The sequence below is a fragment of the Streptomyces sp. NPDC048290 genome, from assembly GCF_040652095.1.
Lineage (GTDB): Bacteria > Actinomycetota > Actinomycetes > Streptomycetales > Streptomycetaceae > Streptomyces.
The window spans coordinates 1-57,671 of sequence record NZ_JBEZLM010000014.1 but is presented as its reverse complement, the minus strand read 5'-3'; the positions used below and the strand labels follow the sequence as shown (position 1 = coordinate 57,671).

The following is a 57,671-nucleotide window of genomic DNA, read 5'->3' as shown; positions in this document are numbered from 1 at the left end:
CGAGGGGCGGCGGTCGGCGTCGGCCCGCCAGACGACGTAGACATGGCGGGTGATCCGCTGTCTGAGCGGGACCGTGACCACGCCGTGCGGCATCGGGTGGCGGCCGAGCAGCGGGGCGATGCAGACGCCGAGTCCGGCCGAGACCAGCCCGAGCTGGGTGTGGGTCTCGGCGGCGCGATGGCCGAGGATCGGTTCGACGCCGCGTGAGCGCAGGGTGAAGACCAGCCACTCGTGGCAGAACTCGCCCTCGCCCCAGGTGATCCACTCGTCGTCGGTGAACTCGGAGAGGTCCACCTCGTCCCGTCCGGCGAGCGGATGGTCGGCGGGCAGCGCCACATCGGCCGGGTCGTCCAGGATCGGCGCCTTGACCAGTCCGTCGGGCAGCGGCAGCGGCTTGTTGTACCAGTCGAGGACGACCGCGAGGTCGAGGTCGCCGCGGATCACCGCGCGGATACCGCCCTCGGGCTCCAGCTCGCAGGAGCGCAGCCGCAGCCCGGGGTGTTCGGCGCGCAGCGCGGACAGCGCGAGCGGGAACAGCCCGCGGGCGGCCGTCGGGAACGCGGACAGCCGCAGCTCCCCGGCCACCCGGCCGCGCTGTGCCTCCAGATCGGACTGGGCGAGCTGCACCTGCGACAGGATGCGGGCCGCGTGCTCGGCGAGCAGCCGTCCCGCGTCGGTGAGCCGGACGCCCCGGCCGTGCTTGGCGAGCAGTTGCTGTCCGACCTCCCGCTCCAGCTTGGCCATCTGCTGGGAGACCGCCGAGGTCGTGATGTGCAGCCCCGCGGCGGCCCCGCTGACCGAGCCATGCCGGGCGAGGGCGTCGAGCGTGCGCAGCCGTTCGAGATTCAGCATGTCCCCACCCTACGCACGATTAAGCGTTACTACGAGATACAGGGCATGAGATTTCGATTGTGCTACGAGGTTGTACGGGGCCATCGTGGACCGCATGACCACCGTCGCCCGCACCGCCGAGACCACCGCCGTCGCCACTCCCGTCCGCACCCACCGTCCCCGGCACCGGCTCGACTGGCGGCTGCGGTTCGCCGCGCTCTCCCTGATCTGGGGCTTCAGCTTTCTGCTGATCAAGGTGGGCACGGAGGCGTACGCCCCGTTCCAGGTCACCCTGGGCCGACTGCTGTTCGGTACGGCGGTGCTGGCCGTGGCGATGGCGGTGAAGCGTGAGCGGCTGCCGCGCGGGGCCCGCACCTGGGCGCACCTGACGGTCGCCGCGCTGCTGCTCAACGCGCTGCCGTTCTCCCTGTTCGCCTATGCCGAGCTGACCATCCCCTCGACGCTGGCCGGTATCTGCAACGCCACCTCACCGCTGTGGGGCATGGCGCTGTCGCTGGTGGCGCTGTCGGAGGACCGGCCCACCCGGGTCCGGGTCGCCGGGCTCGGCATCGGCTTCGTCGGCGTGCTGACGGTGCTCGGCGCGTGGCAGGGCTTCAGCGGGCTGGACGCCACGGGGACGGGCCTGGCGCTGCTGGCCTCGCTGAGCTACGCGGTCGGCTGGATCTACGTACGGCGCACGCTGGGCGGCGCGCGGGAGTCGCATCTCTCGCTGACCGGGGCGCAGTTGCTGCTGGCGACGGCGCAACTGGCCGTGGTGACCCCGCTGTTCACCTCGGCGCCGGACGGGTTCCACTGGGTGCCGGTGCTGGCGATCGTCGCGCTGGGCGCGCTGGGCACGGGCTTCGCGGTGCTGGTGCAGTACGGGCTGGTGGCGGAGGTCGGGCCGACGACCGGGCAGATGGTCACCTACTTCGTGCCGGTGATCGCGACCGGGGCGGGCGTGGCGGTACTCGGCGAGTCACTGAGCTGGTCCACGCCGGTGGGGGCGGTGATCGTGGTCCTGGGCGCGGTGCTGACGCAGGCGCGGGGGCGCCGGGGCTGACGGAGGTGGGTCGAGCCCCTGCCGGGGCGGGGCACGGGGGCGCTTCCCACGGGGGTGGGAGCGGCCCCGGCGGCGTGTGGGGCGGAGTGCTTCCCGGGAGGTGGGAGCGGCCCCGGCCGGGTGCTTCCTACGGAGGCGGGAGAGCGGCCTTGGCGGCGTGTGCGGCGGGGTGTACCTCCCACGGAGGCGGGAGCGGCCCCCGGGGCATGTGCGGCGGGGCACTTCCCACGGAGGCGGGAGCGCAGCCCCGGCGGCGTGCGCGGCGAGGTACCCCCCACGGAGGCGGGAGCGGCCCCCGGGGCATGTGCGGCGGGGCACTTCCCACGGAGGCGGGAGCGCAGCCCCGGCCGCGTGCACGGCGAGGTACCCCCCACGGAGGCGGGAGCGGCCCCCGGGGCATGTGCGGCGGGGCACTTCCTACGGAGGCGGGAGAGCAGCCCCGGCCGCGTGCGCGGCGAGGTACCCCCCCACGGAGGCGGGAGCGCCCCCGGCGGCGCACGTCACGGAGTACCTCCCACCGAGGTGAGCACCTCCGGCACCCCGTGCCACGCCACCCCTCCCCCCTCCCCCCCTCAGACCCTCAGACCCTCAGACCAGATGCCGCCGTGGCGACGACCGCAGCGCGTCGGCGATGGCGTCGGCCACGGCGGGAGCCTCGTCCGGGGACAGGTCCGCGACGGTGACCCGGATGCCGGGCGGGGCCGACAGCCGGAAGCGGGCGCCGGGCGCCACCGCCCATCCGGCGTGCAGCAGCCGCGCCACCGCGCCGGTCTCGTCGGGGACCGGCACCCAGACGTTGAGGCCGCTGCGACCGTGGGCGGCGACGCCCCGCTCGGCCAGCGCGCCGATCAACGCCTCCCGGCGTTCGGCGTAGCGCGCGGCGACGGCCCGGGTGTCCACCGCGCCGCCGCTCCACAGCCGGGCCACCGCCCGCTGGGTGAGCCGGCTGACCCAGCCGGGGCCGAGGCGCTGGCGCCCCCGCACCCGGTCGAGGGTCACGGGGTCGCCGGTGAGCACGGCGAGCCGCAGATCGGGGCCGTACGCCTTCGCGGCCGATCGGACGAACGCCCAGGAGCGGGTGGTTCCGGCGAGCGGGCTCAGCGGGAGGTCGACGATCCGGTGCCCGTGGTCGTCCTCGATCAGCAGAAGGTCCGGGTGTCCGGCGAGGATCGCGCGCAGGGCGCGGGCGCGGGGGGCGCTCAGCACGGCGCCCGTCGGGTTCTGCGCGCGGTCCGTGACGATCAGGGCGCGGGCCCCCGCGTCGAGGGCGGCGCGGACGTCGTCCGGGAGCGGTCCGTCGTCGTCGACGCCGACCGGGACCGTGCGCAGGCCCAGCGCCGGGATCAGATCGAGCAGGCTGCCCCAGCCGGGGTCCTCGACGGCGACCGCGTCACCGGGCCTGAGGTGGGCGGCGAGGACGCGTTCGATGGCGTCCAGGGAGCCGGAGGTGACGGCGAGCGGCCCGTCCGGCACCCCGTCGGCGGCGAGTTCCGCGCGGGCCTGGCGCACCAGGCCGGGTTCCTCGGGGTCGGCGCCGTACAGGACCGGCTCCCGGTCGGCCTGGGCGGCGGCCTCGGCGAAGACCCCGGCGAGCGCGGGCAGCAGGGCCGGGTCCGGGTTGCCCGCCGACAGGTCCCGCACGCCGTCCGGGACGTCCACCCGGAGTTCCTCGCGCCCGGTCGTGGCCGGTTTCGCGCGGACCCGGCTGCCGCGCCGCCCGGCGGTCTCGATGACCCCGCGCTCCCGCAGCACGCGGTAGGCGGCGGCCACCGTGTTCGGGTTGACCTCCAGCCGCCGGGCCAGCTCCCGCATCGGCGGCAGCGGCTGTCCGGGCAGCAGGTCGCCCGCCGCGACCGCGCGCTCCACGCTCGCGGAGATCTCCGCTGCGCCCCGTCCACTGATCGGATACTCTACTAGCACAAACCCAAGTATGCACTAGTGCAATGGAGACCGCACATGCAGGAGACGACCGCGCCACCGGACGCCGCCGCCTACACCCCCACCGACCGCACCGTCCCGACCCGCTCCGCCGAGCGCGCGTCGTACGACAAGCCGCTGGTGCACGCGATACTCGACGAGGGCTATGTCTGCCATCTCGGCTTCGTCCGCGACGGCGCCCCCGTGGTGCTGCCGACGCTGTACGGCCGGGTCGGCGACCGGCTCTACGTCCATGGCTCGACCGGTTCGCGCCCGCTGCGGATGACCGGCACGGCGGACCCGGGGCTGCCGGTGTGTCTGACGGTGACCCATGTCGACGGCCTGGTGCTGGCCCGCTCCGCCTTCCACCACTCCATCAACTACCGCTCGGTGGTGGTGCACGGCGTCGCCCGCGATGTCACCGACCCCGACGAGAAGTGCGCGGCCCTCGACGCGCTGGTCGACCATGTGGTGCCGGGCCGCGCCGCCGACTCCCGCCCCGCCAACCGCAAGGAACTCGCCGCCACCGCCGTGATCTACCTGGACCTCGACGAGGTCTCCGCCAAGCTCCGCACGGGCGGGGTCAACGACGAGCCCGAGGACCTCGACCTCCCCCACTGGGCCGGTGTCGTCCCGCTGCGCAAGGGCTACGGGACCCCGCTCCCGGACGCCGACCTGCCCCCCGGCACGGCCCTGCCCGCCTATCTGACCCCGGAGCGGTGATGCTGATCCACCCCTGGGACGACGCCCGCGACGACACCGAGTGGCGCACCTGGCTGGCCGCCCACGACTTCGGACAGCTCGCCGTGAACGGCCGGCCCGGCGAACCCCCGTTCGTCCAGCCGCTGCACTTCCTCTACGACGCCGGACCCGGCGCGCACGGCGAGGTGCTCACCCATCTCGCCCGCCCCCACCCGATGTGGCCCGCCCTGGAGGCCGACCCCGAGGTGCTGCTGAGCGTGGTGGACGACTATGTCTTCGTCCCCGGCCCCTGGCAGGCCGCCCCCGGCACACCGCCCGAGCACGGGACGCCGACCAGCTTCTACGCCGCCGTACAGCTGCGCTGCCGGGCCGAGATCGTGGACGACCCGGCCGCCAAGGCCGCGCTGCTCGACCGCCAGACGGCGCACTTCCAGCCGGAGGGCGGCTCCGCGCCGGTGCTGGCCGGGGAGGTGCCGTTCGGCCGGATGCTGCCGGGACTCCGGGGCCTGCGCCTGGAGATCCTCGACGTACGCGCCAAGTTCAAGTACGCCAACCACCGCACGCCCGAGATACGGGCCCGGATGGCGGCCGAGCTGACCGCCCGCGGCGGCCCCCGTGACCGGGCCGCGCGGGAGCATCTGCTGCGCCGCAATCCGGCGTAGAGGCGGGACCATCGGCTGCGCCGCAACCCGGCGTGGACACGGAAGCATCTGCCGCGCCGCAACCCGGCGCAGGACGGGAACCCCGGCTCACGCCCGCGAGCCCTCGACGGCCTCGGCCCTCGTCCCGCCCCGCGCCTCCGCGCCGGCCAGGCCCGCGACCGCGCCCAGCATCAGCAGGGTCCCGCCGACGGTCGCCGCCGTGAGGTGCTCGCCGAGCAGGACGACCGCGAGGACCGCCGCGCTGACCGGCTCCAGCAGCATGATCACCGAGACCGTGGCGGACCGGACGACCGCGGCCCCCGCGAAGTACAGCGCGTAGGCGAGCGCGGTCGGGACCGCCGCGATGTAGACGACCAGCCAGATCAGCCGGACGGGGTCGGCGGTGTGCGGGACGAGTCCCTCGGCGAGGGCGAGCGGCAGCAGACAGACGGTGGTCACCGCGAACGCCCAGACCGTCGTACCGGAGGCGTCGGTGTCGCCATGGCGGCCCCACCAGCGGGTGAGCAGGGTCATCGCGCAGTATCCGGCCGCCGAGAGCAGCGCGAGCGCCACGCCCCCGGGCCGTACGGAGGTGTCGCCGCCGCCGAGGACCAGCACGCCGAGCCCGGTGAGTGCCCCGACGACCGCGACCGCTCCCCCGCGGCCCAGCCGCTCCCCCAGGGTGAGCCGGGCGCCGAGGGCGATGAGGACGGGTCCGGCGCCCAGGGTGACCACGGTCGCGACGGCGAGCCCGGTGGCGGCGACGGCCGCGAAGTAGGCGGTCTGGAACACGGCGAGACCGAGGCCGACGGCCCCGGCGCGCAGCAGCCGGCGGCGCACCCGCTCGGGCGCGCTGGGCGCGGGGCGCGCGGTACGGGGGCGCAGCGCGCGGACGGCGACCAGCAGGACCAGCCCGGCGGCGCAGCGCCAGAAGGACAGGGCGACCGAGCCCATGTCGCTGGTCCGGTAGACGAGCGAGGCGGCGGCACCGGCGGTGCCCCAGGCGACCCCGGCGACGATCAGATAGACCAGCCCACGCCCGACGGACAGCACGGCAGCCGGACGCAGAGACGGGGAGGGGCTCAACGAAGGGGTGGAAGACACGCGTTCTCTCCGCAGTCGCGCGTGATGCGCGGAAGTTCGGGGATGGACCACCGCTTCAGCGGGGTCCGCGGACTTCGTCTGCGGGCAGCACCGTCACGCCCGGCGACAGACGCGGGGCGAGGGTCCGGAGGGCCCGCCTCAGGCGGCCGGAGGCGGAAGGACGAGCGCGTTCGCATGCATGATCGACACCTTACGCAGCGGTTCCACGGGCTGACAACTCCCGCTCGGGCGACCCCCCGGCGACGGGCTGCCCGCCGGAGCCCTTCGACGGGGCGGCGGACTGGGCGATGAACGCGCCGGTCAGGACCACCGCGCCGCCGATGATCTGCGGTGCGGAGAGATGCTCGCCGAGCAGCACCCAGGCCAGCACGGTCGCGATGACCGCCTCCAGACAGGCCACGACCCCGGCGACCGCCGGGGAGAGCCGCCGCACGGCCACCACCCCGGTCATGTACGCGATCACCGTGGCGATCAGCACGATCCAGCCGAGCAGGAGGAGGGCGGGCACCGCGGCGCCGTCCATCCGGGCGGAACCGGCGAGAACGCCCCAGTCCATGGACCAGGGACGGGCGACGACGGTGAGCACGGCGGCGCCGATGAGCAGTCCGTAGGCGACCACACCGAGCGGGTCGGGGGCGTCGGCGCCGGAGTCACCGCCCGCGTCGGACAGGACGAAGTAGCCGACCTGGCAGCAGGCGGCGCCGAGCGCCAGCAGCAGCCCGAGGGCGTCGAAGCTCAGCCCGGCCCACACCTCCACCACACAGGCCAGACCGCCGACCGCGAGGACGACGCCGACGGCCGCCGCCCGGGTCACCGCCCGGCGCTGCACGAACCGCACCCAGCCGAGCACCAGGGCGGGCGCCAGATACTCGACGAGCAGGGCGACGCCGACCGGGATACGGGAGATGGAGGCGAAGTAGAACGCCTGGACACCGGCCACCGCGAGCAGTCCGAACCCGGCGAGCAGCGCGGGGCGGCGGCGCAGCAGATCACGGTGGCGGACGGCGAGCGGCAGCATCACCAGGGCGGCCCCGGCGACCCGGAGCCATACCACGTGCAGCGGGTCGAGACCCGCCTCGATCAGCGGCTTCGCCGCGACTCCGGAACCGCCGAAGGCGACCGCGGAACCGAGCGCCAGGCCCAGTCCGACGCCCTTGCCACGGCTGCCGTGGTTGCTCTGTGTCGTCCGCACCGGCCCATGATGACAGGGCAGGACATGAGCGTCACCCCCATGGCACCTGTCTCATGGCACGAGCGGCGGACGGGCATGGCAGCGGACTGGCAGGGCGGGAGCGGCGGACTGACATGGCGGCGCAGCGGCATGGCAGCGGACCGGCATGGCAGGAGCGGCGGCTCTCATGGCGGGCGCGTCGGGGAACCGGTCAGCCGCGCGGGGCGGCCTCCAGCCGCTTGAGGAGTTGGCCGTGGTCGATCCCGGCACGGGTGAGGACCTCCACCGCACGGGCCCCGGGGTCGGCGGTGAGCCCGGCGAGCAGATCCAGCCCGGTGGGCGGCGCCCCGTCCCGGTGGGCGGCGCGGTCGGCGGCGTGCTCCAACGCACCGGCGGCGAGCGGGGAGCAGCCGTCGGCGACGATCACCACGGGGAGGGCGCCGGAGTCCTCGACGGTGCCCTGCCAGCGCAGTCCGTAGCCGATGCTGCGCTGCACGAGGTAGCCGAACAGCCGGGCCAGCCGGGGGCCGCCGTCGTCACAGGCGGCGCGCACCTCGGGGTCGGCCTCCAGCAGGGAGTGCAGCAGATGCGCGGTGTCGATCTGCCGGTCCCCGTCGCGGACCGCGCGGCGCCGGGCACCTGTGAGCACCGCTGTCAACTCCGCGCCGAGCCCGGCCCCGTGGTCCGCGGGCTGCTGCGCGGGGGAGGCGCTGTCCTGGTCGGGGGCGGGTTGCCGGGGGATTCGGTGGTGCACATCCTCCACCCCATCAGCCGCTTTGAGGTAAGTCATCCCCGGCGGGAAGCATCTTCGCGTCCCACGCAGAGGGGACGTCACCGGATGGAATCTCCTCCTTACGGATGAGATCACGGCGAATCCGGCATCGGGGCGCACGAACGTGTGCGGTGCGCCCCCGCCCGCAACCATCGCACGGTGTGGCTCGTCCGACACAGACATGGAGAACGATTGCTGGCTGGTGGCGCTGCCGGCGGTCGACGGCAGGGACTATGTGTACCGGGTGTACGCCCCGGTGGACGCCCTGCTGGCCGACCTGTTCTGGGAAGCCTGGCACTGCCACGACGAAGGACCGTATCCGCGCGCGTGGGATCTGTTCGACGCGGCGGAGATCCGCAGGGTGGGCTGAGCCGAGGTGCCGCGCGTTCGCGGTGTTCGACGCGCTGGGGGCGGAGGCGCTATGGGGCCGACGCGCCAGAGGGCCGACCGTCTCTGACGGTTCATCAATATTGAATATTGCGGGCACTGCCGCTACGTTCCGCGACACCGAAGCCGAGTCCCAGAGGACGAAGAGGTGGTCGCATGGCCGAAGTCAGCGCGGAGGCCCGGATCGGGGCCAGTGCCGAGCGGGTCTGGGCGCAGCTCACGGACTGGTCCGCGTACGGGGAGTGGAACGCGACCCACACCAGTTTCCCCAAGGGCGGCCCCGACACTCTGGAGACCGGCGCGGTCTTCCAGGAGAACATGAAGCTGATGGGGTTCCCGGCCGAGGTCGACTGGACCGTGGAGGAACTGGAACCGGCCAGGGTGCTGGCCATCCGCGGCAAGGGCCCGATGCAGGTCGTGGTGGTCACCCGCTACACCCTCACCCCGGACGGCGACACGGCGACGACCCTGCGCATCGACGGGGAGTTCACCGGCGCCGCGGTCTCCTTGATGGCGGGCAAGCTGAAGGACTCGGCGACGGCCGCCCTGAACGAGTCGCTGCGCAAGCTGGACGGCCTGGTGACCTGAACGCGAAGGGCGGTGCCCCGGGGAGACCGCGCTCCCGGGACACCGCCCTGACACCGGCCCACGGGCCGCCGCCGGTCGCCTTCAACCGTCACCAGCCGTCGTCAGGCGCCCTCAGCCGTCGTCAGGCGCCCTCAGACGTCTCAGTCCTCGTCGGCGAGGATGAGGTACAGCTTCTTGCGCGCGTCGGTGATGACGGCGAGCGCCTTGTCACGCTGTTCCTTGCTGCCGGTCTTCCAGACCTGGCCGAACGCCTCCATCAGACCGAACCCGGCCGACCGGATCTCGTTCAGCGTGTCCCAGTCGACCCCGCGCGAGGCTTCCTCCCACGGGGCGTCCGGCCCCTCGTCGGCCGCCTGGCGCCCGGCGTCGGTGAGCGCGAACAGCTTCTTGCCGCCCTCGCTCTCGCTGGCGATCAGCCCCTCGTCCTCCAGCAGCTGAAGGGTGGGGTACACCGAACCGGGGCTGGGCTTCCACGCCCCGCCGCTGCGCTCGGCGATCTCCTGGATCATCTCGTAGCCGTGCATCGGGCGGTCCTTCAGCAGGGCCAGGATCGAGGCCCGTACATCACCGCGCCGTGCCCTTCCCCTGGGTCCGCCGCGTCCGCGGCCACCCCAGGGTCCGGGACCGAAGCCCGGTCCGCCGAACCCCTGGCCACCGGGCCCGAAGGGTCCGAAGGCGGCCCGGCGACCGTCGAAGCCGCCCTTGCCGCGCCGGTGTCCATGTCCGTGCTCGTGGTCGTATCCGTGCGTGTGCATCGCGATCACTCCATCCATAGGTGTCTTTGTCGCGTATGTCCGCCGATGGTGGTTCTCCACCGGCCTCGCGTCCTCATCGTGTCATCGTTGATCAGTCGCGATGCGTCAACGATATATCGGAACACCTGGCATGGCAAGGCCCGCGCCTTCCCGCGCCGACAGGACGGACCGAGAGGACGGACCGACAGGGCAGGCCGACAGCGCGGGCCGAGCGGATGATCGCGTCTGTTCCCCCTCGATTGACTCGATCGACTCGACCGACTCGACCGATCGGATCAGGTGGTCTTGATCTGGCCACCGTCGATGACGAATTCCGCGCCGGTGATGTTGGCGGCGCGCGAGGAGGCCAGGAAAGCGGCGAGTTCGGCGACTTCCTGGGGCTCGGTGATACGTCCGGTGGAGATGCCCATCTGCTGGGGCAGGACCTCGTCGAGGATTTCCTCGGCGCTCTTTCCGGTGCCCGCCGCCGTGGCGTCGGCGAAGCCGCCGGGGGCGGTCCAGAAGGGAGTGCGGACCGGCCCGGGGGCGATCGCGTTGACCCGTACGCCCTGGGGGGCGAATTCCTCCGACAGGGCTTTGGTCAGATCGCTCAGGGCCGCCTTCGCCGCCGAATAGTCGACGACCGAGGGAAAGGGCAGCCGGGCATTGACGGAGCTGATGTTGACGATCGCGCCACCGCCGTCGGCGAGCAGCCGGGGCAGCGCGGCCCGGCTGGTGCGGACCGCGCTGAAGAAGGTCAGCTCGAAGACGCCCCGCCACTCGGCGTCGTCGATGTCCAGGAAGCTGCTGCGGGGACGGGTCGCGCCGAGGTTGTTGACCAGCACGTCGATCCGGTCATGACGCTCGGCGGCGGCATGGATCAGCAGGTCGGGGCCATCCCCGTCGCCCAGATCGACGGGCACGAACGTCACGTCGTACCGCTCCCCCAGGGCGGCCAGCTCGGGGGTCCGGGTGCGGCTGCCGGCGACGACGCGGGCGCCCTCACGGCCCAGCGTCTCGACGACGGCCAGACCGATGCCCTTGCTGGCGCCGGTGACGACGGCGACCTTGTCGGTGAGCCCCAGATTCATCGGCATGTACTCCTGTACCGCCCGGTACCGCGGGCTGAGTCCGGATGTATTCCCCCGCGCTGGTCAGGGTGGATTCAGTATCGGGTACCGGTCCTCTCCCCGTCCTCAGCCACGAGCGTGCCGTGCGAAATGCGCGGCTTCCGCGCCGCACGGGACGGCCGTCATGGATTCTTTTTCACGCCACCGAGTTTCGGAGATCAGTGGCGTGAAACAGACGACAGGAGAGGGCGGGGCGCATTCAGGTCTCCCGGACGAGATCACTTGATCGCCTGTTCACTTGACCAATGGAGATCTAGAGGGAAATGCGCCACCCGCGCCATCCACTGGCGCAAAGTCGCGCCACCTTTATCCGTACGGCCGAGCGAGATGATCACTCGTTGGTGATTTCGCCCCGCCGGATCTCCCCGGCCGCCGCGATCCTCGACGCGGGGCGGCGCACGACCGGCGCCGCACGGACGCGTACGGGTGGGGGTCATATGGACGACGGACGGACACCGGGCACGGCGGCACGGCGGCCGGGGCTGGACCAGCAGGCGCTGCTGCTGGCCGCCGGGCTCGCGGATCTCGCGGTGACCACGGTGGGCACGGCCTTCGGCACGGTACGGGGCCTGCTGCGCCGCTCGGACGGCGCGGAACTGGCGAAGGAGGCGGAGCGGGACCTCGTGGCACGCGGCCGGCTGGTCGTGGACCGGTACGCCAGCCCGCCCCCGGCCCACCTGGAGATCCTGGCCCGGCACTCCAGGTATGCGACAGCGACCGGCACCGGCGCCGACTCCGATCCCGACCGCCGTACGGGTCCCGCGTCCCAGACCGCCCCCCACCGCCGCTCCTCCGCCCATGGCTGAGCGCTGGGACCCCGCCGGTTTCCGCGCCCGGATCGACGGTGAGCTGCACACCTTCGTCGCTGAGGAGGCCGACCGGTTCGCCGGGATCGATCCGCTGCTGGCACCGGTCGCCGAGCAGCTGATGACCGCCGTCGCGCACGGCAAGCGGCTGCGCGCGGCGTTCTGCTACTGGGGCTGGCGCGCGGCGGGCCAGCCGGACAGCGCCGCGCTGCTGCGGGCCGCGGCCTCCATGGAACTGGTGCACGCCGCCGCCGTGGTGCACGACGACCTGATCGACGACAGCCCGCTGCGCCGGGGCCAGCCCACCGCCCATCGCGCCCTGCGCGGCCCGGTGCGGCGCCGACCGCGCGCCGGTGCCGCCGCCCGCTCCCTGGCGATGCTGGTGGGCGATCTGCTGATGATGATGGCCGGGGAGCTGTTCGCGGCCAGCGGTCTGCCCGCCGCCTATCTGGCGCGGGCCCGTCCGCTGTGGTCGGTGATGGCCCGTGAGCTGATCGCGGGCGAGTGCCTGGAGATCCTGCGCACCGGGGCGGGCCCGGACACCGAGGCGTCACTGAAGGTGATCCGGTACAAGACCGCCAAGTACACCGTCGAACAGCCCCTGCTCATCGGCGGTCTGCTGGCCGGGGCGGGCGCCCGGCTGCGCGCCGGGTACTCGGCGTACGCGCTGCCGCTCGGCGAGGCGTTCCAGCTCCGGGACGATCTGCTCGGGCTGTTCGGCGACCCGCGGAGCACCGGCAAGGCCAACGCCGACGATCTCGCCGCCCAGCGGCCCACCGCCCTGCTCGCGGAGACCTGGCGGCTCGCCGGACCCGCCGAACGCGACCGCCTCGACGCCCTGCTGGGCCGCCGCACCCTGGACGCGGAGGCGCTGGACGGCATCCGTTCCCTGATGGTCCGGCTCAAGGCGCCCGACCGGATCGAGGACATGATCGCGGCCCGGGTCACACACTCCCTGGACGCCCTGCACGACCTGGACGTACCGGCGTCCGCCACGGGGGCGCTGACGTCCCTGGCGCGCTCGGCGACCAGCCGCACGTCCTGACCCCCGACTCCCCCGCAGCCGCAGCCGCAGCCGTACGCAGGACTAGGAGCCCGCCGTATGTCCACGCTCTACACCGATGCCACCTTGGACGCTCTGCGCGAGCCCGGCGACGAACTCGCCGACGCCACCGTCGCCGCCCTCTTCGAGAAGGGCGAGGTGGGCAAGTTCAACACGCTGATGCGGTATGTCTCCACCGTGGGGAGCCCGCTCCCGGACGGGCTGCCGGACGTGGCCCGGGAGTACCTGGCGGCGACGAGCGCCCCGCCGTCCTGGGTGGACTGGGCGGAGATGGAGAAGGCCCGGCTGTTCTTCATCGACAACAACGTCCACATCTCGACCGCGTTGTCCTTCGCCTCGATGCCCGCCTGCTATGTCGTCCCGCATGTGGCGAAGCTGCTGTCGGCGACCCACGGACTGAAGTACCCGTCCAAGCGGATGGCGGAGACCGGCCAGTTCACCGTCTATCTGATGCAGCCGGGCGCCTTCGAGGCGGGCAGCCGGTTCGTCCCGGCGGCGCAGAAGGTACGGCTGCTGCACGCCTCGATCCGCCACCATCTGCGCCGCGAGGGCCTCTGGGACACCGCCGCGCTCGGCACGCCGATCTGTCAGGAGGACATGATCGGCGGCCAGATGTTCTTCTCGATGCTGGTGCTGGACAGCCTGCACCGGCTCGGCATCCATATGTCGCAGAGCGGCGCGGAGTCGTACTACTACGCCTGGCGGGTGGTCGGCGCGATGCTCGGTGTCGACCAGGACGCCGTGCCCAAGACCCTGGAGGAGGCGCGGCAGTTCCTCGATCTGTACATGATCCGGCACATGGGCCCGTCGGAGGAGGGCGTCCAGCTGACCCGCCAGCTCATCGACCTCTACGAGGAGGTCGTGCCCGGCACCTTCTTCGATCCGATCGTGTCGGCGCTGATCCGTCATCTGGTCGGGGACACCAGCGCGGACTGGCTCGGGGTGCCGCGCACGCCGTGGGACACCGTCGTCAAGGCGGTGCCGCATCTGCTGGGGGTCCTGGAGACCATCGAGGACCACTCCCCGCTCGGCGCCTGGGCGCTGGACCGGCTGGGCCATCTGACCACGGTCCTCGAACTGTCCTCGCTCACCCGGGGCCGGGTCATGCACTACGCGATCCCGGAGCAGTTGCGCGGCGAGTACGGCGTCTCGGACGCCCTGCCGCCGCACCGCCGCTGGACACCTCCGGCCCCGGCGCTCTGAACCGCCCGCCAGCGCTCTACTCCACTATTCCATGGAAATATGGATAATGGCGGTGGCGGATGCCGTCCAGGCGTCCCGGCGGAGCCTGGAGGCGGACATGACGAGCGGTACGGCCGAACCGGCGGACCCCGGCGGCAAAGCACGGCTCTACGAGGCTTTCGCCGCCGGAGGCAAGGCGCTGGCCAGCGGAAAGCGGCTGGAACTGCTCGATCTGCTGGCCCAGGGCGAGCGGACCGTGGACGCCCTGGCGAAGGCGGCCGGGCTGCATCTCACCACCGCCTCGGCCCATCTCCAGACCCTCAAGCAGGCCGGGTTCGTGGTCACCCGACGCGAGGGCGTACGGGTCCACTACCGGCTCGCGGGGCAGGACGTGGCCCGGCTGTTCGCGCTGCTGCGCCAGGTCACCGAGGCCCACCAGGCGGCCGTTCCGGCGGCGCGGGACGCGTATCTCGGCGGGTACGACCCGGCCGAGGTGAGCCATGAGGAGCTGACCGCCCGGGTGGCCGCGGGGGAGGTGGTGCTGCTGGACGTGCGGCCGGACGACGAGTACCGGGCCGGGCACATCCCCGGCGCCCGGTCCCTCCCGGTCGACCGGCTGGCCGAGCGGATCGGCGAGCTGCCCCGGGACACCGAGATCGTCGTCTACTGCCGGGGCGCGTACTGCGTGCTCGCGTACGACGCCGTACGGCTGCTGACCGAGCGTGGACGGCGGGCGGTGCGGCTGCACGACGGGATGCTGGAGTGGCGGCTCGCCGAGCGGCCGGTGGCCGCCGGGGACCCGGCGTGAGCGGGCCGACGGGGGCCGCGACCCCGCTGATACCGGGCGGCACCATCGACCCGGCCCAGGCGCAGCAGCGCATCCTGCGGGCGCTGGTCGCCTCGCAGATCCTCAGCGGCGCCGGGCTCGCCGCGGGGGTGACGGTCGGTGCGCTGCTCGCGCAGGACATGCTGGGCGGCACGAGCCTCGCGGGGCTGCCCAGCGCGCTGTTCACCGCCGGTTCGGCGCTCGCGGCCGTGGTCGTCGGCCGGATCTCGCAGTCCCGGGGGCGACGGCCGGGACTGACCGCCGGTTATCTCACCGGGGCGCTGGGCAGCGCGGGCGTCATCACCGCCGCCGTCCTTGACCTCCCGGCCCTGCTGTTCCTGTCGCTGTTCGTGTACGGCGCCGGGACCGCGACCAATCTCCAGGCGCGGTACGCGGGCGCCGATCTCGCGACGCCGGACCACCGGGCGCGGGCCGTGTCCCGGGTGCTGGTGGCCACCACCCTCGGCGGGGTCGCCGCTCCCAACCTGGCCGCGCCGATGGCCTCACTCGCGGAACGGGTCGGCGTACCGGGGCTCGCGGGACCGTTCCTGCTGTCGGGCACGGCGTACGCGCTGGCCGCGCTGGTGCTGGCGGTGCGGCTGCGTCCTGACCCGCTGCTGACGGCCCGTGCGCTGGCGGCGGCGGACGCGGGAACGGTGACGGTGCCGACCGGGGACGGTGAGGACCCGGCGGGGCGGCGACCGCCTGGTGTCGTGCTGGGCGCGCTGGTGATGATCCTGACCCAGCTGGTGATGGTCGCCGTGATGACGATGACGCCGGTCCACATGCACGACCACGGCCATGGCACGGCCGCCGCCGGACTGGTCATCGCGCTGCACATCGCGGCGATGTATCTGCCGTCGCCACTGACGGGCCGACTGGCGGACCGCTGGGGCCGGCTCCGGGTCGCAGGCGCGTCCGGGGTCACGCTGCTGGCCGCCGGGGTACTGGCCGCCGTCGCGCCCGGCGATTCGGTGGCGCTGCTCGCGCTCGCGCTGATCCTGCTCGGCCTCGGCTGGAACTTCGGTCTGATCTCGGGCACGGCGATCATCACGGACGCGGTGCCGCTGGCCACCCGGGCGAAGACCCAGGGCCTGGTGGACGTCTCCATCGCCATCGCCGGGACGACGGGGGGTCTGGCGTCCGGCCTGGTGGTGGCCGCCACGGGATACCCGGTGCTGGCACTGGCGGGCGGGATCCTGTCACTGGCGATCCTCCCGGCCATCGCCGTCTCGGCGACAGCGGACCGCGCCCGGGACAAGCGCGTGGCGTGACCAACGGAGGGTGCGGCGCCGGGTGCGGGGGCCCGCACGGGCTGCTGAGCGGGAGGCGCGGGGACTGATGACGGCGGCGCCGGGCGCGGGGGCCCGCACGACCGGCGGACGACACCTGGGGCGCAGGCCGGCAGGACCGGCGTGGCGGCGCCTGGGGCGGAGGCCGGCGTCACCGGCGGACGGCACCTGAGGCAGAGGCCCGCAGGACTGGCGGCCGGGCACCTGGGAGCGGAGCCCCACATGACCGGCGGCCGGGCGGCGCCTACGGCAGAGACCCGCACGACCAGCAGACCACGCCTGAGGCGGAGCCCCACATGACCGGCCGACGGCACCTGAGGCAAAGCACCGCTTGACCGGCGGACCGCGCCCGGCACGGGGCCCGTACGACCCGTGCCGGGCATCAGCGCCCCACACGGCAGGCACACCGCGCCCGCAGCAAAAGCCCACTTCACCACCGAGCACCTCCCGAGCCAACGCCCGGCAGGGCCCCCGCACGGCTCCCGAACAAGGGCTTTGCATGACCATGCGAGGTGATGCATACTCTTCCTATGTCCAAGGTCCTCACCTCCCTCCCCACCGGCGAGCGCGTCGGCATCGCCTTCTCCGGCGGGCTCGACACCTCGGTCGCGGTCGCCTGGATGCGCGACAAGGGCGCCGTCCCGTGCACCTACACCGCCGACATCGGCCAGTACGACGAGCCCGACATCGCGTCGGTGCCCACCCGCGCCAAGACCTACGGCGCCGAGGTGGCCCGGCTCGTCGACTGCCGGGCGGCGCTGGTGGAAGAGGGCCTGGCGGCGCTCACCTGCGGGGCGTTCCACATCCGCTCGGGCGGCAGGGCGTACTTCAACACCACGCCCCTCGGCCGGGCCGTGACGGGCACGCTGCTGGTCCGGGCGATGCTGGAGGACGACGTCCAGATCTGGGGCGACGGCTCGACCTTCAAGGGCAACGACATCGAGCGGTTCTACCGCTACGGCCTGCTCGCCAACCCCAACCTGCGGATCTACAAGCCGTGGCTGGACGCCGACTTCGTGACCGAGCTGGGCGGTCGCAAGGAGATGTCCGAATGGCTGGTGGCGCACCGGCTGCCCTACCGGGACAGCACGGAGAAGGCGTACTCCACGGACGCCAACATCTGGGGCGCCACGCACGAGGCGAAGACCCTGGAGCACCTGGACACCGGCGTGGAGACCGTCGAGCCGATCATGGGCGTGCGGTTCTGGGACCCGTCGGTCGAGATCGCCCCCGAGGACGTGACGATCGGCTTCGACCAGGGCCGCCCGGTCACCGTCAACGGCAAGGAGTTCGCCTCCGCCGTGGACCTGGTGATGGAGGCCAACGCCATCGGCGGGCGGCACGGCCTCGGTATGTCCGACCAGATCGAGAACCGGATCATCGAGGCGAAGAGCCGCGGCATCTACGAGGCCCCGGGCATGGCCCTGCTGCACGCCGCCTACGAGCGGCTGGTGAACGCGATCCACAACGAGGACACCCTCGCCCAGTACCACAACGAGGGCCGTCGTCTCGGCCGGCTGATGTACGAGGGCCGCTGGCTGGACCCGCAGGCGCTGATGATCCGTGAGTCGCTCCAGCGCTGGGTCGGCGCGGCCGTCACCGGCGAGGTGACCCTGCGGCTGCGGCGCGGCGAGGACTACTCGCTGCTCGACACCACGGGCCCGGCGTTCAGCTACCACCCGGACAAGCTCTCCATGGAGCGCACCGAGGACTCGGCGTTCGGCCCCGCCGACCGCATCGGCCAGCTCACCATGCGCAACCTGGACATCGCCGACTCCCGCGCCAAGCTGGAGCAGTACGCCGGGATGGGCCTGATCGGCACCTCGCACCCGGCGATCGGTGCCGCGCAGGCCGCCGCGACCGGTCTGATCGGCGCGATGCCGGAGGGCGGCGCCGAGGCCATCGCCTCGCGCGGCGAGGTCTCCGAGGAGGACGAGCTGCTGGACCGCGCGGCCATGGAGCTGGGCACGGACTGAGGACCGTACGGCTCGCGAGCACGCCCCTCGGGGGGCCGGACCGGCAGGGAGGACCGCCGGACCGGCCCCCCGTCGCGTTCGGCCCACCGGCGACGGGAAGGGGCCAGATCCCGGCGATTGGCCTTGGTCCGGCCCGGACCGCACGCCCTACGGTCGGCCCATGCGGATTCGAATCGTCGACGCCTTCACCGACCGTCCCTTCGCCGGAAACCCCGCCGGAGTGCTGCTGCTGGACGCCTTCCCCGAGGACGGCTGGCTCCAGAACGTGGCGCTGGAGGTGAACCACGCCGAGACGGCGTTCGCGCACCCCCTGCCGCCGGGCGGGGACGCGGACTGGGCGCTGCGCTGGTTCACCCCGGTGACCGAGGTCGCCCTGTGCGGCCACGCCACCCTGGCCACCGCCCATGTACTGCACAGCACCGGCACCCAGGAGGGACCGGTGCGGTTCGCGACCCGCAGCGGCGTGCTCTCGGCGCGTCCGGCGCCGGACGGGTCGATCACGCTGGACTTCCCGACCGCGCCGCTGACCCCGGTGGACGTGCCGGAGGGCGTCGCCGAGGCGCTGGGAGCCCAGCCGCTGGCCGCGACCGACACCGGCCCGAACGTCGGTGACCTGGTCCTCGAACTCGCCGATGAACGCACGGTCCACGCCCTGGCCCCGGACCACCGGGCGCTCGCCCGCTACTCGTCCCGGGGCATCATCGCCACCGCCCGCGCCGAGGACCCGTCCCGGGGCTACGACTACGTCTCGCGCTGCTTCTTCCCCAAGGTCGGCATCGACGAGGACCCGGTCACCGGCAGCGCCCACACCGCCCTCGCCCCGTACTGGTCCGAGCGGCTGGGCGGCCCCGACCTCACCGGCCTCCAGGCGTCCCGCCGCACCGGCCTGGTCCGTACCGGGCTGCGCGGCCCCCGCACCCTGCTCACCGGCCGGGCGGTCACGGTCATCGAGGGAGAGCTGCGCGCCCCCTGACCGCTCAGGCGGTCGGCAGCCAGTCCACCCTGCCCGCCAGCAGCGCGTACCCGACGAACGCGCCGATGTCGAGCAGGGTGTGCGCCACCACCAGCGGCCCCACCCGGCCCCAGCGGCGGTACAGATAGACGAAGACCACGCCCATCACCATGTTCCCGATGAACCCGCCGATGCCCTGGTAGAGGTGGTACGAGCCGCGCAGCACCGAACTCGCGGCCATCGAGGCGCCCGGCGACCAGCCGAGCTGATCGAGGCGGCGCAGCAGATAGCCGACGACGATGACCTCTTCCACGACGGAGTTCTGCGCGGCGGACAGGATCAGCACCGGGAACTTCCACCACACGTCCGGCAGCGCCTCCGGCACCACGGTCAGGTTGAATCCCAGGCCCCGGGCGGCGAGATAGAAGGCGATGCCGGTACTGCCGATCCCGGCCGCGATCACCGCGCCGCGCCCGAGGTCGGGCCAGGGCCGGGTGCGGTCGAAGCCGATCGCGCGCAGTCCGGCGCCCTCGCGCAGCAGCAGATGCGCGACCAGCGCGACCGGCACCAGCGCGGTGGTGATGCCGAACAACTGCCAGGCGAGGTCCAGCCAGGGGCGGCCGGGCGCGGCCGAGGCGTTGAGGGTGGCCGCCTGGTCGCGCAGTCCGCCGGGCCGGGTGACCGAGCCGACAAAACTGATCAGCGCGGACACCGCGCTCGCGCCCAGCGAGAGGGCGAGGACGAGCAGTGTCTCGTCGCGCAGGGTCCGCCGCGAGAGCCGCTCCAGCGGCCGTGCGTCGGCCGTGGCGCTGTCCTCAGCCTGCACAGGTGCCTCCAGGGGTAGAGCCGTGAGAGATCACAGCTTGCCCCATGCCCCTGAGAATCCGGCCGCCGGGACGGGACCGGTCCCCGGCGGGGCGGACGGGACGGCCGCACCGGGACAGGTCGCCGGGGAAGGCCGGACGCGTCCTCGGCGGAGGCGGACAGAGCCAGGCCGGGAGTGCCGGAACCGGGTCCCGGCGGGGCGGGGCGCGGCGCCGCAGAGGGCCGGGACACATCCCCGGCACAGGAAGGCCGGCCGCCCCGGGAAAGGTCGGGACAAGTCCCCGGCACGCGCATCCCACGCCACCTGGTGAGGAAGGTCAGGGCGGGTCCCCGGCAGCCGGGGGAGCCGAGGCCGCCCCGCGCCCGCCGGTCAGAGGGACGCCGGTTCCGGCAGGCCCACCGGCCAGGTGTGCACCGGCTCCCCGAGCCATGTCAGCGCGCAGTACCGGCGGGTCGTCGCGGCCAGCGCCTCGTCGCGGTCCAGGCCGCTCTCCAGGGCCCGGTGGAAGGTCGCGACCTGCCAGGACGCCCCGTTGGCCCGGCGTCGGCAGCGCTCCTCGATGATCCCGAGATAGAAGTCGCGGTCGGCGGGCTCGATGCCCCAGGCGTCCAGTCCGGCGGCGGCCAGCGGCAGCAGTTCGTCACGGACCAGGGCGACGGCGTCGACCTCGGTGAGGGAGCCGTACCGGCCGCGCCGGGGCCAGCGGAAGCGGGCCTCGATGCCATGGCGGCAGGCGGCGTCGAAGTTGTCCGCCGCCGCCTCGAACGGCAGCCGGGTCCACACCGGCCGGGACTCGTCGGCGAGGGCGCGGACCAGGCCGTAGTAGAAGGCCGCGTTGGCGAGGACGTCGGCGACGGTCGGTCCGGCGGGCAGTACCCGGTTCTCCACCCGCAGATGCGGGGCGCCGTCGGCGACGCCGTACACGGGCCGGTTCCAGCGGTAGACCGTGCCGTTGTGCAGGACGAGTTCGGCGAGCGTGGGGACCCCGCCGGCGTCGAGCACCGCGAGGGGCTCCTCGTCGTCGCAGATGGGCAGCAGGGCGGGGAAGTAGCGCAGGTTCTCCTCGAAGAGGTCGAACGCCGAGGTCACCCAGCGTTCGCCGAACCAGGTGCGCGGTCGGACGCCCTGGGCCTGGAGCTCCGGCGGCCGGGTGTCGGTGGACTGCTGGAACAGCGGGGGCCGGGACTCCCGCCACAGCTCCCGCCCGAACAGGAACGGCGAGTTGGCGCCCACGGCGATCTGCGCGGCGGAGGCGACCTGCGCCGCGTTCCACACATCGGCGAACCGGTCCGGGGTGACCTGGAGATGGAGCTGTACGGAGGTGCAGGCGGCCTCGGGCGCGATGGACCGGGAGGTGCACACCAGATGCTCCACCCCGTCGATGTCCAGGGTGAAGTCCTCGCCGCGCGCGGCCACGATCTGATCGTTGAGCAGGGTGTAGCGGTCCACCTCGGAGAGATTGGACGAGACCAGATCGTCCCGGTCCAGGGTCGGCAGAATGCCGATCATCACGATTCCGGCGTCGACCTCGACCGCTTTGCGGTGGGCGTACGCGAGAGAGGTGCGGACTTCCTCGGCGAGCCGGTCGAATACCCGGCCGCTCAATCGGTGGGGGGCAATGTTGACTTCCAGATTGAACATGGCGAGTTCTGTCTGGAAATCCCGGCTCGCGATCCGTTCCAGGACCTGCCCGTTCAGCATTCTCGGCAGGCCGTCGGCACCGACCAGATTCAATTCGATCTCCAGACCCATGAGGTTCTTGGGCCGGTCGAACCGTTCCTCGGCGAGCAGCCGTTCCAGGCCGGTCAGACAGCGCCGGAGCTTGTCCCGGTAGCTGTGCCGATCGGACAGGTCCGTACCGCCTGCCACGACCTTCTCCCCCATCGAAGCGTCCCTCCTCGGATGGGTCGGGCCCGGACCCCGGCCCGCCCGGTGGGCGGACCGGGTACGGGCCCGGGTGGATGTCAGCATGGATGATGCCCAGCCCGGACGATCCATAACGCCCCCCGCCGGTCCCCGCGCCCGCTAATCTGGTCCCTGGCGGGCACTTTCGTCCGGCGGCACATTCCACTGGCATACGGCATATACGGATTCCGGCCTCCGAGTTACTCGTGAAAAACGCCGACGACAATTGGCCCACCGCACCTTGGTGGCCCTCCGAGGTCAGCGCCGTACAGCCACTCGGAAATCGGGATGTTTCACCCTGAATCCACGGCCGAAAGCGGCCTTGTCCGGGTGCCCGGGAACGGCTAGCGGAAACACCACTCGAACGGCTGGCGTATAAACTCCGCGAACAAGGCAGAAGGCTGGCGCCGACTTCCGGGGATTTCCGCCGTCACGTTCCCGCGCACGGGAACTCTCCCGTCGCTCGTCCCCGGACACCTCCGGCCCCGCCCCCTCCCTTGCCTCGTGAGCAGACAGTGTCGTCCGCCCCCGCCCTCACGCACCCCCTGCCTGTCGATTGAGAGGCGACCCACCATGCCGCTGCATGTCCCGCCGGCTCCCGCACCCGCTCTTCGGACCGTTCTCACGGCCCTCGGCTCGCCCACGGCGGTCCGCGAGGCCCGAACGCCCTCGCTGCGCGCCGCCGACGGACCCGTCACCCCCGAACTCCCGCTGCCCGTCCATGTCCTGGACCCGGTGACGGCGGAGGGAGTCACCGCCACCCGGCTGGCGGGCTGGCGCTTCCTGATCCACAGCGGCGGCCGGACCGTGGCCGCCGCGGAGACCCGGCTGACCCCCGACGGCTGGACCTTCTCGCACTTCTTCGAGGGCCCCTACCTGGCCTCCACGGAACTCGCCCTGCGCCAGGCGGAGGCGCTGCCCACCGCGTACCAGCCACGGCTGCTCTCCGTGCCCAGCCTCTACATGCTGACCCTGTGGCTGCACGGCGACCCCGCGGCGGACGCGGCGGCGGGCCATCCCGGACCCGCCGACCTCCTGGTCCCGCTGGCCCCGGCGCCGCCCGGCATCCCGGCCCACCGCCCGCACCAGGTCGCCGAACTGCTCCCGGTCCTGACCCACCGGGCGACACCGGTACCGATGCTGGGCTCCCCCGCCTGAGACCTCCCCGCCCTGCATCCCTCCCCGTACCCCGCCGCCGGATCATCGGCCGCGGGGTACGGCGCTCTCCGGCGGCCTCCGTCGCCCCCTCGACGCTCACCGGCACTCCCCGGCGCTCTCCGGTGACCTGTGCCGCTCATACGAGCCGTTCCGGCACTGAACCCGACCGGACTAGCCCCATCCGGCCAGCGCGAACCACCCAAAAGGGCAGTGCAGTTGAAATGAACCGTCCGGCCGGGTGATGCGTCATCAACCTGTGAGAAGCGGTGCTGCGAAATCCCTGCGGATCGACGCCCAGGGGGCAACACTGGTTTCGGACCGACTAATCACACGGGGGGCGGCCATGAACGACACGTCAAGCCGCGGAACAGATACGCGGGCCACTACTGATACCACCCACACCACCCACATCACGACAGAGCGAAAGATCCCTCCTATGTGCCAGCACACGCCTTCGTGCCCCACAGCAGACTCCGCCGACCGGGACTCCGCCCGTCTCATGGCGCACCACCCGGAACAGGGCTGGAGCCTCCTGTGCAATGGAGTGTTGCTCTTCGAGGACACCGGCGAACTGCTGCCGGACGGCCAGATCATCGCCCCGCACCGCCCTCTGGTGGTCACGGCGGCCTGATCCGGACCGGGCGGCCGGACGAACACTCCGCCCGAGGACAACTGGGGCCGGACCGCGGACATACCGCGAACCGGCCCCGACGCGTATCCAGGGCCCGTCACACCGGGTAGCCGACCGTGTCGGCGGTGGCGTCAAGGACGCGCAAGAATCCGCCGGGACCGCGCCAAGAAGGCGCTACCGAAGCCCTGCTCGGCCCCGCGCCGGGGTGAGATGGAACCGGCCCCGCCCGGGGCCCGGCCGAGGGCGCGAGGCCCTCGCCGTGGGCGACGAACGGTGGAGCGATGTCCGGTCCCGGCAGCACGGATGCCCCCAGGGTCGTGGTGGGGGTCAGCGGCTCCCTCGGCAGTCTCACCGCGCTGTGCCGGGCCGCCGACGAGGCCCGCCGCCGGGGCGCGGAGCTGTGGCCGGTGCTGGCCTGGGAGCCGCCCGGCGGTGAACTGGGCGTCCGCCGCAACCCCGCCCCCTGTGTGCTGCTCGACGAGTGGCGGCGCCTGGCCGGGCAGAAGCTGCTGGGCGCGCTCGGCGACGCCTTCGGCTCCGGCGGCCCCGGCGTCCCGATGCGGGCCACGGTCGCCCGGGGCACTCCCGGCCCCGCCCTCGTCCGGGCCGCGGACCGGGAGAGCGATGTGCTGGTGGTGGGCGCCGGGCGGCGCAGCGCCCTGCACCGCGTCTTCTCCCGCTCGGTGGGCCGCTACTGCCTGACGCACGCCGACTGCCCGGTCCTCGCGATCCCGCCGTCCCCTCTGGAGGCGGAGCTGACGGCCGTCCACCGCCGCAACACCTGGCGGCTGCGCCTGGACGCGGGCCGCTTCACCGAGCCCGCCCCGGACGAGCCCCACCACACCTGACGCCGCCGACAGCACCTGACGGCTCCGACGGCACCTGACGACTCCGACGGCACCGGACGACTCCGACGGCACCTGACGACCCCCACCGAGCCGTACGGGGGACCCGCGCGTCGACTCCCGCCGTACCCGCCCCCAGCCTCCCGGCCACCCCCCTGCACCACACCCGCCGTACCCACACCGCTCCCGCCGCCCCGGGCTACGGGAGCGCCGCCGCCCGTGTCTCCGGTTCCCCCGGCTCCCCCGGTTCCGCCGGGCCGGTCGCTTCGGCGTCCCGGGCCGGACGGTCTCCGTCCGCCGCGCCGCGCGGCCGGCGCCCCGGTGCCCGGCGCAGGCTGAGCACCATCGTGAGCCCGCCGCCCGGGGTGTCCTCCGCCGTGAGCGTGCCGCCCATCGCGTCGGCGAATCCGCGGGCCACCGCGAGACCGAGGCCGACCCCGGCCCCGCGCGGGGCGTCGCCATGGCGCTGGAACGGCTCGAAGATCCGCTCCTTCGCCTCGTCCGGCACACCCGGCCCCCGGTCCACGACCCGGACCTCCACCCGCTCCCCCAGCACGCTCGCCGACACCAGCACGGCATCGCGGTTGCTGTACTTCACCGCGTTCTCGACCACGTTGGCCACCACCCGCTCCAGCAGCCCCTTGTCGACGACGACCATCGGCAGGCTCTCCGGGATGTCCAGGTCGACGCTGTCCTCGGGCACCCCGCCGAGCGCCATCGGCACCACCTCGTCGAGGTCGATCTCCCGCACGATCGGGGTCACCGTGCCGGTCTGGAGCCGGGACATGTCGAGCAGATTGCCGACCAGGTGGTCCAGCCGGTCGGCGCCCTCCTCGATGGCCTCCAGCAGTTCCGCCTGGTCCCGCTCCGACCAGGCCACGTCCTCCGCGCGCAGCGAGGTGACGGCCGCCTTGATCCCGGCGAGCGGGGTACGCAGATCGTGGCTGACGGCGGCCAGCAGCGCGGTGCGGATGCGGTTGCCCTCGGCCAGGGTCCGCGCCCGGTCGGCCTCCTCGCGCAGCCGCCGCCGGTCCAGGACCACGGCGGACTGGGCGGCGAACGCGGCGAGCACCCGGCGGTCCTCGGCGGGCAGCACCCGCCCGGAGAGCGCGAGCGCCATGTGGTCGCCGATCGGGACGTCCACGTCGGCGTCCTCGGGGCTTCGGCACGGGTGCGGGCCGACACTGCCCGCGCAGGTCCAGGGCGCGGTCTCGCCGTCCCGCTCCAGCAGGGCCACGGACTCCATCGCGAAGGTCTCCCGGACCCGTTCCAGCAGCGCCTCCAGGCTGGTCTCGCCGCGCAGCACGTCCCCGGCGAGGAAGGAGAGTATCTCCGACTCGGCCCGCAGCCGGGCCGCCTGATGGGTGCGCCGGGCCGCGAGGTCGACCACCGACGCCACCGACACGGCGACCCCGACGAAGATCGCGATGGCCACGATGTTCTGCGGGTCGGAGATGGTGAGGGTGTGCACGGGCGGGGTGAAGAACCAGTTCAGCAGCAGCGACCCGGCCACCGCCGAGGCCAGCGCGGGGACCAGGCCGCCGAGCAGCGCCGCCGCCACCGTGCAGGTGAGGAAGAGCAGCATGTCGTTGGCGAGGCCGACGTCCGGGGCGAGTCCGGCGAGCAGCGCGGTCAGCAGCATCGGGCCGAGCACCCCGACGAGCCAGCCCCAGACGAGCCGGGCCCGGCCGAGCCGGGCGCCCCGGGCGACGGGCAGTCCGCGCCCCTTGCCGGCCTCGCCGTGGGTGATCAGATGGACGTCGAGGTCGGGTCCCGACTCACGGGCGACGGTGGTGCCGACGCCGGGGCCGAAGGCGTACTGCCAGGTCTTGCGGCGGGAGACGCCCAGCACGATCTGGGTGGCGTTGACGCCCCGCGCGAAGTCGAGGAGGGCGGCCGGGACGTCGTCGCCGATCACATGGTGGAAGGTGCCGCCGAGGTCCTCCGCCAGGGTGCGCTGTTGGGCGAGTTCCTTCGGGGAGGCGGAGGAGAGGCCGTCGCTGCGGGAGATGTAGACGGCGAGGACCTCGCCCCCGGCGCCCTTCTCGGCCAGCCGGGCGGCCCGCCGGATCAGCGTGCGCCCCTCCGGACCGCCGGTCAGACCGACGACGATCCGCTCCCGGGAGCCCCAGATCGCGGAGACCTGGTGGGCGCTGCGGTACTCGGTGAGGTACTCGTCCACCCGGTCGGCGACCCAGAGCAGGGCCAGCTCGCGCAGGGCGGTCAGATTGCCCGGCCGGAAGTAGTTGGAGAGGGCGGCGTCGACCTTGTCCGGCTGGTAGATGTTCCCGTGCGCCATGCGGCGGCGCAGTGCCTCCGGTGACATGTCGACCAGCTCGATCTGGTCGGCCCGGCGCACCACCTCGTCCGGCACGGTCTCCTGCTGCCGTACCCCGGTGATCGACTCCACGACATCGCCCAGCGACTCCAGGTGCTGGATGTTGACGGTGGAGATCACGTCGATCCCGGCGGCGAGGAGTTCCTCCACGTCCTGGTGGCGCTTGGCGTTGCGGGAGCCCGGGATGTTGGTGTGGGGCAGCTCGTCCACCAGGGCGACCCTGGGGTGGCGGGCGAGGACCGCGTCCACGTCCATCTCGGTGAATGTGGAGCCCCGGTACTCCAGTTCCTTGCGCGGGATCTGCTCCAGACCGTGCAGCATCACCTCCGTACGGGGCCGCTCGTGGTGTTCCACGAAGGCGACCACGCAGTCGGTGCCCCGTTCGACGCGCCGATGGGCCTCCGACAGCATCGCGTACGTCTTGCCGACGCCGGGGGCGGCGCCGAGGTAGATCCGCAGCTTGCCGCGTGCCATGTTCATCCTTCGAAGCGGTAACCCATGCCGGGTTCGGTGATGAGATAGCGGGGATGGGACGGGTCGCTCTCCAGTTTGCGCCGCAACTGGGCCATGTAGACCCGCAGATAGTTGCTCTTGTTGCGCTGGGACATCCCCCACACCTCCTGGAGCAGGAACCGCTGGCTGACCAGCCGCCCGGGACGGGTCACCAGCAGCTCCAGCAGATGCCATTCGGTCGGGGTGAGCCGGATGTCCCGCCCGTCGCGCACCGCGCGCTTGGCGAGCAGGTCGAGGGTGAAGTCGGGGGTGGTGACCAGGGTGGCGCCGGGCGCGGGCACGGTGTCGTCGGTGCGGCGCACGGCCGCCCGCAGCCGGGCCATCAGCTCGTCCATGCTGAACGGCTTGGTGACGTAGTCGTCCGCCCCGGCGTCCAGGGCGGCCACCTTCTCGTCGGACGCCTGCCGGGCCGACAGCACCAGGATCGGCACCCGGCTCCAGCCGCGCAGCGCCCGGATCACCTCGACGCCGTCCATGTCGGGCAGGCCCAGGTCCAGCATCACCACATCGGGCTGGCGGGCCGCCGCCAGTCGCAGCGCGGTCGCGCCGTCGGAGGCGGAGTCCACCCCGTACTGCCGCGCCTGCATATTGATCACGAGCGCCCGGACGAGCTGCGGGTCGTCCTCGACCACCAGCACGCGAGTCATCGGCGTATGCCTTTCGTGTCGTACGGGAGGAGGTTCGCGCCGTACGGCGGTGCGGTGTGCCGTACGGGGGGAGCGCGCCCCGTCGGAGAGGAGACGGGTGCGGGCGTGCCGCGGGCACGGCGGCGGGAGCCGGCGCGGTCCGGGGGTGTTCCCGGGGCGCCGGCTCCCGTGCCGGTCGGTCGGCGGCACCGCGCGGGTCCCGTTCAGCCGCCCGCGACGAGGTCCCGGAGCGCGATGTTCAGTTCGAGGACGTTGACCCGCGGCTCGCCGATGAAGCCGAGGGTGCGGCCCTCGGTGTGCGTGTCGACCAGTCGCTGCACCTCGGCCACCGGCAGGCCGTTCTTCTCGGCGACCCGGTGGACCTGGAGGTCGGCGTACGCCGGGGAGATGTCCGGGTCGAGGCCGGAGCCGGAGGAGGTGACCGCGTCCGGGGGCACCTGGGACGGCTGGACCGTGTGGCCGGGCACCGAGTTGTCCTTGACGACGGCGGCCTTGGCGTCGGTCACCCACTGGATCAGCTCGGGGTTGTCGCCGGAGCGGTTGGTCGCGCCGGACAGGATCAGCTTGTACTGGGTGTTGACGCTGTTGCTGCCGAGCCCGTTCTGCGGGCGGCCCTGGAACCACTTGAGGTCGGGCTCCGGGGTCTCCTGGCCCTCCTTCAGCGGCAGGTTGTACGCCTGGCCGATGAGCGAGGAGCCGACGACCTTCCCGTCCGCGGTGACCTCAGAGCCGTTGGCCGAGTTACTGAACAGGCCCTGGGCGAAGCCGGTGACGACGAGCGGGTAGACGACACCGGTGACCAGGGTCAGCACCAGCAGGGCGCGCAGGCCGGCCCCGAGCAGCCGGGCGGTGTTCGATACGGAGTTGTTCATGGCGGTCAGCCGATCCCGGGGATGAGGGAGATGAGCAGGTCGATGAGCTTGATGCCGACGAAGGGCGCGATCAGCCCGCCGAGGCCGTAGATCCCGAGGTTGCGGCGGAGCATCTTGTCGGCGCTGACCGGCCGGTACTGCACGCCCCGCAGGGACAGCGGCACCAGGGCGATGATGATCAGCGCGTTGAAGACGACCGCCGACAGGATCGCGGAGTCCGGCGAGGACAGCTGCATGATGTTGAGCTTGTCGAGGCCGGGGTAGACGGCCGCGAACAGCGCCGGGATGATCGCGAAGTACTTGGCGACGTCGTTGGCGATGGAGAAGGTGGTCAGCGCGCCCCGGGTGATCAGGAGCTGTTTGCCGATCTCCACGATCTCGATGAGCTTGGTCGGGTTGGAGTCGAGGTCGACCATGTTGCCGGCCTCCTTGGCGGCCGACGTCCCGGTGTTCATGGCGACACCGACGTCCGCCTGGGCCAGCGCCGGGGCGTCATTGGTGCCGTCGCCGGTCATCGCGACCAGCTTGCCGCCCGCCTGCTCCCGCTTGATGAGGGCCATCTTGTCCTCGGGGGTGGCCTCGGCGAGGAAGTCGTCGACACCGGCCTCCTGGGCGATGGCCTTGGCGGTGAGCGGGTTGTCGCCGGTGATCATGACGGTCTTGATGCCCATCCGGCGCAGTTCCTCGAACCGCTCGCGCATCCCCTCCTTGACCACGTCCTTGAGGTGGATCACCCCGAGGACCCGGGCGCCCGCGGAGTCCTCCACGGCGACCAGCAGCGGGGTGCCGCCCGCCTCGGAGATCTCGCCCGTGATCCGGTCGGCGTCGTCGGCGATCTCCCCGCCGCGCTCCCGCACCCAGGCGATCACCGAACCGGACGCGCCCTTGCGGACCTTGCGGCCGTCGACGTCGACCCCGGACATCCGGGTCTGGGCGGTGAAGGCGATCCACTCGGCCTGGGCCAGCTCGCCCTGGTGGCGCTCGCGCAGCCCGTAGCTCTCCTTGGCGAGGACGACGATCGAGCGGCCCTCGGGGGTCTCGTCGGCCAGCGAGGAGAGCTGGGCGGCGTCCGCGAGTTCCGGCGCGGTGGTGCCGCGCACGGGCACGAACTCGGCGGCCTGGCGGTTGCCGAGGGTGATGGTGCCGGTCTTGTCGAGCAGCAGGGTGGAGACGTCACCGGCGGCCTCGACCGCGCGGCCGGACATGGCGAGGACATTGCGCTGCACCAGCCGGTCCATGCCCGCGATGCCGATCGCGGAGAGCAGGGCGCCGATGGTGGTCGGGATGAGACAGACCAGCAGGGCGACCAGGACGACCATCGACAGATCGGTGCCCGCGTAGTCGGCGAGCGGCGGCAGCGTGGCGACGGCCAGCAGGAAGACGATGGTCAGCGAGGCGAGCAGGATGTTCAGCGCGATCTCGTTGGGGGTCTTCTGCCGGGCGGCGCCCTCCACCAGGTTGATCATCCGGTCGATGAAGGTCTCACCGGGCCGGGTGGTGATCTTGATGACGATCCGGTCGGAGAGCACCTTGGTGCCGCCGGTGACCGCGCTGCGGTCGCCGCCGGACTCCCGGATGACGGGGGCGGACTCACCGGTGATGGCGGACTCGTCGACCGAGGCGACCCCCTCGACGACATCGCCGTCGCCGGGGATGACGTCCCCCGCCTCACACACCACGAGGTCGCCGATGCGCAGTTCGGTGCCGGGGACCTGCTCCTCGCGCATACCGGTGAGACGGCGGGCGACGGTGTCGGTCTTGGCCTTGCGCAGGGTGTCGGCCTGCGCCTTGCCGCGGCCCTCGGCGACCGCCTCGGCCAGATTGGCGAAGATCACGGTGAGCCAGAGCCAGGCGCTGATGGCCCAGCCGAACCAGTCGCCGGGGTCGGTGAAGGAGAACACGGTGGTGAGGATCGAGCCGACCCACACCACGAACATCACCGGGGACTTGACCATCACCCGGGGGTCGAGCTTGCGCAGGGCGTCCGGCAGCGACTTGAGGAGCTGGCGGGGGTCGAAGAGGCCCGCGCCGACACGGCCGTCGGCGGGCTTGCGCCCGGTGGGCACATCGCTGTGCGGGGCCCGGGTCGGGGTGGCTGTGGACATCGAGGCCCCTTGCTGGTCCTGCGTGGACGTCTCGGGCTGCCCCGCGGGCTGCGGGCGCTGCGGTGGGCGGGAGTTCTGTATGGCCATCACGCCAGCCCCTCGGCCAGCGGGCCCAGCGCGAGCGCCGGGAAGTAGGTCAGACCGGTGACGATGATGATCGTGCCGACCAGCAGCCCGGAGTACATCGGCTTGTCGGTGCGCAGGGTGCCCGCGGTCTCCGGGACGGGTTTCTGCTCGGCCAGCGATCCGGCCAGCGCCAGCACGAACACCATCGGCAGGAACCGGCCGAGGAGCATGGCGACGCCGAGGGTGCTGTTGAACCACTGGGTGTCCGCGTTGAGCCCGGCGAAGGCCGAACCGTTGTTGTTGGACGCGGAGGTATAGGCGTAGAGGATCTCGGAGAAGCCGTGGGCGCCCGAGTTGGTCATCGAGTTGCCCGGGGTGGGCAGGGCCATCGCGAACGCGGTGAAGATCAGCACCAGCGCCGGGGTGATGAGGATGTAGCAGGCGGCGAGCTTGATCTCGCGGGGGCCGATCTTCTTGCCCAGGTACTCGGGGGTGCGGCCGACCATCAGCCCGGCGATGAACACGGCGATGATCGCCATGATGAGCATGCCGTAGAGGCCGGAGCCGACACCGCCGGGCGCGATCTCGCCGAGCATCATGCCCAGCATGGCGATCCCGCCGCCGAGTCCGGTGAAGGAGGACAGGAAGGAGTCGACCGCGCCGGTGGAGGTGAGGGTGGTGGAGACGCCGAAGAGGGCCGAACTGCCGACGCCGAAGCGGACCTCCTTGCCCTCGTAGGCGCCGCCCGCGATCTGGAAGGCGGTGCCGCTGTGGGCGAACTCGGTCCACATCATCAGGGCGACGAAGCCGACCCAGATGGTCGCCATGGTGGCGAGGATCGCGTAGCCCTGCTTGACCGAGCCGACCATCACGCCGAAGGCGCGGGTCATGGCGAACGGGATGACCAGGATCAGGAAGATCTCGAACAGGTTGGTGAACGGGGTCGGGTTCTCGAAGGGGTGGGCGCTGTTGGCGTTGAAGTAGCCGCCGCCGTTGGTGCCCAGTTCCTTGATGGCCTCCTGGGAGGCGACCGCGCCGCCGTTCCACTGCTGGGAGCCGCCCATGAACTGGCCGACCTCGTGGATGCCGGAGAAGTTCTGGAGGGCCCCGCAGGCGACCAGCACGAGCGCCCCGAGGAACGCCAGCGGCAGCAGGATGCGGACGGTGCCGCGGACCAGGTCGGCCCAGAAGTTGCCCAGCTCACCGGTGCGGGAGCGGGCGAAGCCGCGCACCAGGGCGACGGCGACGGCCATGCCGACGGCGGCGGAGACGAAGTTCTGCACCGCGAGACCGCCGGTCTGCACGAGCGGACCCATGGCCTGCTCGCCGTAGTACGACTGCCAGTTGGTGTTGGTGACGAAGGACACGGCGGTGTTGAACGCCTGGTCCGGGTCGATGGAGACGAAGCCCAGCGAGCCGGGCAGCACGCCCTGGAGCCGCTGGAGCAGATACAGGAACAGCACACCCATGGCCGAGAAGGCGAGGACCCCGCGCAGATAGGCGGGCCAGCGCATGGCGGCCTCGGGGTTGGCGCCGATGCCCTTGTAGATCCACTTCTCCACCCGCAGATGCCGGTCGGAGGAGTAGACCCGGGCGATGTGGTTGCCGAGCGGTACATAGACCACCGCGAGCGCGCCGATCAGCGCGAGCAGCTGAAGGACGCCGGCGAGTACGGGACGCATGTGCGGCTCAGAACCTCTCCGGGAAGATCAGCGCGAGGACGAGATAGCCCAGCAGGGCGACGGCCACGATCAGGCCGACGATGTTCTCGGCGGTCACAGCTTCGTCACCCCCTTGGCGACGAGAGCCACCAGCGCGAAGAGCGCGAGCGTGGCGACGACGAAGGCCACATCGGCCATCGTGAGCTCCTGGAGTCGAAGTTCGAACGAGACAAGGACGGTTTGAGGAAACAGCCTGTTTGGCCGGTTCCGACCGCCGTTGACGTGTCCCATACGGGGCGCTGCACCCCTTTGACGGGACTCTTACGGCGGATCGGTGCGGGCCCCGGCCGGACCCGGCGTACCGACGGGGCACCCAGGTGCCACCGGCGTGCCGCCGGCGTGCTGCCGACGTGCTGCCGACGTGCTGCCGACGGCGTACGGACGCCATGCCGACGGCTCCGCCACGGAAGCCGTCGTCACGGAGTGTCATACGACGATCACGGTACTCAAGCGGGCGTCAGGTCAGCCGGAACCGCAACCGGCAGATCACCGCGTCGGTGTCGCGGCGCACCGCGTGGGCGACGACCGCGCCCCGCTGGTTCTGGAGCAGCCGCTGCCAGCGCCGTTCCGGCTCGACCTCGGGGATCAGCACGGTGACCCGGGTCCCGGGCGCCGCGGCCAGCGACCGGACGTAGGCGGCGATGGGCCGCCCCAGGGCACGCCGCTCGCTGTGCAACCGGACCAGGGGCACGCCGGGGTCCCAGTCGGCCCAGGCGCGCTCCAGCGCGTACCGCTCGGCCCGGTCCTCCGCGTCCGGATGGCAGACGGTCACCGCGCGGACCTCGTCGCCCAGCGAGCGGGCCGCGGTGAGCGCCTCGGAGGCCAGCCGGGACAGCGAGGACACCGGCACGACCACGATCGACCGGTCCCGGTGCGGCGGCTCGGGCACCAGACCGAGCCCGAGCCGCTCGCCCATCCGGGTGTACGCCCGGTGCACCGCCCGGAAGGCGAGCACCAGCAGCGGCAGCGCGACGACGACGAGCCAGGCGCCCTCGTCGAACTTGGTGGCGGTGACGACGATCGCGGACAGCCCGGTGAGCGTGCCGCCGAACCCGTTCAGCAGGGCCTTGCCCCGCCAGCGCGGGCCGCGCTCCAGCCGCCAGTGCCGGACCATGCCGATCTGGGCGAGGGTGAAGCCGATGAAGACACCGATGGCGAACAGCGGCACCAGGGTGTTGGTGTCGCCGCCCGAGAAGACCAGCAGGGCGGCGGAGACCAGCCCCAGCGCCAGCACCCCGTGCCGGTGCACCTGCCGGTCGGCCTTGAGGGCGAAGACATGCGGCAGGTAGTTGTCCCGGGCCAGCAGCTTCAGCAGCACGGGCAGCCCGCCGAAGGAGGTGTTGGCGGACAGCGCCAGCAGCACCATCGTGGCGAACTGGACGACGTAGAAGGCCGCGTTGTGGCCGAGGGAGGCTTCCGCGAGCTGGGCGAGGACGGTGACGCCCTCGACCGGCTGGAGGTGGAAGCGCGAGATCAGCACGGACAGCCCGATCAGCATCACGCCCAGCACCGCGCCGAGCGCGACCTCCGCGTGCTGCGCCCGCTTGGCCCGGGGCGTCCGGAAGGAGGGCACGGCGTTGGCGATGGCCTCGACCCCGGTGAGCGCGGAACAGCCGGAGGCGAATGCCTTCAGCAGCAGCAGCGCGCCGACCGTGGTGGCGTTGTCGGCCAGCACGGAGGCATGTCCGGCGGCGGCCTCGGTGCTGACCGGGGCCGACCGGAACAGCCCGACCCCGATCAGCACGAGGATCGACCCGACGAAGACGACGGTGGGCACGATGAACGCCCGCGCCGAGTCCACGATCCCGCGCAGATTCACGCCGGTGACCAGCACCAGCACGGCCAGGCACAGCCACAGCCGGTCGGCGTACAGGGCGGGGAAGGCGGAGGTCAGCGCGGCCACTCCGGCGGTGACGGCGACGGCCACGTTGAGCACGTAGTCGAGGACCAGCGACCCGGCGGCCACCAGGCTGGTCCGGGTCCCCAGATGCCGCTTGGCCACCGCGTAGGAGCCACCGCCGTCCGGGAAGGCCGCGATCACCTGCCGGTACGAGGCGACCAGCACCGCCAGCAGACCGGCGATGGCCAACGTCACGGGCAGGGTGAACCCGAGGCCGTGCGCCCCGGCGGCGGCCAGCACCAGCACGATCGCCTCGGGCCCGTACGCCACCGACGCCATCGCGTCCAGCGACAGCGCGGCGAGACCCGTGACGGCGGTGAGCCGGTGCCGCTCACCGGTATCGGGCGGTTCCTCCCCGGCGGGGGCGGCGTCCGGTGCGGTGGTCGGTGCGGACATGGGGTGGGTGCTCCTTCGTACGGTGCTGCGGCGCCGCGTCCCGCGGTGGCGGGGGAGGCGCTCGGGGTCGACTCAGCGTGGGGGCGGTTCCGGCCACCGCCGAGGGGCCCTTGCGTGTTCTTCGCGCGCGAGGGCGGGACCCTGACGGGGTTTTGACGGGGCGGGGCGGGAGGGGGTCCCGTAGAGCGTCGGCCCGGCGTCCGGGCGCGGTACGGATTCCGGTACGGCGGCGACCCGGCGCGTCCGAGCGCCGTGCGCATCCCGGTAGGCCCCGCGTCCGAGCCCGGCACGGACACCGATACGGCGTCGGCCCCGCGTCCGAGCCCGGTACGGACACCGGTACGGCGTCGACCCGGCGACCGAGCCCGCTACAGACACCGGTACGGCGTCGGCGCCGCGTCAAGAAGCGGTCAGGGACCGTCAGAGTGCCGTCAAGCCGCCCGGCGCCCCGCCCCACCGTCCCTAACGTCGGGCATATGGGACACCGAGGCGACCCGCGTCGCGCACGGTCCGGCATCCCCGCACGCCCCACCGGACCCGTGGTGTACGACCGCTGCTGGCGCCGCCGGCTGCGCGGTGCCCGGCGCTGCGCCGCCGCCCTGCTCGCCCTGCTGCTCACGGTCGACGCACTGGCGGGCACGCTGGACGCCGGGCGGGCGCTGCTGTGGACCGGGCTCGCGGTGCTGCTGTTCGTGGTGCTGCTCCCGGCCCGGGTCTCGGCGGGCGACGGCTGGCTCGCCGCCCGCTCCCTGAGCGGCGGTCACCGGGTCCGGACCGATCTGCTGGTGTCGGTGCGCTGCGGGGACGGGGTGTCCCGGCGGCTGGTCCTGCGCGACACGCTCGGCAACCGGGTCGAGATCGACCCGCGCGTCCTGGCCGCGGACCCGGCGCTGTGGCACCAGGTCGACACGGGGGCCCGCCGGGCGCTGGCCGCGGGGACGCTCCGCTCGGGGGCGGTGGTGCTGCGGCGGCTGTCGGCGGGGATCGACGCGGAGACGGCGCGGGGGGTGTTCAAGGTGTCGGACCTGGACTGAGCCGCCCTGTCACTCCCCGGCCGATCCCCTACCCCTCGCCCTCGCCCATTCCCACTCCCACTCCCTCCCCCGCTCCCGCTCCCGCCAGCGGCAGCGGCAGCGACACCACCATCGTCAGCCCGCCCCCAGGCGTGTCCTCCGGCGTCACCGTGCCGCTCATCGCCTCGGTGAGCCCGCGTGCGAGGGCCAGCCCCAGTCCGAGCCCGGTCGAGTTGTCGGTGTCGCCGAACCGCTGGAACGGCTCGAACAGCCGCTCCCGCCCGGCCACCGGCAGCCCCGGCCCCCGGTCCACCACCCGTACCTCCACCCGTCCCGCGAGCACACTGGCCGTCACCAGCACCGTGCCGCCCGCCGGAGTGTGCCGGACGGCGTTGGCGGCGAGGTTGGCGAGGACCCGCTCCAGCAGCGGCGGATCGACCAGCACCTGCGGCACCCGCTCCACGTCCCGCACCTCGACGGACGGGGTGTCGGCGAGGGCGGCCGGCAGCACCTCCTCCAGCGCGGTCGGCCGCAGATTCAGCGTCAGCACGCCCGCCTCCAGACGGCTGAGGTCGAGCAGGTTCTCCACCAGCCGGCTCAGCTTGGCCATGGACTCGTCGGCGGTGGCGAGGAGTTCGTCGCGGTCCTCCTCGCTCCACCGCACCTCCCGGCTGCGCAGCGAGGTGACCGCCGCCCAGCCCGCCGCGAGCGGGGTCCGCAGATCGTGTCCGACGGCCCGCAGCAGCGCCGTACGCATCCGGTCCGCCGCCCGTACCGGCTCCACCTCGGCCGCGGCCTGGGCCAGCCGTGCCCGCTCCACCGCCGATCCGACATGCGCGGCGAACGCCGCCAGCACCCGCCGGTCCGACGACGACCGGGACCCGCCGCGCAGCACCAGGAAGCCCCCGGGCCCGGCCGGTACGACGGTCGCGTCCAAGGCGTCCGCCGGGTCCTCGACCAGCTCCACCGAGTCGGCGCCGAAGGTCTCCCGGGTCCGTTCCAGCAGCGCCGGCAGCGTCTGCCCGCCCCGGACGATGCTCCCGGCCAGCGACGACAGGGTCTCCGCCTCGGCGGTCGCCCGCGCGGCCCTGCGGGACAGCCGCAGCGAACGGTCGACGACCGCCGCCACGACCGCCGCGACCAGCGCGAACACCCCGAGCGCGATCAGCGCGTCGGTGTCGCCGAGGGTGAAGTGCCCCACGGGCGGGATGAACCAGTAGTTGAGCAGCAGCGACGCGGTGACGGACGCGATCACCGCGGAGACCACGCCCCCTATGCAGGCCACGCCCACCACCGCGAGCAGGAACAGCAGCGCCTCGCTGGTCAGATCGAGCGTGCCGCGCAGCTGCGTCAGGACCAGCGTCAGCAGCACCGGCAGCACCAGTCCGGCGACCGGCCCGGCGATGGTCCGGGCCCGGGAGAGCGTACGGCGCCGGGACGGCAACGGGGTGCCGCGCCCGGCCCGCTCATGGGTGACCTGGTGGACATCGATCTCCCCGGACAGCGCGACCACCCGCTCCCCGGTGCCGAGCCCGGTGAGGAACCGCTCCCAGCGACCCCGGCGGCTGGACCCGAGGACCAGCTGCGTGGCGTTCTCCGCCCGCGCGAACTCCACCAGCGACGCCGCCACGTCCTGCCCCACCACCGAGTGGTAGCTGCCGCCGAGGTCCTCCACCAGCCGCCGCTGCCGGGCCAGCGAGGCGTGCGACACCCCGGCCGCCAGTCCGTCGCTGCGCGCCACATGGATGGCGAGCAGCTCCCCACCGGCCGAACGGTCCGCGATCCGGGCCGCCCGCCGCACCAGGGTGTCGCCCTCGGGCCCGCCGGTCAGCGCGACCACGACCCGCTCCCGGGTCTCCCACACCCCACCGCTCGCCTGCTCGGCCCGGTGGCGCTGGAGCGTCTCGTCCACCCGGTCGGCGGTCCACAGCAGCGCGAGCTGGCGCAGCGCGGCGAGACTGCCGGGCCGGAAGGAGCGGGCGAGGGCCGCGTCGACGCGCTCCGGGGGCCAGATGTCGCCGTGCGCCATCCGCCGCCGCAGCCGCTCCGGTGCCAGATCGACCAGCTCGATCTCCGCCGCCCGGCGGACCATGTCGTCGGGCACGGTCGTGTGCTGCGGCACCCCGGTGATCTTCTCCACCACGTCCTTCAGCGACTCCAGCTGCTGCACACCGACCGTGGTGATCACATCGATCCCGGCGTCGAGCAGCACCTCGACGTCCTGCCACCGCCCGGTGTGCGCCGCCCCCGACGCATGGGGATGGGCCAGGTCGTCCACCACGACGACCGAGGGCGCCCGCGCCAGCACGGCGTCGAGATCCAGCTCGCCGCTCCCCGCCGGGTCCCCGCCGCCGCGCCCGGCGAGGACCCGGCCCCGCTGGAGCACCTCCAGCCCGTCGAGCAGTTCCTCGACCCGCGCCCGCCCATGACACTCGACGGCCGCCACCACCACGTCCGCGCCCCGGGCCGCCCGGCGCCGGGCCTCGTCGAGCATGCGAGAGGTCTTGCCGACCCCGGGAGCGGCCCCGAGATAGACCTTCAGTCGTCCACGCCGTACGTCGTCCATCACTCCTCAATGAACCGCCGCCGACCCGGACCGGCGGGCCTCTTGACGCCTTACTGGCGCCACCGATGACGACGTTGACATCGTCTTGACGCCCCCCCCCGGTACCCGGCCGCGCCGGGGGGAGGCCGGACACGGCGACCCGAGCCGCAGACCACGTCCAGGACCAGGACCAGGAACCGCCGTACGGACGTCAGAGGTCCGTCAGGGAAACACCGACCCCTCTTGCCCGCCGAGTCCCCGCCGACTTCGATGATCCCCGTGAACAGCGCCCGGCCCCTGCTCGACCGCCCGCCGAGTCCCCCTCGGCCGCCGCGTCGCACGCCACGCCGCCCGCGCACACCCGCGCCGCGCTGACCCCGGTCCGCCCGACGCCCGCGTCCGCCCGGCCCGGAAGGCGCCCCGCGCGCACCTCCGGGCCCGAAGCCGCGCCCCGGCACCCCGAACGCACCCGACCGTGCGCCCGGCCACGCCGAAAGCACAGCCCCTCACCTCACATCTCTCCCTCAGGAGCACCACCGTGCCCACGGCACCCCTTTCCTCCCGTTCTTCCTCCCGTTCTTCCTCCCGCTCCGTCACCCGTACCGTCCTGGTCACCGGCGCCACCTCCGGCATCGGTGAGGAGACCGCGCGGCTGCTCGCCGCCCAGGGCGCCACGGTCCTGCTGCACGGCCGCACCACCGACGAGGCGCGCGCCACCGCCGACCGCCTGATCGCCACCTCCGGCATCGACGCCGACCGGCTCCGCCCCTACGGGGCCGACTTCTCCCGGCTGGAGGAGGCCGAAGCCCTCGCCCACCAGGTCGTCGCCGACCACCCCCACCTGGACGTCCTGGTCAACAACGCCGCCATCGCCGCCCCCGAACGCCACACCGTCACCGCCGACGGCAACGAGATCGCCTTCCAGGTCAACTTCCTCGCCCACTACCTCCTCACCTGTCTGCTGGAACCCGCCCTCACCAGCGACCCCGGCGGCCGGGTCGTCAACGTCTCCTCCTCCCTGCACCGCACCGCGTCCATCCAGTGGTCCGACCCCCACCGCTCCCGCCGCTACTCCCGGCTCGCCGCCTACGCCCAGTCCCAGCTGGCCCTGACCGTGTTCGCCGCCGACCCCCGCGTCACCGCCGTCTCCGTCCACCCCGGCACCTGCTCCACGGCCCTGCTCCCGCTGTACGGCGACGAGGGCACGCCCCCGGCCGAGGGCGCCGCCCATATCGTACGGCTCTGCGACCCGTCCGTGGAGATCGTGAACGGCGCCTACTACGACCGCTCCGAGCGGGTCGCCCCGGCCGCGTCGGCCACCGAGGACCGCACGGTCAGGCGCCTCACGAAACTCGCCGACCTCCTGGTCGCCCGAGCCTGACCGCCACCGCCGCTCCCCCGTCCGGCCCAACCCCCGCCGACCATCCACGGCCCCGCCTCCACCCCGTCCCGCCGCGCGCTTCCCCCGAGGCCGACGCCCGACGCCCCGGCACCCCAAGGCCGGGGCGTCACCCTCCGCCTACGCTGACATCACCGTCCGCGTGATGGCCGAGAACCTCCGTCGCCGCACCCCAGGAGCACGCCGATGGCCGCCCCCCAGCACCCCCCGCCGGGCCGCCTGCGCACCTGGCTGCTGGAGGGCCTCTCCGACATCAGCAAGAACCGGGACGGCAACGGCGGCACGAACGGCGGGGGCGACGGAACCGGCGGGAGCGGCGAAGGCGGCTCCACCGACCGCCCGGCCGCCGACGACCAGGGCCGCCCCTGGTACCGCGTGATGTGCCTGACCGGCGTCGACTACTTCTCGACCCTCGGCTACCAGCCCGGCATCGCCGCCCTCGCGGCCGGACTGCTGTCCCCGGTCGCGACCGTCGTCCTGGTCCTGGTCACCCTCTTGGGAGCGCTGCCGGTCTATCGCCGGGTCGCCGAGGAGAGCCCGCACGGCCAGGGCTCGATCGCGATGCTGGAACGTCTGCTGTCGTTCTGGAAGGGCAAGCTCTTCGTCCTCACCCTGCTGGGCTTCGCCGCCACGGACTTCCTGATCACCATCACCCTCTCCGCCGCCGACGCCTCCACCCACCTCATCGAGAACCCGCATCTGAACAGCGCCCTGCACGGCCGTCAGCTGCTGATCACCCTCATCCTGATCGCCCTGCTCGGCGCGGTGTTCCTGAAGGGCTTCCTGGAGGCGATCGGTGTCGCCGTCGCCCTGGTCGGCGTCTATCTCGCGCTGAACGCCGTCGTGGTCGTCAGCGGTCTGTGGCATGTGCTGACCGAGAGCCATGTGGTGACCGACTGGACGACCGCTCTCACCGCCGAGCACGGCAATGTCTTCGTGATGATCGGCCTCGCCCTGATCGTCTTCCCCAAGCTGGCCCTGGGCCTGTCCGGCTTCGAGACCGGCGTCGCCGTGATGCCCCATGTGAAGGGCGACCCCGGCGAGACCGAGGAGCACCCGAGGGGCCGTATCCGCGACACCAAGAAGCTGCTGACCACGGCCGCCGTGATCATGAGCTGTTTCCTGATCACCACCAGCTTCATCACCACGCTGCTGATCCCCGCCCCGGAGTTCGAGGAGGGCGGCCAGGCCAACGGCCGCGCTCTCGCCTATCTGGCCCATGAGTACCTGGGCAGCGCCTTCGGCACGGTCTACGACATCTCCACCATCGCCATCCTCTGGTTCGCCGGCGCCTCCGCCATGGCCGGTCTGCTCAACCTCATGCCCCGCTACCTCCCCCGCTACGGCATGGCCCCGCACTGGGCGGGCGCGGTGCGCCCCATGGTCATCGTCTTCACCCTGGTCGCCTTTCTGGTGACCTGGATCTTCGATGCCAGCGTGGACGCCCAGGGCGGCGCCTACGCCACCGGTGTCCTGGTGCTGATCAGCTCCGCCGCCATCGCCGTCACCATCTCGGCGCACCGGGCCGGACGGCGCCGCTGGTTCCTGTGCTTCGCCGTGATCTCCACGGTGTTCCTCTACACGACCGTACTGAACATCATCGAACGCCCGGACGGTGTGAAGATCGGCGCCTGCTTCATCGCCGGAATCATGATCCTGTCGTTCGCCTCCCGGCTGACCCGCGCCTTCGAGCTACGGGTGACCAGCGTGACCCTCGATCCGCTGGCGGCCCGCTTCGTCCGGGACGTCGCCAGCCGCAAGATCCGGCTGATCGCCAACGAGCCCGACCAGCGGGACATCACCGAGTACCGCGACAAGATCGAGCAGATCCGGCAGGACAACGATGTGACGGGCCCGGAGGACTTCGTCTTCGTCGAGGTGACCGTGACCGACCCCTCCGAGTTCGAGGCCGTCCTCGCGGTCCACGGCGAGGTGCTGTTCAACCGCTACCGGGTCCTCACCCTGGAGTCCTCGTCCATCCCCAACGCGCTGGCCGCGCTGCTGCTGCACATCCGCGACACGACCGGCCGTATCCCGCACATCTACTTCGAATGGACCGAGGGCGCCCCGTTCGCCAACTTCCTGCGCTTCTTCCTCTTCGGCCAGGGCGAGGTCGCCCCCGTCACCCGTGAGGTCCTGCGCGAGGCGGAACCGGACCGCACCCGCCGCCCCAAGGTCCACACGGGCTGACACCGGACCGCCCTCGTACGCCTCAAGGTCCCAACGGGCTGACACCGGACCGACCCCGTACGCCTCAAGGTCCCCACCGGCTGACACCGAGCCGACCCCGTACACCCCCCGAGGTCCCCACGGGCTGACACCGAGTCGACCCGCACCAGCCCGCGTACCCGCGGCTCACCCCAAGAGCGCCGCCGCTCCCCGTCTGCTGTTCCTCACCACCGCCACCCCCGACGCGCCCTGCGCGTCTGCACCTGCCCGTACCGCAGCTCCCCGGTGATCTCGATCCGCAGCCGCACCGGCTCGTCCGCCGCCCCGGACCTCCGCCGCCCGGCGGGTCTCGCGGGCTTGACCGTGGCGAAGGCGCACACCAGCCCGTCGGTGTCCACCTCGATCCCGGGTCCGACGATCAGCCTCAACGCCCCGGCGTTCATGTCGAGGTCGATCCGCAGGGTGTCGTGGACGATGACGGCCTCGGTGAAGTCGAGCGTCACATGCCCCCACTGCGAGTCGATGACCAGCTCTCTGGGCACCTGCCAGCGCCCGTCCCGCCGGGTCGAACTGCCCTCCTGCTCGATCCGGGCGACCTCCTCGCCGCGCCCGGCGGGCACGGTCGGCGGAAGATCCGCCGTGAGCCCGGCCAGCTCGCCCTGTGTCCGGGCGGACAGCGCCGCACCGACCCGTTCGTCCAGCTCCTCGGCGGTGAGCCGCCCGTCGCCCGCCGCCTCGGTCAGCAGCTCCACCACCGCGTCCCGGTCCGCGTGCGAGGCCCGCACCTCGGCCCCTGTACCGGAACGCACGACGTCAGTCCCCACAGCCCTCACCCCGATACCCCGATCCCCGCCCTGGCACGACTAACGCTATATCGCGTCACATCGAAGGGGAAGACCTCCCGCCCATCACCCCCCGAACGAGTGAACGAGCAACGAATGAGGACCCCGCGCCATCAGCCACGGGGCCCTCACCCACCACCAGAAACCGGCGAGGGCGGCCCGGACCGGGCCGCCCTCGCCGTCGCTCAGTCCTCGTACGCGTCCAGCGGCGGGCACGAGCAGACCAGGTTCCGGTCGCCGAACGCCTGGTCGATCCGGCGGACCGGCGGCCAGTACTTGTCGGCCATGGACACCCCGGCCGGGAACACCGCGTCGTCCCGCCCGTACGCGTGCATCCACTCCCCGCCCAGCGCGGCGGCGGTGTGCGGCGCGTTGCGCAGCGGGTTGTCCTCGGCGGGCCACTGCCCCGCGCCGACCTTCTCGATCTCGGCACGGATGGCGATCATCGCCTCGCAGAACCGGTCGATCTCGGCCAGGTCCTCGGACTCGGTCGGCTCGATCATCAGCGTCCCGGCGACCGGGAACGACATGGTCGGCGCGTGGAACCCGTAGTCGATGAGCCGCTTGGCCACATCGTCCACGCTGACGCCGGTCGCCTTGGTCAGCGGGCGCAGATCGATGATGCACTCGTGCGCGACCAGCCCGCCGGGGCCGGTGTAGAGCACGGGGTAGTGCGGCTCAAGGCGCTTGGCGATGTAGTTCGCGGACAGCACGGCCACCTGGGTGGCGCGCTTGAGCCCCTCGCCGCCCATCAGCCGGACGTACGCCCAGGAGATCGGCAGGATGCCCGCCGAACCCCACGGGGCGGCCGAGATCGGCCCGACCCCGGTCTCCGGACCGGCCGCGGGCTGCAAGGGGTGGTTCGGCAGATGCGGCGCCAGATGCGCGCGCACCGCGACCGGACCGACACCGGGACCGCCGCCGCCGTGCGGGATGCAGAAGGTCTTGTGCAGGTTCAGGTGCGAGACGTCCCCGCCGAAGTGCCCCGGCTTGGCCAGACCCACCAGCGCGTTCAGATTGGCCCCGTCGACATACACCTGCCCGCCCGCCTCGTGCACCTGGGCACAGATGTCGGCGACATGCTCCTCGAACACCCCGTGCGTCGAGGGGTAGGTGATCATCAGCACGGCCAGCTGGTCGCGGTGCTGCTCGATCTTCGCCCGCAGGTCCTCGACGTCGATCTCGCCGTCCTCGGCGGTCCTGACGACGACGACCTTCATCCCGGCCATCACGGCGCTGGCGGCGTTGGTGCCGTGCGCGGAGGACGGGATCAGACACACCGTGCGCTGCTCGTCACCGTTGGCCCTGTGGTACCCGCGCACCGCGAGCAGCCCGGCCAGCTCGCCCTGCGACCCGGCGTTGGGCTGGAGCGACACCTTGTCGTACCCGGTGACCTCGGCGAGCCGCTCCTCCAGCTCCCGGATGAGCGTCAGATAGCCCTGGGCCTGCTCGGCGGGCGCGAACGGGTGCAGCTGCCCGAACTCGGGCCAGGTCACCGGCTCCATCTCGGTCGTCGCGTTGAGCTTCATGGTGCAGGAGCCCAGCGGGATCATGCCCCGGTCCAGCGCGTAGTCGCGGTCGGCGAGGCGGCGCAGATAGCGCAGCATCGCGGTCTCGGAGCGGTGCTGGTGGAAGACGGGGTGGGCGAGGAACTCGTCGCTGCGCAGCGCCCCGTCCCCCAGTACGTCCCCGGTCCCGGCGTCCAGCGCCTCGATGTCGGCCTCGACCCCGAACGCGTTCCACACCGCGCCGAGCTGGGCCCTGGTGGTCGTCTCGTCGCAGGCCAGGGAGATGTGGTCGGCGTCCACGAGCCGGACGTTGACCCCGTTGTCCCGCGCGGCGGCGGCGATCCGCGCGGCCCGGCCCTCGACCCGGACGGTGAGCGTGTCGAAGTAGGCGCCGTGCACGACCTCCACGCCCCCGGCCCGCAGCCCGGCGGCGAGCAGCGTGGCGTAGCGGTGGGTGCGCCAGGCGATCGTCCGCAGCCCCTCGGGCCCGTGGTAGACCGCGTACATCCCGGCCATCACCGCGAGCAGCACCTGCGCGGTGCAGATGTTGCTGGTCGCCTTCTCCCGCCGGATGTGCTGCTCCCGCGTCTGGAGCGCGAGCCGGTACGCCTTGTTGCCGTCGGCGTCCACCGAGACACCCACCAGCCGTCCGGGCAGGCTGCGCGCGAACTTCTCGTGCACCGCCATGTAACCGGCGTGCGGCCCGCCGAAGCCCATCGGCACTCCGAACCGCTGGGTCGTGCCGACCGCGATGTCCGCGCCCAGCTCCCCGGGCGACCTCAGCAGCGTCAGCGCCAGCAGATCCGCGGCGACGGTGACCAGCGCCCCCCGCTCGTGCGCCTGCTCGACGACCTTCCCGATGTCCCGGACGGCCCCGGAGGCGCCCGGGTACTGGACGAGCACGCCGTTGATCTCCCGCCCGTCCAGCGCGGCGGGGATGCCCTCACCGAGATCGGTGACGACGACCTCGACCCCGGTCGGCTCGGCGCGCGTCTGGATCACGGCGATGGTCTGCGGCAGCGCGTCCGCGTCGACCAGGAACAGCCCCTTCTTGTTCTTGCCCATCCGCCGCGACAGCGCCATGGCCTCGGCGGCGGCGGTCCCCTCGTCCAGCAGCGACGCCCCGGACGTGGGCAGCCCCGTGAGGTCGGCGACCATCGTCTGGAAGTTCAGCAGCGCTTCCAGCCGCCCCTGCGAGATCTCCGGCTGGTACGGCGTGTACGCCGTGTACCAGGCCGGGTTCTCCATGACATTGCGCAGCACGACCGGCGGGGTGAACGTCCCGTAGTAGCCGAGCCCGATCATCGAGCCGAGCACCTGGTTGCGGTCGGCCAGCGAGCGCAGTTCGGCCAGTACCTCGGCCTCGGTGCGCGCCCCCGGCAGCTCCAGCGCCCCGGCGTTCTTGATGACATCGGGCACGGCGGCGGCGGTCAGCTCGTCCAGGGAGCCGTAGCCGACCTGCGCGAGCATCTTGGCCCGCGCCTCCTGATCGGGGCCGATGTGCCGCTGCTCGAAGGGAATCCCCTGCTCAAGCTCGGAGAGCGGAATGCGATGGGCGGTCATTGCGGAGGGCCTCCTGGTCTGACGCGACCTTCGGGGGGCACCCCGACGCGGGTACCCCTGCGGCCTCCCCCTCTGTCATCTCGACCTGAGAGCTTCACCGGGCGCCGGCCCGGCTTTCACCGTCGGTGAGAGCGGACGCCATCGGCACCGCCCTGCTTTCCAGAGTGACCTCGTCCGTGCGGTACGGGGGCCTGAGAGATTCCGGGGAGGATTTGCTCCTTCGGCGCCTCCGGATCTTCCCGGAGGACTCTCCCGCACAGGGTCAGCAGCCGCTGTCAGCCTACCAGCGCGGTCCACGAACGGACCTTCGAGTGGCCGCCCGCCCCAATGTGCTCTTTCGTAGTGCTTACGGATGAGTTGCGACGATGTGGAGGGACCGTGCAGACCGATATCGATCCTCGCAACCTGATCGGCCGCAAGGCGTTCGACCGCAACGGCACCAAGATCGGCACGATCGACGAGGTCTATCTCGACGACGCCACCGGTGTGCCCGAGTGGGCCGCCATAAGGACGGGCCTGTTCAGCCGGGACGCCTTCGTGCCCCTGGAGCCCAGCGAGCTGATCGAGGGCACCCTGCACGTCCCCTTCGACCGCGCCCTGATCAAGGACGCCCCCGACTTCGGCGTCGGCCGCCATCTCTCCCCCGAACAAGAACTCCAGCTCTACCACCACTACGGCCTGGACGTGACGGGCCCGCCCCCACCGGACCACGACTTCGGCAAGGTGGCGGGCCAGGACGACACCTGACCCCCGGCCCACCCGAGGAACGACCCCAGCCCGCCCGCGCCCGCCCCTCTCCGCCCCCGGACGACGACACCCCGCAGCCGGGGGCACACACTCCGACACCGGCAGCCAGCGCACAGGGCACAGCCCGTAGCGCACAGCAGGGCACAGGGCCCAGCCCGCAAGCCGCAGCCCGCAGCCCGCAGCCCGCAGCCCGCAGCCGAGGGCACTCGCTAGCCAGCCCCCAGGACCACTCTCCCGGTCGAAGCACCGACCCCGAAGAACACGCGCTCCCCACCAGCACCTTCACCCACCCCCGAAAGCCCCCAGCCGGTCACCCCCGCACGGCCCCGAACCCGTCACCCTCACGACGGTCCACCCGTCTCCCGCCGCCGCCCCCGTCGACCGCCTCGTCATCCACCCGTTGATCCACCCCAGCGTCTCCCCCCGCCCCCACCGGGAACCCCGCCTCGGTCAACGGCAACGGCTCGGCAGGCTCCAGCTCCGGATCCCCGACCCGGAACGTCCGTACCCGTCCCGCCACCTCCGACCCCGGCGTCTCGAATCTCACGGTCACCCGCCCCAGCCCGCTCCCCTGCACCCAGCCGTGCCCGTACTCCGTGTGCCGCACGTCGTGCCCGGCGGGCCACCGCCGCTCCCCCTGCACCTCCGTCTCCTCGCGGTCCCGCTCCTCGACATGCTCCTCGGCGTGCTCGTCCGCCAGCTCCCCCGCGGCCTGGGCGAACAGATCCTCCTGGGTGAAGTCGGCGAGCCCGCTGACCCCGACGCCCAGCAGCCGAACCCCTCCCGTGGTGTCCACGGAGTCCAGCAGCCGGGCCGCCGCCTCCCGTACCACCGCCGGGTCGTCGGTCGGCCCCCGCAGCGTCTCGGACCGGGTCAGCGTGGAGAAGTCGTACCGCCGTACCTTCAGCACGATCGTCCGCCCCGACAGTCCCGCCCCGCGCAGCCGCCGCACACACCGGTCCGCCAGCCGCTGCACCTCCAGCTCGACCCGCACCCGGTCATGGATGTCCACGTCGTAGGTGTCCTCGACGGACACCGACTTCGTCTCCCGCTCGGCGACCACGGGCCGCTCGTCATGGGCGAGCGCCATCGCGTACAGCGCGTGCCCGTGCGCCTTCCCCAGCAGCCGTACCAGCTCGTCCTCACCCGCCTCGGCCATCTCGCCGACCGTGGTGATCCCGGCCCGCCGCAGATGGTCGCCGGTCGCCGGGCCCACCCCGGGCAGGGTCCGTACCGTCAGCGGCGCGAGCAGCGCCCGCTCGGTCCCCGGGTCGATCAGCACCAGCCCGTCCGGCTTGGCCTGCTCGGAGGCGATCTTGGCGAGCATCTTGGACGCGGCCAGCCCCACCGATCCCGTCAGCCCCGTGGCCTCCCGTATGTCCGCGCGCAGCTTGGTCCCCGCCAGCCGCGCGGACTCCAGGTCCCAGGCCGCTCCCCCGGCCTCCAGATCCACGAACGCCTCGTCCAGGCTCAGCGGCTCCACCAGCGGCGACAGCGCCCGCAGCAGCGCCATGACCTGTTCACTGATCGTCCGGTACAGCTGGAAGCGCGGCACGAGATACGCGGCGTTCGGCGCGAGCCGCCGCGCCTGCGCCATCGGCATCGCGGAGTGCACCCCGAACACCCGCGCCTCGTACGAGCAGGTCGCGACCACCCCGCGCGGCCCGAGCCCGCCCACGATCACCGCTTTCCCGCGCAGGCTCGGCTTGGACGCCTGCTCCACCGAGGCGAAGAAGGCATCCATGTCGAGATGCAGGATCGTGGGTGTTCTCCTCACACCTACGATGCTGCACCACACCACTGACAATGCCCCGCCGCCGCGGCCCGCGCGCCCCGACCGGACGCCGTCGGTCACCGTGGAATCAGCCGCCCCGGCCCTCCGTGGCCGCCTCTCAGGCCCCTGGAGCCCCACTCCACCCGGCAGGCCCCGGAACGGCCTCAGACCGCCCTGTTGCGCCGCCGTGCCAGCTCGTCCGCCGGATTGTGCCCGACGAGCGTCTCCCCGGTGTCGATGCGCTCCCCGTGCAGCTGGGAGAGTGCGCTCTCGACGTCCCGCCAGACCACGCCCACGGCGATCCCGAAGATCCCCTGACCGCCCTGGAGCAGCGCGTGCACCTCGTCCGGCGAGGTGCACTCATAGACCGTGGCGCCGTCGCTCATCAGCGTCATGCGCTCCAGATCCCGAAATCCCTGCTCGCGCAGGTGCTGCACGGTGGTGCGGATGTTCTGCAACGACACCCCGGTGTCGAGGAACCGCTTGACGATCTTCAGGACGACGACGTCCCGGAAGCTGTACAGCCGCTGCGTCCCCGACCCGGTGGCGGGCCGTACGCTGGGCTCGACCAGCCCGGTACGCGCCCAGTAGTCCAGTTGCCGGTAGGTGATGCCGGCGGCCGCGCAGGCCGTCGGACCCCGGTAGCCGATCTGCTCGGACGTCATCGACGTCGCCCCTCCGCTGGTGGGCACGGCCGTCGGTCGCTGTGGAGCATGACCGGTCGTGCTCCCGTGAAGCGGGTACGGACCGCTCTCCCCGAGACTGCGCCCGGGGGCACCCCCAGCCGTACCGTCGCCGCTGCTGCTCACGCCGACCTCCGTCCTTGACCTGCCTTCTCGACGGTAGGCAGTCACCGAGGGTGCGTCAACGATCGCCACACTCGGCACGCCGAGTGATAATCACCCTAGGAGTGGTTTCCCGTACCCCACCGCGGGGAAAGGCTAGCCGAATGCGCCGACGAGGCGCCGCAGGACGCTCTCACGCGCCCCTGGCAATTGCCGGACCGGAACGACCCCCGCCGATAGATGCCCGCACCACGTAGTACGGCCCGGCGCACACCGTGTGTCCGCCGGGCCGTTCCTTGGCTCACTGGCTGCTGGTGCCGAAGTCCTCGGGAGAGATCTGGTCGAGGAACTCGCGGAACTTCTCCACCTCGTCCTCCTGCTCATCGGGGATCGCGATACCCGCGTCGTCGAGCACCCCGTCACTGCCGTAGATCGGCGTTCCGGTGCGCAGGGCCAGCGCTATGGCATCGGACGGCCGGGCACTCACCTCGACCCCGCTGGCGAAGACCAGCTCGGCGTAGAAGACGCCCTCACGCAGATCCGTGATGCGCACTTCGGTGAGCTCCTGGCCCACGGCCTCCAGCACGTCCTTGAACAGGTCATGGGTCAGCGGCCGGGCGGGGGCCATGCCCTGCTGGGCGAAGGCGATCGCCGTCGCCTCCCCCGGCCCGATCCAGATGGGGAGGTAGCGGTCGCCTCCCACTTCGCGCAGGAGCACGATCGGTTGGTTGGAGGGCATTTCGACCCGGACACCTACGACATCGAGCTCGTTCACACAGCAACCCTAGGCCGTGCCCGGGATGTTTGGGTAGTCGGGACGGCCACAGGTCCGGTTCCGGACCCGCCCCGGCCACAGGTCTGCCTCTCAGGGCAGCCGGACCCCGAGGGCGGACTGCACCAGGGCCGCGTGCAGCTTCACGGCGAGCCCCGCCAGCTCTTTCGTCCGGGCCTCGGCATGGGCTCTGGTCTGCGGATTGCGGTGCCGCCGCAGCGGCGCCACCACCTGGTCGACCAGCCCGGCCTCCCGGTCGGCGGCGGCCTTCATCACCCGCAGATGCCGTGGCTCGATCCCGGACCGCCCCAGTTCCACCACCAGCGCGGCCACGGTGGCCGCCTCCGCGTCGTACACCCCCTCCGCCACCGGGGTGATCAGCCCGTACGACTCCCACTCGGCCAGCTCGTCCGCGCCGATCCCGGCGGCGGCCAGCAGCTCGGACCGGCCGATCCGGGCGACCGTGGGCGTACCGGGCGGCTCGGGCGCGCCCTCGGCCTCATGCGACCGCCCCAGCGACGGCAGCCGTACGTCCTCACCGCGCTCCAGGGCGGCCAAGTGCTCGCGGATCACCTTGAGCGGCAGATAGTGGTCACGCTGCATCCGCAGCACATGTCCGAGGCGCTCGACATCGCCGATGGTGAATTTCCGGTATCCCGAAGAGGTCCGCTGGGGCTCGATCAGCCCTTCCGCCTCCAGGAAGCGGATCTTGGAGATGGTGACCTCGGGGAATTCCTCGCGCAGCACGTTCAGCACCGTGCCGATGCTCATCAGCCCGCTGTCCGTGGCGGCGGCACCTTGCCCGGCACCGCCGCTCGGTGTATGCAGCATGGACCTTCCTTGGGGTCCCCGGACCGGGTCCGGTGAGGTCAGGCGAACTGCCTGCTCGCGTAGAAGACCAGCCGGTACTTGCCGATCTGCACCTCGTCGCCGTTGTGCAGACCGACCTGGTCGATCCGCTCCCGGTTAACATACGTGCCGTTCAGGCTGCCCACGTCGGCGACCGTGAAGGACCCGTCGGGGGCCCGCCGGAACTCCACGTGACGGCGGGAGACGGTCACGTCGTCCAGGAAGATGTCGCTCTGCGGGTGGCGCCCGGCCGTGGTCAGGTCGCTGTCCAGCAGGAAGCGGCTGCCGGAGTTCGGCCCGCGCCGCACCACCAGCAGGGCGGAGCCCAGCGGCAGCGCGTCCACCGCGGCCTGCGCCTCGGGCGACAGGGCCGGGATCTGGGTCTGTCCGGTGACCTCGGCGTCGTACGCCTCCAGGCCGCTGATGGAGATCGTGGACGTCGTCTCGGACGCGCGCTCCGGGACCACTCCGGGGCGCAGTGGCGCACCGCAGTTGGAACAGAAGCGGCTGTTCTCCGCATTGCGGTTACCGCACCTCGAACACACCAGGGCCGACATCGACGGTTCCTCCTGCCGCGGCTGCCCCGCCGGGGCATGGGACGCGTACGGATCCGAGGAAAACCCTCCACCCGTACTTGAGGTTGACGGTTGCCCGAAACCTATGCCTCCGGCCTGGGCAGGGTCAACCGACGGCGCGCCCGGACCACCCACCTGGTCCCGGAACAGCGGGCGCTGCCCCTCCGCGTCAGGCTGTGCGCGATGACGGGCGGTCGCGTTGGCGCTGCCCTCTCGCGAGCTCTTGCCGAACAACTTCGCAAACAACTTCACGGGCGATTCCCCTTGACCGAAACAGACCCGCCCGTGGGGCAGGACGAACCCTGATTGCACAATCCGGCTGACCCGGACAACCACACAACGTCCGTAGCCACCGGACAGTTTCCACCACGCACCACCCGTTCGGTGCGCCGACCCCCCGCAACCTCCTGCCCTGGTAGGACGGCCTCCATGCACCCGCGGTTCACTGGGAGGACGACCGAGCGTAGTCAGGCTGCTTCGCGGGCCGCAAGGCATCCACGACGATCTTGTCCGACCGCTCGACGCCCACCGTGGCGTGCTCCTTCTCCAGCGTCTGCACCACGCCCCCCGGGATGTTGAGCGCCGGTTCGAGATCCTGCGGCTTGCCGATGACCTTGAAACGATAGGGCGCGTCGATCTTGTTCCCGTCGACGGCGACTCCGTCCCCGGAGTCCGTCAGATAGGTGCTCGCGACCACCCGCACGCCGTTCACCTGGATCGCCTCCGCACCCGCGGCGCGCAGTTCCTGGACGGCGTCGAGCAGCATGTTCGCCTCGACCGTTCCCTTCGAGTCCTCGATCGTCATGGTGATCCCGGGCCCCTGGGCGGCCACCGTGCCCGCCAGGATGCCGAGTTGCCGCTCCTTCTCGACCGTCTGCCTACGGGCCTCCTCCGCCTGGTTCGAACTGTTCTCCAGTTCGTCCCGCTGCTTCTCAAGACCCTGCTTCTCGTCCTCAAGACGCTCAGTCCGGTCGTCCAGTTCATCGAGAATCCGGACAAGATCTTCCTGCCGAGCACCACGCAGCGCGCTGTCCCCGTCACTGTGCGCAGCGACCTGCACGGCGAGCCCGAACCCGAGGCCGAACAGCAGCAGCGCCACGATGAGTTGCGCCCGCGACACGCGCGGCGGCCACAGCCCCTGCACCAGGCGCTGCCGCCCGGTCAGCTCGGGCGTGGCGGGACCCGCCGCCTCCTCGACCGGTCCCGCCTGCGCGGGGACCTCCTGGGGCAGTTCCTTGCGCAACGGGCTCCTATGTGCCCCGTGATGGTTGCTCATCGGCCTCACGCCCGGAACACATGACGGCGGATCGCCGCTGCGTTGGAGAAGATCCGGATACCGAGCACGACCACCACACCGGTCGACAGCTGGGCGCCCACGCCCAACTTGTCGCCCAGGAACACGATCAGCGCGGCCACGACCACGTTCGACAGGAACGACACCACGAAGACCTTGTCGTCGAAGATCCCGTCGAGCATGGCCCGCAGCCCCCCGAAGACGGCGTCCAGCGCCGCCACCACGGCGATCGGCAGGTAAGGCTCGACGACCGCCGGAACCTCGGGCCGGACCAACAGTCCGGCCACGACTCCGACGACGAGCCCCAGTACGGCGATCACGATGTGCCCTTCTCACTCTCGATGTTCGGCTGTGCTGCCCCGGTGCCCGGCCGCGCGGTCCGCACCATGACGCTGGGCGCGGCCGGCAGACGGAGGTCCTCCTGAACGGAAATCGCCGTCCGGACCCCGAAGTTCTCCTGAAGGGCGTGCAGATAGAGCCCGTCCGCACCGTTCTGGAAACGGCCGCTCATACGGTCCCCGTCCCCCACCGCCAGCACCGTGTACGGCGGCACGAGTGGCCGATTGTCGACCAGTATGGCGTCACCGGCGGCCCGGATCGCCGACAGTGCCGTCAGCCGCTGCCCGTTGATCGACACGGCCTCCGCGCCCGCCTCCCACAGCCCGTTGACCACCCGCTGCATGTCCCGGTCGCGCACCCGGCCCGTGTCGTTGAACCCCGACGTCCCGCGCGGATCGGCGTCCCCCTCGGCGGACGCCTCCTTCGCGTCGTTCACGACCAGCTTCACGCCCGGCCCCCGCACTTCCACGGCACCGGCCAGGACACCCACCAGATCACTGCCGGCGCCGCCACCGCCCTGCTGGAGCGCCGCCCGCTGACGCGCCTGAACGTCGTCCCTGAGCCGGTCCACCGCGTTCTCCAGGTCGTCCGCCGCGGACGTCTCCTGGTCGATGCGGTCGATCAGCTCCTCACGCTCCTTGGCCACCACCGGCGCGGACACCCGGGCCTGGGCCGCGCCCACGGTCACCACCAGCGCCGCCAGCACCAGACCCGCGGCAAGACCCAGCTTCGCCCGCAGCGTCTTCGGCATGCCCCGGTCACCTGCGGCCTCCCGACGCGCCGCGGCCTCCGCGTACCCGTCGTCCAGGCTGTGATCCATCACATTGGTGAGCAGCGACATGGACGCGTCCGGGCGTGTCACACGCGCACGCGCGCCAGTGCTCCGAATGGGGGGCTGCTGCGGCATGCCGCACATCGTCGCACGTCGCGGCCCCTACCTCCGAATGGCCCCACCCACGTGCCGGACAGGCCCCCTTGGGGGCACTTGTCCGGCACGCGCGCGGGGCCCGGGACTACCGCCCGGCGCTGTCCACCACGGCGGCCCACTCATCGAGCAGCGCCTGCGCGGAGGCGTCGTCCGGCCCCTCCGCCCACAGATGCGTGACCGCCTCGGCCGGGTCCGGCAGCACCATCACCCAGCGCCCGTCGGTCTCCACCACCCGTACGCCGTCCGTGGTGTCCACGAAACGATCTCCGGCCGCCTCGACGACCCGGCGCATCACGAGCCCCTTGACCGCCCACGGCGTCGCCAGATCCCGCTTGAGGACATGCGCCCGCGGAATCCGCGCGTCGATCTGGCTCAGCGTGAGCTGCGTCCGCGCCACCAGCCCGATCAGTCGTACGAACGCCGCCGTCCCGTCGAAGACACTGCTGAACTCCGGGACGATGAACCCGCCCCGGCCGTCGCCGCCGAAGATCGTCGACTCGTCCCGCCCGACCCGCGTCAGATCGTCCGGAGAGGTCGTCGTCCACTCCACCTGTGTCCCGTGGTACGCCGCCACCTGCTCGGCGATCCTGGTCGTCGTCACCGGCAGCGCCACCCGCCCGCTGCGCCGCTCCGCGGCCACCAGGTCGAGCAGCACCAGCAGCGCCCGGTCGTCCTCGACGATCCGGCCCTTCTCGTCGACCAGCGACAACCGCTCACCGACCGGGTCGAACCGCACCCCGAACGCGGCCCGCGCCGAGGCCACGATCTCGCCCAGCCGCACCAGCCCCGACCGCCGGGCGTCCGCGGACTCCGTCGGCCGCGACTCGTCCAGCCCCGGGTTGATCGTCAGCGAGTCCACACCGAGCTTGCCCAGCAGACTCGGCAGCACCAGGCCCGCACTGCCGTTCGACGCGTCGACCACGACCTTCAGCCCGGACTCGGAGATCCCGGTCGTGTCCACATTCCGCAGCAGCGAACCCGTGTACGAGTCGAAGACACTGGCCGGAAAATGCAGATCCCCGATCTCCCCGGGAAACGCCCGCCGGTACTCCTGCCGCGCGAACACCCGGTCCAGCTTCCGCTGACTGCCCTGCGACAGATCGGCACCCTGCCCGTCGAAGAACATGATGTCCACAGAATCCGGCACCCCGGGCGTGGTCCGGATCATGATCCCCCCGGCGCTCCCCCGCCCGGTCTGCTGCCGCGCCACAGGCAACGGCACATTCTCCAGATCCCGTACGTCGATGGCGCTGGCCTGGAGCGCCGAGATCACCGCCCGCTTCAGCGCACGCGCACCACGGGAGTGATCCCGCGCGGTGGTCACCGTCGACCCCTTCTTCAGAGTCGTCGCATAGGCCCCCGCGAGCCGCACCGCCAGCTCCGGCGTGATCTCCACATTCAGAATCCCGGACACACCGCGGGCCCCGAAGAGATGCGCCTGCCCCCGCGACTCCCAGATCACGGACGTGTTGACGAACGCGCCGGCCTCGATGGTCTTGAAGGGATAGACCCGCACATTGCCCTGCACGATCGATTCTTCACCGATCAGGCACTCGTCCCCGATGACCGCCCCGTCCTCGATCCGGGCGGCCCGCATGATGTCCGTGTTCTTCCCGACGACACAGCCCCGCAGATTACTGTGCTGCCCGACATACACGTTGTCGTGCACCACGGCCTTGTGCAGAAAGGCACCGGACTTCACGACGACGTTCGACCCGACAACCGTGTGCTCACGGATCTCGGCCCCTGCCTCGACCTTCGCGTAGTCGCCGATGTACAGCGGCCCGCGCAGCACCGCGTCCGGATGCACTTCCGCACCCTCGGCCACCCACACCCCGGGCGAGATCTCGAACCCGTCGATCTCGACGTCGACCTTGCCCTCCAGGACATCGGCCTGCGCCTTCACATAGCTCTCATGCGTACCGACGTCCTCCCAGTAGCCCTCGGCGACAAACCCGTAGATGGGCTTGCCCTCCTTCATCAGCTGCGGGAAGACATCCCCGGACCAGTCCACGGGAACGTCGGCCTCGACATAGTCGAAGACCTCGGGCTCCATGACGTAGATGCCGGTGTTCACGGTGTCCGAGAAGACCTGCCCCCAGGTCGGCTTCTCCAGGAAGCGCTCGACCTGGCCCTCCTCGTCCACGATGGTGATTCCGAATTCCAGCGGATTGGGCACACGCGTCAGACAGACGGTGACGAGCGCCCCCTTCTCCTTGTGGAAATTGATCAGCTCGGTCAGATCGAAGTCGGTCAGCGCGTCACCGGAGATGACGAGGAAGGTGTCGTCCTTCAACGCCTCCTCGGCATTCTTGACGCTTCCGGCGGTACCGAGTGGCTTCTCCTCGTTGGCATAGGTGAGCTCCATTCCGAGCTCTTCACCGTCACCGAAGTAGTTCTTGACGAGCGATGCCAGGAACTGGACGGTTACTACCGTCTCATTCAGCCCATGCCTTTTGAGCAGCCGCAGAACATGCTCCATGATCGGCCGGTTCGCGACCGGCAGGAGCGGTTTGGGCATACTTGAGGTCATGGGGCGAAGGCGTGTGCCTTCGCCACCGGCCATCACGACGGCCTTCATGTCGGAAGCGTCCTCCTCGAAGAGACGACGGTCTAGCCGACTTCACCCGTCCGAATTGTCCCGCACTTTTCCAGTACGGGCCATCGCGCCGTTGTGGCCGCACCTATCGGCGAGCTCCATCGGCCGTGGCGTCCGCACGAACCAGACGGCGGACCTGCACCACATAGAGCACTCCTGCCCACCAGTACAGCGTTGTACCCCACCCGGCGAACGCCCATCCGAAAATAGCAGCCAGTGACGAGATCCAACCGCTTCCGTCACTGAGCAGCAGGAGGGGGAACGCATACATCAGGTTGAAGGTAGCCGCCTTCCCGAGGAAGTTCACCTGGGGCGGCGGATAGCCGTGCCGGCGGAGGATACCCACCATCACCAGCAGAACCAGCTCCCGCGCCAGCAGTACAGCGGTCAACCAGATGGGCAGGATCTCACGCCATGTCAGCCCGACCAGCGTCGACAGAATGTAGAGCCGGTCCGCCGCGGGATCGAGCAGTCGCCCAAGGCTGCTGATCTGATTCCAGCGCCGCGCCAGTTTGCCGTCCAGGTAGTCGCTGATGCCGCTCAGGGCCAGCACCAACAGGGCCCAGCCATCGCTCTTCGGGCCGCCGAACTCAGGCCGCAGAATCAGCCACAGAAAGAGCGGCACACCGACGAGGCGCGCCATGCTGAGGATGTTGGGGATGGTGAGCACCCGGTCCGTCTGGACACGGGTCTCCTGGACCTCCACCCGGGGGCCTCCTGTGGGAAATGAGCCAACGATGCTCCCCGACCCTACCTCAACACAAAAAAGCGCTGGCCCTCGGGCTTGATGCCCAAGAGCCAGCGCTCTAAAAGAAGTTCGGCGGCGTCCTACTCTCCCACCGGGTCCCCCCAGCAGTACCATCGGCGCTGTAAGGCTTAGCTTCCGGGTTCGGAATGTAACCGGGCGTTT

At 72.1% G+C, this 57,671-nt stretch carries 49 protein-coding genes, 1 rRNA gene and 1 riboswitch (1 of these 51 running past the window's edge); of the genes, 19 read left to right on the top strand and 31 right to left on the bottom strand.

The annotated features are described in order from the left end of the window. Positions 1–852: the 5' portion of a LysR family transcriptional regulator gene (locus AB0D49_RS24290; protein ID WP_362760970.1), read on the bottom strand. 117 nt of this gene lie to the left of the window's left edge; 852 of the gene's 969 nt are visible here — the first part of the coding sequence; its start codon is at positions 850–852; the stop codon falls past the left edge of the window. Positions 853–946: 94 nt separating this feature from the next. Here AB0D49_RS24290 and AB0D49_RS24285 point away from each other — a divergent pair, with 94 nt between their 5' ends. Next, complete coding sequence (locus AB0D49_RS24285; RefSeq protein WP_362760968.1) at positions 947–1,894, top strand: DMT family transporter; 948 nt, start codon at positions 947–949, stop codon at positions 1,892–1,894. Positions 1,895–2,482: 588 nt separating this feature from the next. On the opposite strand, the gene AB0D49_RS24280 is transcribed toward AB0D49_RS24285, so the two are convergent. Continuing rightward, positions 2,483–3,814, bottom strand: coding sequence for an aminotransferase class I/II-fold pyridoxal phosphate-dependent enzyme (locus AB0D49_RS24280; RefSeq protein ID WP_362760966.1), 1,332 nt, complete (start codon positions 3,812–3,814; stop codon positions 2,483–2,485). Positions 3,815–3,850: 36 nt separating this feature from the next. Here AB0D49_RS24280 and AB0D49_RS24275 point away from each other — a divergent pair, with 36 nt between their 5' ends. Both AB0D49_RS24275 and AB0D49_RS24270 read left to right on the top strand, forming a co-directional pair. Further along, complete coding sequence (locus tag AB0D49_RS24275) at positions 3,851–4,534, top strand: pyridoxamine 5'-phosphate oxidase family protein (protein WP_362760964.1); 684 nt, start codon at positions 3,851–3,853, stop codon at positions 4,532–4,534. Beyond that, positions 4,534–5,175 carry an FMN-binding negative transcriptional regulator gene (locus AB0D49_RS24270; protein ID WP_362760962.1) on the top strand — a complete coding sequence of 214 codons (642 nt, stop codon included), beginning with the start codon at positions 4,534–4,536 and terminating at the stop codon, positions 5,173–5,175. Before AB0D49_RS24275 ends, AB0D49_RS24270 begins: the two co-directional genes overlap by 1 nt. Before the next feature lie 87 nt (positions 5,176–5,262). Here the strand turns inward: AB0D49_RS24270 and AB0D49_RS24265 are convergent, their stop codons facing one another. The 3 genes from AB0D49_RS24265 to AB0D49_RS24255 form a co-directional block, all read right to left on the bottom strand. Beyond that, entirely contained in the window at positions 5,263–6,258 is a 996-nt protein-coding gene (locus AB0D49_RS24265) for an EamA family transporter (RefSeq protein WP_362760960.1), read from the bottom strand. 190 nt (positions 6,259–6,448) lie between these two features. After that, a complete protein-coding gene (locus tag AB0D49_RS24260; RefSeq protein WP_362760958.1) occupies positions 6,449–7,450 on the bottom strand; it encodes an EamA family transporter in 1,002 nt (333 codons plus the stop codon). 190 nt (positions 7,451–7,640) lie between these two features. Beyond that, the gene (locus tag AB0D49_RS24255) at positions 7,641–8,183 is read right to left on the bottom strand and encodes a Clp protease N-terminal domain-containing protein (RefSeq protein WP_362760956.1); all 543 of its coding nucleotides are present in this window, start codon (positions 8,181–8,183) and stop codon (positions 7,641–7,643) included. Positions 8,184–8,382: 199 nt separating this feature from the next. Here AB0D49_RS24255 and AB0D49_RS24250 point away from each other — a divergent pair, with 199 nt between their 5' ends. Next, positions 8,383–8,571: a hypothetical protein gene (locus AB0D49_RS24250; RefSeq protein WP_362760954.1), complete on the top strand. Its 189-nt coding sequence runs from the start codon at positions 8,383–8,385 to the stop codon at positions 8,569–8,571. A gap of 173 nt (positions 8,572–8,744) precedes the next feature. Continuing rightward, entirely contained in the window at positions 8,745–9,176 is a 432-nt protein-coding gene (locus tag AB0D49_RS24245) for an SRPBCC family protein (RefSeq protein WP_362760952.1), read from the top strand. A 140-nt stretch (positions 9,177–9,316) separates the two neighbouring features. Here AB0D49_RS24245 and AB0D49_RS24240 read toward each other — a convergent pair whose 3' ends face one another. Further along, complete coding sequence (locus tag AB0D49_RS24240) at positions 9,317–9,931, bottom strand: PadR family transcriptional regulator (RefSeq protein WP_362760950.1); 615 nt, start codon at positions 9,929–9,931, stop codon at positions 9,317–9,319. Positions 9,932–10,206: 275 nt separating this feature from the next. Then, positions 10,207–11,001 (bottom strand): oxidoreductase, encoded by a 795-nt coding sequence (locus AB0D49_RS24235; RefSeq protein ID WP_362761264.1) that lies wholly within the window; start codon positions 10,999–11,001, stop codon positions 10,207–10,209. Between the two features lie 476 nt (positions 11,002–11,477). Between AB0D49_RS24235 and AB0D49_RS24230 the strand changes: the two genes are divergently transcribed. The 7 genes from AB0D49_RS24230 to AB0D49_RS24200 all read left to right on the top strand — a co-directional run bounded on the left by AB0D49_RS24230 (position 11,478) and on the right by AB0D49_RS24200 (position 19,158). Beyond that, positions 11,478–11,846, top strand: coding sequence for a hypothetical protein (locus tag AB0D49_RS24230; RefSeq protein WP_362761263.1), 369 nt, complete (start codon positions 11,478–11,480; stop codon positions 11,844–11,846). Next, on the top strand, positions 11,839–12,891 hold the full coding sequence (locus tag AB0D49_RS24225) for a polyprenyl synthetase family protein (protein WP_362760948.1): 1,053 nt from the start codon (positions 11,839–11,841) through the stop codon (positions 12,889–12,891). The genes AB0D49_RS24230 and AB0D49_RS24225 overlap by 8 nt, the downstream gene beginning before the upstream one ends. A gap of 57 nt (positions 12,892–12,948) precedes the next feature. After that, positions 12,949–14,112, top strand: coding sequence for an oxygenase MpaB family protein (locus AB0D49_RS24220; protein WP_362760946.1), 1,164 nt, complete (start codon positions 12,949–12,951; stop codon positions 14,110–14,112). A 31-nt stretch (positions 14,113–14,143) separates the two neighbouring features. Further along, entirely contained in the window at positions 14,144–14,899 is a 756-nt protein-coding gene (locus tag AB0D49_RS24215; protein WP_362760944.1) for a metalloregulator ArsR/SmtB family transcription factor, read from the top strand. A 26-nt stretch (positions 14,900–14,925) separates the two neighbouring features. Then, a complete protein-coding gene (locus AB0D49_RS24210; protein ID WP_362761261.1) occupies positions 14,926–16,191 on the top strand; it encodes an MFS transporter in 1,266 nt (421 codons plus the stop codon). Positions 16,192–16,739: 548 nt separating this feature from the next. Continuing rightward, positions 16,740–18,185, top strand: coding sequence for an argininosuccinate synthase (argG, locus tag AB0D49_RS24205; RefSeq protein WP_362760942.1), 1,446 nt, complete (start codon positions 16,740–16,742; stop codon positions 18,183–18,185). A 160-nt stretch (positions 18,186–18,345) separates the two neighbouring features. Continuing rightward, positions 18,346–19,158 carry a PhzF family phenazine biosynthesis protein gene (locus tag AB0D49_RS24200; protein WP_362760939.1) on the top strand — a complete coding sequence of 271 codons (813 nt, stop codon included), beginning with the start codon at positions 18,346–18,348 and terminating at the stop codon, positions 19,156–19,158. A 4-nt stretch (positions 19,159–19,162) separates the two neighbouring features. Here the strand turns inward: AB0D49_RS24200 and AB0D49_RS24195 are convergent, their stop codons facing one another. Both AB0D49_RS24195 and AB0D49_RS24190 read right to left on the bottom strand, forming a co-directional pair. Then, a complete protein-coding gene (locus tag AB0D49_RS24195) occupies positions 19,163–19,963 on the bottom strand; it encodes a type II CAAX endopeptidase family protein (protein ID WP_362760936.1) in 801 nt (266 codons plus the stop codon). A 369-nt stretch (positions 19,964–20,332) separates the two neighbouring features. Next, complete coding sequence (locus AB0D49_RS24190; protein ID WP_362760934.1) at positions 20,333–21,847, bottom strand: glutamate--cysteine ligase; 1,515 nt, start codon at positions 21,845–21,847, stop codon at positions 20,333–20,335. Between the two features lie 594 nt (positions 21,848–22,441). On the opposite strand from AB0D49_RS24190, the gene AB0D49_RS24185 reads away from it, so the two are divergent. From AB0D49_RS24185 to AB0D49_RS24175, 3 genes are all read left to right on the top strand, one after another. Beyond that, positions 22,442–23,026, top strand: a complete 585-nt coding sequence (locus tag AB0D49_RS24185) for a hypothetical protein (protein ID WP_362760932.1) — start codon at positions 22,442–22,444, stop codon at positions 23,024–23,026. A gap of 436 nt (positions 23,027–23,462) precedes the next feature. Then, on the top strand, positions 23,463–23,657 hold the full coding sequence (locus AB0D49_RS24180) for a DUF5999 family protein (protein WP_362760930.1): 195 nt from the start codon (positions 23,463–23,465) through the stop codon (positions 23,655–23,657). Between the two features lie 281 nt (positions 23,658–23,938). Beyond that, positions 23,939–24,505 (top strand): universal stress protein, encoded by a 567-nt coding sequence (locus AB0D49_RS24175; RefSeq protein WP_362760929.1) that lies wholly within the window; start codon positions 23,939–23,941, stop codon positions 24,503–24,505. Positions 24,506–24,701: 196 nt separating this feature from the next. Here the strand turns inward: AB0D49_RS24175 and AB0D49_RS24170 are convergent, their stop codons facing one another. The 8 genes from AB0D49_RS24170 to AB0D49_RS24135 form a co-directional block, all read right to left on the bottom strand. Next, positions 24,702–27,314, bottom strand: coding sequence for a sensor histidine kinase KdpD (locus tag AB0D49_RS24170; RefSeq protein WP_362760928.1), 2,613 nt, complete (start codon positions 27,312–27,314; stop codon positions 24,702–24,704). A 2-nt stretch (positions 27,315–27,316) separates the two neighbouring features. After that, complete coding sequence (locus AB0D49_RS24165) at positions 27,317–28,000, bottom strand: response regulator transcription factor (protein WP_362760927.1); 684 nt, start codon at positions 27,998–28,000, stop codon at positions 27,317–27,319. Positions 28,001–28,203: 203 nt separating this feature from the next. After that, positions 28,204–28,872, bottom strand: a complete 669-nt coding sequence (locus tag AB0D49_RS24160; protein WP_362760925.1) for a potassium-transporting ATPase subunit C — start codon at positions 28,870–28,872, stop codon at positions 28,204–28,206. Positions 28,873–28,877: 5 nt separating this feature from the next. Continuing rightward, positions 28,878–30,977 carry a potassium-transporting ATPase subunit KdpB gene (gene kdpB, locus AB0D49_RS24155; RefSeq protein ID WP_362760923.1) on the bottom strand — a complete coding sequence of 700 codons (2,100 nt, stop codon included), beginning with the start codon at positions 30,975–30,977 and terminating at the stop codon, positions 28,878–28,880. Positions 30,978–31,063: 86 nt separating this feature from the next. Next, on the bottom strand, positions 31,064–32,725 hold the full coding sequence (gene kdpA, locus AB0D49_RS24150; protein WP_362760921.1) for a potassium-transporting ATPase subunit KdpA: 1,662 nt from the start codon (positions 32,723–32,725) through the stop codon (positions 31,064–31,066). A 7-nt stretch (positions 32,726–32,732) separates the two neighbouring features. Beyond that, complete coding sequence (gene kdpF / locus AB0D49_RS24145) at positions 32,733–32,822, bottom strand: K(+)-transporting ATPase subunit F (RefSeq protein WP_037659531.1); 90 nt, start codon at positions 32,820–32,822, stop codon at positions 32,733–32,735. Beyond that, positions 32,819–32,995, bottom strand: a complete 177-nt coding sequence (locus AB0D49_RS24140) for a hypothetical protein (protein WP_362760919.1) — start codon at positions 32,993–32,995, stop codon at positions 32,819–32,821. The genes kdpF and AB0D49_RS24140 overlap by 4 nt, the downstream gene beginning before the upstream one ends. A 226-nt stretch (positions 32,996–33,221) precedes the next feature. Next, on the bottom strand, positions 33,222–35,060 hold the full coding sequence (locus tag AB0D49_RS24135) for an APC family permease (protein ID WP_362760917.1): 1,839 nt from the start codon (positions 35,058–35,060) through the stop codon (positions 33,222–33,224). 476 nt (positions 35,061–35,536) lie between these two features. On the opposite strand from AB0D49_RS24135, the gene AB0D49_RS24130 reads away from it, so the two are divergent. Further along, complete coding sequence (locus AB0D49_RS24130) at positions 35,537–36,094, top strand: hypothetical protein (protein ID WP_362760915.1); 558 nt, start codon at positions 35,537–35,539, stop codon at positions 36,092–36,094. A gap of 28 nt (positions 36,095–36,122) precedes the next feature. Here the strand turns inward: AB0D49_RS24130 and AB0D49_RS24125 are convergent, their stop codons facing one another. Beyond that, positions 36,123–38,639 (bottom strand): ATP-binding protein, encoded by a 2,517-nt coding sequence (locus tag AB0D49_RS24125; protein ID WP_362760913.1) that lies wholly within the window; start codon positions 38,637–38,639, stop codon positions 36,123–36,125. A 517-nt stretch (positions 38,640–39,156) separates the two neighbouring features. On the opposite strand from AB0D49_RS24125, the gene AB0D49_RS24120 reads away from it, so the two are divergent. Together AB0D49_RS24120 and AB0D49_RS24115 are read left to right on the top strand one after the other, a co-directional pair. Continuing rightward, positions 39,157–39,999, top strand: a complete 843-nt coding sequence (locus AB0D49_RS24120) for an SDR family NAD(P)-dependent oxidoreductase (RefSeq protein WP_362760911.1) — start codon at positions 39,157–39,159, stop codon at positions 39,997–39,999. Positions 40,000–40,203: 204 nt separating this feature from the next. Then, entirely contained in the window at positions 40,204–42,207 is a 2,004-nt protein-coding gene (locus AB0D49_RS24115; RefSeq protein WP_362760909.1) for an amino acid transporter, read from the top strand. A 203-nt stretch (positions 42,208–42,410) separates the two neighbouring features. Here the strand turns inward: AB0D49_RS24115 and AB0D49_RS24110 are convergent, their stop codons facing one another. Further along, positions 42,411–42,995 (bottom strand): DUF1707 domain-containing protein, encoded by a 585-nt coding sequence (locus tag AB0D49_RS24110; RefSeq protein WP_362760907.1) that lies wholly within the window; start codon positions 42,993–42,995, stop codon positions 42,411–42,413. A gap of 218 nt (positions 42,996–43,213) precedes the next feature. Continuing rightward, on the bottom strand, positions 43,214–46,099 hold the full coding sequence (gcvP, locus tag AB0D49_RS24105) for an aminomethyl-transferring glycine dehydrogenase (protein WP_362760905.1): 2,886 nt from the start codon (positions 46,097–46,099) through the stop codon (positions 43,214–43,216). A gap of 169 nt (positions 46,100–46,268) precedes the next feature. Beyond that, a riboswitch (glycine riboswitch) is annotated at positions 46,269–46,364 on the bottom strand. A gap of 113 nt (positions 46,365–46,477) precedes the next feature. Between gcvP and AB0D49_RS24100 the strand changes: the two genes are divergently transcribed. Continuing rightward, on the top strand, positions 46,478–46,846 hold the full coding sequence (locus AB0D49_RS24100) for a PRC-barrel domain-containing protein (protein ID WP_362760903.1): 369 nt from the start codon (positions 46,478–46,480) through the stop codon (positions 46,844–46,846). A gap of 310 nt (positions 46,847–47,156) precedes the next feature. Here AB0D49_RS24100 and AB0D49_RS24095 read toward each other — a convergent pair whose 3' ends face one another. The 11 genes from AB0D49_RS24095 to rrf all read right to left on the bottom strand — a co-directional run. Then, positions 47,157–48,623 (bottom strand): DNA polymerase IV, encoded by a 1,467-nt coding sequence (locus AB0D49_RS24095; protein WP_362760901.1) that lies wholly within the window; start codon positions 48,621–48,623, stop codon positions 47,157–47,159. Positions 48,624–48,784: 161 nt separating this feature from the next. Beyond that, positions 48,785–49,429 (bottom strand): MerR family transcriptional regulator, encoded by a 645-nt coding sequence (locus AB0D49_RS24090; RefSeq protein ID WP_362760899.1) that lies wholly within the window; start codon positions 49,427–49,429, stop codon positions 48,785–48,787. Positions 49,430–49,706: 277 nt separating this feature from the next. Beyond that, the gene (locus AB0D49_RS24085; RefSeq protein ID WP_004002801.1) at positions 49,707–50,180 is read right to left on the bottom strand and encodes a bifunctional nuclease family protein; all 474 of its coding nucleotides are present in this window, start codon (positions 50,178–50,180) and stop codon (positions 49,707–49,709) included. Between the two features lie 90 nt (positions 50,181–50,270). Beyond that, a complete protein-coding gene (locus tag AB0D49_RS24080) occupies positions 50,271–51,008 on the bottom strand; it encodes a MerR family transcriptional regulator (protein ID WP_362760897.1) in 738 nt (245 codons plus the stop codon). A gap of 38 nt (positions 51,009–51,046) precedes the next feature. Then, a complete protein-coding gene (locus AB0D49_RS24075; RefSeq protein WP_362760895.1) occupies positions 51,047–51,853 on the bottom strand; it encodes an FHA domain-containing protein in 807 nt (268 codons plus the stop codon). Positions 51,854–52,043: 190 nt separating this feature from the next. Next, the gene (locus AB0D49_RS24070) at positions 52,044–52,877 is read right to left on the bottom strand and encodes a DUF881 domain-containing protein (RefSeq protein WP_362760893.1); all 834 of its coding nucleotides are present in this window, start codon (positions 52,875–52,877) and stop codon (positions 52,044–52,046) included. A gap of 5 nt (positions 52,878–52,882) precedes the next feature. Next, entirely contained in the window at positions 52,883–53,215 is a 333-nt protein-coding gene (locus AB0D49_RS24065; RefSeq protein ID WP_003988855.1) for a small basic family protein, read from the bottom strand. Continuing rightward, positions 53,212–54,150, bottom strand: coding sequence for a DUF881 domain-containing protein (locus AB0D49_RS24060; RefSeq protein ID WP_362760891.1), 939 nt, complete (start codon positions 54,148–54,150; stop codon positions 53,212–53,214). Before AB0D49_RS24060 ends, AB0D49_RS24065 begins: the two co-directional genes overlap by 4 nt. Positions 54,151–54,247: 97 nt before the next feature. Further along, positions 54,248–56,743: a mannose-1-phosphate guanyltransferase gene (locus AB0D49_RS24055; RefSeq protein WP_362760889.1), complete on the bottom strand. Its 2,496-nt coding sequence runs from the start codon at positions 56,741–56,743 to the stop codon at positions 54,248–54,250. A 103-nt stretch (positions 56,744–56,846) separates the two neighbouring features. Next, positions 56,847–57,467, bottom strand: a complete 621-nt coding sequence (locus tag AB0D49_RS24050; protein ID WP_362760887.1) for a CDP-alcohol phosphatidyltransferase family protein — start codon at positions 57,465–57,467, stop codon at positions 56,847–56,849. A 109-nt stretch (positions 57,468–57,576) separates the two neighbouring features. Next, positions 57,577–57,671, bottom strand: a 5S ribosomal RNA gene (gene rrf, locus AB0D49_RS24045); the annotation flags it as partial.

What these genes read in the sequence shown, in the direction of transcription:
- kdpB (WP_362760923.1), bottom strand. Translation starts at nt 30,977, where the DNA reads ATGTCCACAGCCACCCCGACCCGGGCCCCGCACAGCGATGTGCCCACC.
- AB0D49_RS24270 (WP_362760962.1), top strand. Translation starts at nt 4,534, where the DNA reads ATGCTGATCCACCCCTGGGACGACGCCCGCGACGACACCGAGTGGCGC.
- AB0D49_RS24070 (WP_362760893.1), bottom strand. Translation starts at nt 52,877, where the DNA reads ATGAGCAACCATCACGGGGCACATAGGAGCCCGTTGCGCAAGGAACTG.
- AB0D49_RS24060 (WP_362760891.1), bottom strand. Translation starts at nt 54,150, where the DNA reads ATGTGCGGCATGCCGCAGCAGCCCCCCATTCGGAGCACTGGCGCGCGT.
- AB0D49_RS24240 (WP_362760950.1), bottom strand. Translation starts at nt 9,931, where the DNA reads ATGCACACGCACGGATACGACCACGAGCACGGACATGGACACCGGCGC.
- kdpA (WP_362760921.1), bottom strand. Translation starts at nt 32,725, where the DNA reads ATGCGTCCCGTACTCGCCGGCGTCCTTCAGCTGCTCGCGCTGATCGGC.
- argG (WP_362760942.1), top strand. Translation starts at nt 16,740, where the DNA reads ATGTCCAAGGTCCTCACCTCCCTCCCCACCGGCGAGCGCGTCGGCATC.
- AB0D49_RS24125 (WP_362760913.1), bottom strand. Translation starts at nt 38,639, where the DNA reads ATGGACGACGTACGGCGTGGACGACTGAAGGTCTATCTCGGGGCCGCT.
- AB0D49_RS24170 (WP_362760928.1), bottom strand. Translation starts at nt 27,314, where the DNA reads ATGGCACGCGGCAAGCTGCGGATCTACCTCGGCGCCGCCCCCGGCGTC.
- AB0D49_RS24235 (WP_362761264.1), bottom strand. Translation starts at nt 11,001, where the DNA reads ATGAATCTGGGGCTCACCGACAAGGTCGCCGTCGTCACCGGCGCCAGC.
- AB0D49_RS24250 (WP_362760954.1), top strand. Translation starts at nt 8,383, where the DNA reads ATGGAGAACGATTGCTGGCTGGTGGCGCTGCCGGCGGTCGACGGCAGG.
- AB0D49_RS24055 (WP_362760889.1), bottom strand. Translation starts at nt 56,743, where the DNA reads ATGAAGGCCGTCGTGATGGCCGGTGGCGAAGGCACACGCCTTCGCCCC.
- AB0D49_RS24115 (WP_362760909.1), top strand. Translation starts at nt 40,204, where the DNA reads ATGGCCGCCCCCCAGCACCCCCCGCCGGGCCGCCTGCGCACCTGGCTG.
- AB0D49_RS24140 (WP_362760919.1), bottom strand. Translation starts at nt 32,995, where the DNA reads ATGGGACACGTCAACGGCGGTCGGAACCGGCCAAACAGGCTGTTTCCT.
- AB0D49_RS24220 (WP_362760946.1), top strand. Translation starts at nt 12,949, where the DNA reads ATGTCCACGCTCTACACCGATGCCACCTTGGACGCTCTGCGCGAGCCC.
- AB0D49_RS24225 (WP_362760948.1), top strand. Translation starts at nt 11,839, where the DNA reads ATGGCTGAGCGCTGGGACCCCGCCGGTTTCCGCGCCCGGATCGACGGT.
- AB0D49_RS24165 (WP_362760927.1), bottom strand. Translation starts at nt 28,000, where the DNA reads ATGACTCGCGTGCTGGTGGTCGAGGACGACCCGCAGCTCGTCCGGGCG.
- AB0D49_RS24130 (WP_362760915.1), top strand. Translation starts at nt 35,537, where the DNA reads ATGGGACACCGAGGCGACCCGCGTCGCGCACGGTCCGGCATCCCCGCA.
- AB0D49_RS24175 (WP_362760929.1), top strand. Translation starts at nt 23,939, where the DNA reads ATGTCCGGTCCCGGCAGCACGGATGCCCCCAGGGTCGTGGTGGGGGTC.
- AB0D49_RS24215 (WP_362760944.1), top strand. Translation starts at nt 14,144, where the DNA reads ATGGAAATATGGATAATGGCGGTGGCGGATGCCGTCCAGGCGTCCCGG.
- AB0D49_RS24275 (WP_362760964.1), top strand. Translation starts at nt 3,851, where the DNA reads ATGCAGGAGACGACCGCGCCACCGGACGCCGCCGCCTACACCCCCACC.
- gcvP (WP_362760905.1), bottom strand. Translation starts at nt 46,099, where the DNA reads ATGACCGCCCATCGCATTCCGCTCTCCGAGCTTGAGCAGGGGATTCCC.
- AB0D49_RS24245 (WP_362760952.1), top strand. Translation starts at nt 8,745, where the DNA reads ATGGCCGAAGTCAGCGCGGAGGCCCGGATCGGGGCCAGTGCCGAGCGG.
- AB0D49_RS24080 (WP_362760897.1), bottom strand. Translation starts at nt 51,008, where the DNA reads ATGCTGCATACACCGAGCGGCGGTGCCGGGCAAGGTGCCGCCGCCACG.
- AB0D49_RS24190 (WP_362760934.1), bottom strand. Translation starts at nt 21,847, where the DNA reads ATGGGGGAGAAGGTCGTGGCAGGCGGTACGGACCTGTCCGATCGGCAC.
- AB0D49_RS24185 (WP_362760932.1), top strand. Translation starts at nt 22,442, where the DNA reads ATGCCGCTGCATGTCCCGCCGGCTCCCGCACCCGCTCTTCGGACCGTT.
- AB0D49_RS24200 (WP_362760939.1), top strand. Translation starts at nt 18,346, where the DNA reads ATGCGGATTCGAATCGTCGACGCCTTCACCGACCGTCCCTTCGCCGGA.
- AB0D49_RS24135 (WP_362760917.1), bottom strand. Translation starts at nt 35,060, where the DNA reads ATGTCCGCACCGACCACCGCACCGGACGCCGCCCCCGCCGGGGAGGAA.
- AB0D49_RS24230 (WP_362761263.1), top strand. Translation starts at nt 11,478, where the DNA reads ATGGACGACGGACGGACACCGGGCACGGCGGCACGGCGGCCGGGGCTG.
- AB0D49_RS24160 (WP_362760925.1), bottom strand. Translation starts at nt 28,872, where the DNA reads ATGAACAACTCCGTATCGAACACCGCCCGGCTGCTCGGGGCCGGCCTG.
- AB0D49_RS24285 (WP_362760968.1), top strand. Translation starts at nt 947, where the DNA reads ATGACCACCGTCGCCCGCACCGCCGAGACCACCGCCGTCGCCACTCCC.
- AB0D49_RS24180 (WP_362760930.1), top strand. Translation starts at nt 23,463, where the DNA reads ATGTGCCAGCACACGCCTTCGTGCCCCACAGCAGACTCCGCCGACCGG.